Annotated in this window: 50 protein-coding genes and 2 pseudogenes (2 of these 52 cut by a window edge); 44 read left to right on the forward strand and 8 right to left on the reverse strand. The window is 33.3% G+C overall.

Features of this window, described 5'->3' with window-relative positions:
- The 8 genes and pseudogenes from VQL36_RS01690 to VQL36_RS01725 form a co-directional block, all read left to right on the forward strand.
- Positions 1-237: the end of an IS110 family transposase gene (locus VQL36_RS01690; RefSeq protein WP_349247651.1), read on the forward strand. Its footprint begins 369 nt before the window's first position; only the last 237 of its 606 coding nucleotides appear in the window; its start codon lies off the left edge, out of view; its stop codon occupies positions 235-237.
- Positions 227-904 (forward strand): transposase, encoded by a 678-nt coding sequence (locus tag VQL36_RS01695; protein ID WP_349247652.1) that lies wholly within the window; start codon positions 227-229, stop codon positions 902-904. The genes VQL36_RS01690 and VQL36_RS01695 overlap by 11 nt, the downstream gene beginning before the upstream one ends.
- A gap of 486 nt (positions 905-1,390) precedes the next feature.
- Positions 1,391-1,552, forward strand: coding sequence for an ATP-binding protein (locus VQL36_RS01700; RefSeq protein WP_349247653.1), 162 nt, complete (start codon positions 1,391-1,393; stop codon positions 1,550-1,552).
- A 151-nt stretch (positions 1,553-1,703) separates the two neighbouring features.
- Positions 1,704-2,468 carry an ATP-binding protein gene (locus VQL36_RS01705; protein WP_349251097.1) on the forward strand — a complete coding sequence of 255 codons (765 nt, stop codon included), beginning with the start codon at positions 1,704-1,706 and terminating at the stop codon, positions 2,466-2,468.
- A 570-nt stretch (positions 2,469-3,038) separates the two neighbouring features.
- Positions 3,039-4,056, forward strand: a pseudogene (locus VQL36_RS01710) (GDP-mannose 4,6-dehydratase).
- Between the two features lie 382 nt (positions 4,057-4,438).
- Positions 4,439-5,503, forward strand: a complete 1,065-nt coding sequence (locus tag VQL36_RS01715; RefSeq protein WP_349247654.1) for a Fic family protein — start codon at positions 4,439-4,441, stop codon at positions 5,501-5,503.
- Between the two features lie 78 nt (positions 5,504-5,581).
- On the forward strand, positions 5,582-6,619 hold the full coding sequence (locus VQL36_RS01720; protein WP_349247655.1) for a hypothetical protein: 1,038 nt from the start codon (positions 5,582-5,584) through the stop codon (positions 6,617-6,619).
- Positions 6,620-6,652: 33 nt separating this feature from the next.
- A complete protein-coding gene (locus VQL36_RS01725) occupies positions 6,653-6,814 on the forward strand; it encodes a VanZ family protein (protein WP_349247656.1) in 162 nt (53 codons plus the stop codon).
- On the opposite strand, the gene VQL36_RS01730 is transcribed toward VQL36_RS01725, so the two are convergent.
- On the reverse strand, positions 6,804-8,015 hold the full coding sequence (locus tag VQL36_RS01730; RefSeq protein WP_349247657.1) for an ATP-grasp domain-containing protein: 1,212 nt from the start codon (positions 8,013-8,015) through the stop codon (positions 6,804-6,806). The two genes, VQL36_RS01725 and VQL36_RS01730, sit on opposite strands and share 11 nt — an antisense overlap.
- Positions 8,016-8,216: 201 nt before the next feature.
- Here VQL36_RS01730 and VQL36_RS01735 point away from each other — a divergent pair, with 201 nt between their 5' ends.
- From VQL36_RS01735 to VQL36_RS01755, 5 genes and pseudogenes are all read left to right on the forward strand, one after another.
- Positions 8,217-9,260: an MraY family glycosyltransferase gene (locus tag VQL36_RS01735; protein ID WP_349247658.1), complete on the forward strand. Its 1,044-nt coding sequence runs from the start codon at positions 8,217-8,219 to the stop codon at positions 9,258-9,260.
- A gap of 262 nt (positions 9,261-9,522) precedes the next feature.
- Complete coding sequence (locus VQL36_RS01740; RefSeq protein ID WP_349247659.1) at positions 9,523-10,551, forward strand: SDR family NAD(P)-dependent oxidoreductase; 1,029 nt, start codon at positions 9,523-9,525, stop codon at positions 10,549-10,551.
- A gap of 215 nt (positions 10,552-10,766) precedes the next feature.
- Positions 10,767-11,933 (forward strand): nucleotide sugar dehydrogenase, encoded by a 1,167-nt coding sequence (locus VQL36_RS01745; RefSeq protein ID WP_349247660.1) that lies wholly within the window; start codon positions 10,767-10,769, stop codon positions 11,931-11,933.
- A 56-nt stretch (positions 11,934-11,989) separates the two neighbouring features.
- Complete coding sequence (gene galU / locus VQL36_RS01750) at positions 11,990-12,883, forward strand: UTP--glucose-1-phosphate uridylyltransferase GalU (RefSeq protein ID WP_349247661.1); 894 nt, start codon at positions 11,990-11,992, stop codon at positions 12,881-12,883.
- Positions 12,884-13,168: 285 nt separating this feature from the next.
- A pseudogene (locus tag VQL36_RS01755) lies at positions 13,169-14,239 on the forward strand (UDP-N-acetylglucosamine 4,6-dehydratase family protein); the annotation flags it as partial.
- Between the two features lie 144 nt (positions 14,240-14,383).
- Here VQL36_RS01755 and VQL36_RS01760 read toward each other — a convergent pair.
- A complete protein-coding gene (locus VQL36_RS01760) occupies positions 14,384-15,316 on the reverse strand; it encodes an NAD-dependent epimerase/dehydratase family protein (protein WP_349247662.1) in 933 nt (310 codons plus the stop codon).
- A gap of 271 nt (positions 15,317-15,587) precedes the next feature.
- Between VQL36_RS01760 and VQL36_RS01765 the strand changes: the two genes are divergently transcribed.
- A complete protein-coding gene (locus VQL36_RS01765) occupies positions 15,588-16,772 on the forward strand; it encodes a LegC family aminotransferase (RefSeq protein ID WP_349247663.1) in 1,185 nt (394 codons plus the stop codon).
- Between the two features lie 193 nt (positions 16,773-16,965).
- On the opposite strand, the gene VQL36_RS01770 is transcribed toward VQL36_RS01765, so the two are convergent.
- Together VQL36_RS01770 and VQL36_RS01775 are read right to left on the reverse strand one after the other, a co-directional pair.
- Positions 16,966-18,183, reverse strand: a complete 1,218-nt coding sequence (locus VQL36_RS01770) for an ATP-grasp domain-containing protein (RefSeq protein WP_349247664.1) — start codon at positions 18,181-18,183, stop codon at positions 16,966-16,968.
- A 241-nt stretch (positions 18,184-18,424) separates the two neighbouring features.
- Entirely contained in the window at positions 18,425-19,033 is a 609-nt protein-coding gene (locus tag VQL36_RS01775; RefSeq protein ID WP_349247665.1) for a sugar transferase, read from the reverse strand.
- 295 nt (positions 19,034-19,328) lie between these two features.
- Here VQL36_RS01775 and VQL36_RS01780 point away from each other — a divergent pair, with 295 nt between their 5' ends.
- The 18 genes from VQL36_RS01780 to VQL36_RS01865 all read left to right on the forward strand — a co-directional run bounded on the left by VQL36_RS01780 (position 19,329) and on the right by VQL36_RS01865 (position 41,324).
- Entirely contained in the window at positions 19,329-19,964 is a 636-nt protein-coding gene (locus VQL36_RS01780; RefSeq protein ID WP_349247666.1) for an acetyltransferase, read from the forward strand.
- Positions 19,965-19,980: 16 nt separating this feature from the next.
- The gene (locus VQL36_RS01785) at positions 19,981-20,208 is read left to right on the forward strand and encodes a phosphopantetheine-binding protein (protein WP_349247667.1); all 228 of its coding nucleotides are present in this window, start codon (positions 19,981-19,983) and stop codon (positions 20,206-20,208) included.
- Positions 20,209-20,236: 28 nt separating this feature from the next.
- Positions 20,237-21,766 carry an amino acid adenylation domain-containing protein gene (locus tag VQL36_RS01790; protein WP_349247668.1) on the forward strand — a complete coding sequence of 510 codons (1,530 nt, stop codon included), beginning with the start codon at positions 20,237-20,239 and terminating at the stop codon, positions 21,764-21,766.
- 35 nt (positions 21,767-21,801) lie between these two features.
- Positions 21,802-22,032 carry an acyl carrier protein gene (locus VQL36_RS01795; RefSeq protein ID WP_349247669.1) on the forward strand — a complete coding sequence of 77 codons (231 nt, stop codon included), beginning with the start codon at positions 21,802-21,804 and terminating at the stop codon, positions 22,030-22,032.
- Complete coding sequence (locus tag VQL36_RS01800; protein ID WP_349247670.1) at positions 22,029-23,096, forward strand: ketoacyl-ACP synthase III; 1,068 nt, start codon at positions 22,029-22,031, stop codon at positions 23,094-23,096. Before VQL36_RS01795 ends, VQL36_RS01800 begins: the two co-directional genes overlap by 4 nt.
- 35 nt (positions 23,097-23,131) lie before the next feature.
- Positions 23,132-23,500: a holo-ACP synthase gene (acpS, locus tag VQL36_RS01805; RefSeq protein ID WP_349247671.1), complete on the forward strand. Its 369-nt coding sequence runs from the start codon at positions 23,132-23,134 to the stop codon at positions 23,498-23,500.
- A 166-nt stretch (positions 23,501-23,666) separates the two neighbouring features.
- Positions 23,667-25,481, forward strand: coding sequence for a nucleoside-diphosphate sugar epimerase/dehydratase (locus VQL36_RS01810; protein ID WP_349247672.1), 1,815 nt, complete (start codon positions 23,667-23,669; stop codon positions 25,479-25,481).
- A gap of 120 nt (positions 25,482-25,601) precedes the next feature.
- Complete coding sequence (locus tag VQL36_RS01815; RefSeq protein WP_349247673.1) at positions 25,602-26,732, forward strand: glycosyltransferase family 4 protein; 1,131 nt, start codon at positions 25,602-25,604, stop codon at positions 26,730-26,732.
- Positions 26,733-26,777: 45 nt separating this feature from the next.
- Positions 26,778-27,884 (forward strand): glycosyltransferase, encoded by a 1,107-nt coding sequence (locus VQL36_RS01820; RefSeq protein WP_349247674.1) that lies wholly within the window; start codon positions 26,778-26,780, stop codon positions 27,882-27,884.
- 20 nt (positions 27,885-27,904) lie between these two features.
- A complete protein-coding gene (locus VQL36_RS01825) occupies positions 27,905-29,068 on the forward strand; it encodes a glycosyltransferase (protein ID WP_349247675.1) in 1,164 nt (387 codons plus the stop codon).
- A gap of 49 nt (positions 29,069-29,117) precedes the next feature.
- The gene (locus VQL36_RS01830) at positions 29,118-30,323 is read left to right on the forward strand and encodes a hypothetical protein (RefSeq protein WP_349247676.1); all 1,206 of its coding nucleotides are present in this window, start codon (positions 29,118-29,120) and stop codon (positions 30,321-30,323) included.
- Positions 30,320-31,438 (forward strand): polysaccharide deacetylase family protein, encoded by a 1,119-nt coding sequence (locus VQL36_RS01835; protein WP_349247677.1) that lies wholly within the window; start codon positions 30,320-30,322, stop codon positions 31,436-31,438. The genes VQL36_RS01830 and VQL36_RS01835 overlap by 4 nt, the downstream gene beginning before the upstream one ends.
- 58 nt (positions 31,439-31,496) lie before the next feature.
- A complete protein-coding gene (locus VQL36_RS01840) occupies positions 31,497-32,711 on the forward strand; it encodes an O-antigen ligase family protein (protein WP_349247678.1) in 1,215 nt (404 codons plus the stop codon).
- A 65-nt stretch (positions 32,712-32,776) separates the two neighbouring features.
- Positions 32,777-34,303 (forward strand): murein biosynthesis integral membrane protein MurJ, encoded by a 1,527-nt coding sequence (gene murJ, locus VQL36_RS01845; RefSeq protein ID WP_349247679.1) that lies wholly within the window; start codon positions 32,777-32,779, stop codon positions 34,301-34,303.
- A 220-nt stretch (positions 34,304-34,523) separates the two neighbouring features.
- Positions 34,524-35,276, forward strand: a complete 753-nt coding sequence (locus VQL36_RS01850; protein ID WP_349247680.1) for a YveK family protein — start codon at positions 34,524-34,526, stop codon at positions 35,274-35,276.
- Entirely contained in the window at positions 35,266-35,958 is a 693-nt protein-coding gene (locus VQL36_RS01855) for a CpsD/CapB family tyrosine-protein kinase (RefSeq protein ID WP_349247681.1), read from the forward strand. Before VQL36_RS01850 ends, VQL36_RS01855 begins: the two co-directional genes overlap by 11 nt.
- Before the next feature lie 121 nt (positions 35,959-36,079).
- Complete coding sequence (locus VQL36_RS01860) at positions 36,080-36,964, forward strand: YihY/virulence factor BrkB family protein (RefSeq protein WP_349247682.1); 885 nt, start codon at positions 36,080-36,082, stop codon at positions 36,962-36,964.
- A gap of 94 nt (positions 36,965-37,058) precedes the next feature.
- The gene (locus tag VQL36_RS01865; protein WP_349247683.1) at positions 37,059-41,324 is read left to right on the forward strand and encodes a DUF4073 domain-containing protein; all 4,266 of its coding nucleotides are present in this window, start codon (positions 37,059-37,061) and stop codon (positions 41,322-41,324) included.
- 195 nt (positions 41,325-41,519) lie between these two features.
- On the opposite strand, the gene ilvA is transcribed toward VQL36_RS01865, so the two are convergent.
- Complete coding sequence (ilvA, locus tag VQL36_RS01870) at positions 41,520-42,767, reverse strand: threonine ammonia-lyase IlvA (RefSeq protein WP_349247684.1); 1,248 nt, start codon at positions 42,765-42,767, stop codon at positions 41,520-41,522.
- A 22-nt stretch (positions 42,768-42,789) separates the two neighbouring features.
- Positions 42,790-43,719 carry a PD-(D/E)XK nuclease family protein gene (locus VQL36_RS01875; protein WP_349247685.1) on the reverse strand — a complete coding sequence of 310 codons (930 nt, stop codon included), beginning with the start codon at positions 43,717-43,719 and terminating at the stop codon, positions 42,790-42,792.
- Between the two features lie 301 nt (positions 43,720-44,020).
- On the opposite strand from VQL36_RS01875, the gene VQL36_RS01880 reads away from it, so the two are divergent.
- The 4 genes from VQL36_RS01880 (at position 44,021) to VQL36_RS01895 (ending at position 45,894) form a co-directional block, all read left to right on the forward strand.
- Entirely contained in the window at positions 44,021-44,461 is a 441-nt protein-coding gene (locus VQL36_RS01880; RefSeq protein ID WP_349247686.1) for a YtoQ family protein, read from the forward strand.
- 181 nt (positions 44,462-44,642) lie between these two features.
- A complete protein-coding gene (locus tag VQL36_RS01885) occupies positions 44,643-44,876 on the forward strand; it encodes a hypothetical protein (protein WP_349247687.1) in 234 nt (77 codons plus the stop codon).
- 23 nt (positions 44,877-44,899) lie between these two features.
- A complete protein-coding gene (locus tag VQL36_RS01890) occupies positions 44,900-45,205 on the forward strand; it encodes a hypothetical protein (protein WP_349247688.1) in 306 nt (101 codons plus the stop codon).
- Positions 45,202-45,894 (forward strand): DUF421 domain-containing protein, encoded by a 693-nt coding sequence (locus VQL36_RS01895; RefSeq protein WP_349247689.1) that lies wholly within the window; start codon positions 45,202-45,204, stop codon positions 45,892-45,894. Before VQL36_RS01890 ends, VQL36_RS01895 begins: the two co-directional genes overlap by 4 nt.
- A 557-nt stretch (positions 45,895-46,451) precedes the next feature.
- Here the strand turns inward: VQL36_RS01895 and VQL36_RS01900 are convergent.
- Positions 46,452-47,825 carry an MATE family efflux transporter gene (locus tag VQL36_RS01900; protein WP_349247690.1) on the reverse strand — a complete coding sequence of 458 codons (1,374 nt, stop codon included), beginning with the start codon at positions 47,823-47,825 and terminating at the stop codon, positions 46,452-46,454.
- A gap of 91 nt (positions 47,826-47,916) precedes the next feature.
- Between VQL36_RS01900 and VQL36_RS01905 the strand changes: the two genes are divergently transcribed.
- On the forward strand, positions 47,917-48,855 hold the full coding sequence (locus tag VQL36_RS01905; protein WP_349247691.1) for a hypothetical protein: 939 nt from the start codon (positions 47,917-47,919) through the stop codon (positions 48,853-48,855).
- 158 nt (positions 48,856-49,013) lie between these two features.
- Positions 49,014-49,841 carry a lipoate--protein ligase family protein gene (locus tag VQL36_RS01910; RefSeq protein ID WP_349247692.1) on the forward strand — a complete coding sequence of 276 codons (828 nt, stop codon included), beginning with the start codon at positions 49,014-49,016 and terminating at the stop codon, positions 49,839-49,841.
- Positions 49,842-49,861: 20 nt separating this feature from the next.
- Here VQL36_RS01910 and VQL36_RS01915 read toward each other — a convergent pair whose 3' ends face one another.
- Positions 49,862-50,593 (reverse strand): alpha/beta hydrolase, encoded by a 732-nt coding sequence (locus VQL36_RS01915; protein ID WP_349247693.1) that lies wholly within the window; start codon positions 50,591-50,593, stop codon positions 49,862-49,864.
- A gap of 367 nt (positions 50,594-50,960) precedes the next feature.
- Here VQL36_RS01915 and pdhA point away from each other — a divergent pair, with 367 nt between their 5' ends.
- From pdhA to hflK, 6 genes are all read left to right on the forward strand, one after another.
- On the forward strand, positions 50,961-52,043 hold the full coding sequence (pdhA, locus tag VQL36_RS01920) for a pyruvate dehydrogenase (acetyl-transferring) E1 component subunit alpha (RefSeq protein WP_349251098.1): 1,083 nt from the start codon (positions 50,961-50,963) through the stop codon (positions 52,041-52,043).
- 3 nt (positions 52,044-52,046) lie between these two features.
- Positions 52,047-53,024: an alpha-ketoacid dehydrogenase subunit beta gene (locus VQL36_RS01925; protein WP_349247694.1), complete on the forward strand. Its 978-nt coding sequence runs from the start codon at positions 52,047-52,049 to the stop codon at positions 53,022-53,024.
- Positions 53,025-53,040: 16 nt separating this feature from the next.
- Complete coding sequence (locus VQL36_RS01930) at positions 53,041-54,357, forward strand: dihydrolipoamide acetyltransferase family protein (RefSeq protein WP_349247695.1); 1,317 nt, start codon at positions 53,041-53,043, stop codon at positions 54,355-54,357.
- Positions 54,358-54,360: 3 nt separating this feature from the next.
- A complete protein-coding gene (gene lpdA / locus VQL36_RS01935) occupies positions 54,361-55,773 on the forward strand; it encodes a dihydrolipoyl dehydrogenase (RefSeq protein WP_349247696.1) in 1,413 nt (470 codons plus the stop codon).
- 247 nt (positions 55,774-56,020) lie between these two features.
- Positions 56,021-56,764: a delta-lactam-biosynthetic de-N-acetylase gene (pdaA, locus tag VQL36_RS01940; protein WP_349251099.1), complete on the forward strand. Its 744-nt coding sequence runs from the start codon at positions 56,021-56,023 to the stop codon at positions 56,762-56,764.
- A 137-nt stretch (positions 56,765-56,901) separates the two neighbouring features.
- Positions 56,902-57,671: the 5' portion of an FtsH protease activity modulator HflK gene (gene hflK / locus VQL36_RS01945; RefSeq protein ID WP_349247697.1), read on the forward strand. 244 nt of this gene lie beyond the right edge of the window; only the first 770 of its 1,014 coding nucleotides appear in the window; the start codon lies at positions 56,902-56,904; its stop codon lies beyond the right edge, outside the window.

Consider the following 57,671-nt stretch of genomic DNA (forward strand, 5'->3'; position numbering starts at 1 on the left):
TTATTAATCCGTCAAATCCGTGATTTAATGCGCTATCGGTTTAAACTAATCAACTTTAAGTCAAGTGAGAAAAACCGTATTCAAAACTCTCTTACCGTTTCCAATATCATGATTTCCAGTGTGGTTTCAGATACTTTCGGTGTAAGCTCAATGAAAATTATTAATCACCTACTTGAGAATCCTCATTGTGAAGGATTTCGATATTTCATCTATGCTCCACAAAAGCATGCAAAATAAAGCAGAAACCATTGAAAAATCAATTCGTGGAAACTTGACGAAACCACAAGCAGATAAAATGCGTGTTTGTCTAGATCATTTTGATAGCATTGAGAAACACATAGCCGATATTGAATCCGTTGTATTAGAATTAGCTCAGCCCTATTTACGACAAATAGAAATCATTCTATCACTACCAAGCATCAAGGATGTTTTTACTGCGATTGCTATCATCGGTGAGATCGGCACCGATATGTCCATGTTTCACTCCTCCAAACATTTGTGTTCATGGGCTGGACTTACTCCGCAAAACAACGAAAGTGCTGGTAAGAAAAAATCTGTTCGGATTTCACGAGCCGGTGTATACATCAAACCCTTATTAGTTCAATGTGCAAATGCTGCAATTAAAAGTAAAAAGTGTACTTATTTCAAAGTCCGTTATGACCAAATCAAAAAACGAAGAGGGCACAAGAAAGCGATTATTGCGATTGCAGGCATGTTACTCAATTGTATTTACTTTACCATATGCTTGATAAGAATGAGACATTTAACTATGATTTATAAAAAATCGACTCCAAGCCAAAACGAAACTATGCACCTCAGATCACTGAGGAAATGGTTATACGTTACTTGGAAACGCTGGGCTATCAAATACCCGATATGCACATTAAAGTTTGATTCATTTTAAATAATAACATCCATTTAAAAAAGCCACTTTTAGTAGGCTTATTTGTTATGCCCACATTTTTCGAAACAGTTAATTCAGTGTTCTTTTTTATTTTTTGAAAATCCCTTCTATTATACTACAATTTACAAACATTGAATCTATTAATTTAACTTATTTTATACATAAAGACTATTCTTAAATTGTAATAATAAAGCAATAGTATTTTCGTAAGGAAAAATTTGTAACATTAAGCGACGATATAAAGTTTGGGTGCCTGTCACTAACCGGAAAATGTCGAATAATCATTGTTTGATCGTTTTCGATTTAATATTGTTTTTATGATCCAAAATTTCAATATATTTATATAATAAGAAGTGCGGAGTATCTCATCTACTTGGAAGTAATCTATAAATCCAGAGAAAGCCCTCTGGGCATGAACTTGAAGGATGTCGTTGATCATCTCTCTGTTCAGAGCCTGTTCCCGTTTTCCGAGATATTTCTGTTTCGATGGAATCTTCATATTATGAAGGTAGAGACTTTCAACACATTATTGGACAAGAGCAATCCAAACGAGCACTCAAAATTGCTGTGGTAGGTGGGCATAATGTGTTAATGGTCGATCCACCAGGATGTGGAAAGAGTTTATTAGATGTGGAAAGAGTTTATTAGCTGAAAGCTTTCCATCCATTTTACCTCCCCTTTCTTTAGAAGCCCAATTAGAAAATGTAAGCTTATATGAATTAGCAGATATTTCTTTACTTAATCGTAATCAGGAGCTCCGTTTCGAAGTCCCCATCATTCTGCTTCGTCTGTATCCATCATTGGTGGTGGCTCAAATCCAAAACCAGGTGAAGCTTCATTGGCCATTCATGGGGTTTTATTTTTAGATGAGATGGCAGAGTTTACGAAGAAATCATTGGACATGCTTAGGCAGCCTCTTGAAACAGGAAAAGTTACGATCAGTCGTACACAAGCTACAGTGGTCTATCCTGCTCATTTTTTATTGATTATGAATCCTTGTCCCTGTGGATATTTGGAATCAACTTCTCGTTACTGTACATGTACCCCTAAACAAGTTCAATCTTATCGAAATCGTGTATCGGGTCCTATAGAGGGTCGTAATGATATTGTTTTAAGTCTGCAACCTGTGAGTCTTCATCAGGAGAGTAGAGACGATGTGGAATCATCTACTACGATCAGAAGTAGTGTTCAAGAAGCGCGTGAAAAGCAGTTTGAACGCTATGGGAAAGAAGCTTTGAATGCTGCAATTTCTATTGATGAGCTACTTTCTAAAGTCTCTTTAACCCAGAATCAAAACCGATTTTTGCAAAACCGATCTTTGAAACAAAGCTGGAGCAATCGTGTTCATGTCAAAATGATTTGTTTAGCTAGAACAATCTCTGATATAAGAGGGGGAAACGAAATTTCGGATGAAGCTTTGTGGGAAGCCGTAACGCTAAGAAAAGCCCATTCAAAGCAGCTTACGGGGACGTTGGAAGCATGGGTCGTAAACCTAGGAATTGGAATCCAAATCGTTTTTATCACATCATCAGCCGTCGAAATCATCGAGATGAATTATATTTAGACTACGGTGATTATAAAACCTTCCTTCACATGTTAGCAACGATCAATAAAAAATATCCATTTGAACTTCCATGTTCATGACAAATCATTACCATCTCATGCTTCGTTCAAAAGAACAAACCATTTCTAAAATCATGTCATTGCTGAATAAACGATACACGGATTATTACAACACCAAATACCGTTTAAAAGGACATCTTTTTGAAAAATGATTTTGGAATCAAGAAATAACAGATGATGAAGGGATGTTATAGAAGTTAGTAGATATATCCATCGAAATCCATTAGAAGCTAAAATGGTCAAACAGCTTTAGGATTATACATGGAGTAGTTATCTGTATTATATAAACCCAATGATGTCCCCATCATCCTATTTAAATAAGGAAATTATTTTTCGATACTTCGAAGGAAGTAAAGAAGACAGAGAGAAAAAATACCAGGATTATTGCTTAATTGAGTAAGTGTCTGATACTACCAGAATTAACATTGGATTTTATTATTTTAAATTTGATATTAAGTTGGGGTGCCTGTCACTTTTATCAAGTATAGAAGATATAAAGGAGTCGAATCCCTTGAATTACAAAACCCTTGATCCTAGAAAAACATACAGGAGCAGCAGGTTTCATCGGGTATTACTTATCTAGAAAACTGTTAGAACAGGGATGCCAAGTGATTGGTGTTGATAATTTAAATGATTACTACAATGTAAATCTTAAACATACTCGTTTGGAGCAACTTAAACCCTATGAGGAGTTCACTTTTATTAAAGGTGATATTTCTGATAAGTCCATGATCACAAATCTCTGTGAACAGTACAAACCAAACGTTGTGGTTAATCTGGCTGCTCAAGCAGGAGTAAGATATTCAATAGAGAATCCTGATGTATACATTTAAAGTAATATCATAGGTTTTTACAACATTCTGGAAGCTTGCAGACACAATCCAGTTGAACATCTAGTATATGCATCTTCTAGTTCTGTTTATGGAGCCAATAAAAAGGTACCATTTGAAGAATCAGATTCTGTAGACAACCCAGTATCCCTTTATGCTTCTACTAAAAAATCCAATGAATTGATGGCTCACACATACAGCCACTTATATAACATTCCAGCTACAGGGCTTTGGTTCTTTACCGTTTATGGTCCTATGGGACGACCGGACATGGCTTACTTTGGATTTACAGATAAATATTTTGCTGGAGAGCCAATTAAGATCTTTAATAACGGTGATTTCGAGAATGATCTCTACCGTGACTTTACATTCATAGATGATATAGTAGAAGGGATTGAACGACTTCTTAATAATCCACCTACTGAGGCATCTCTCCATAAAGTATTTAACATTGGAAATAACAATCCTGAGAGATTGATGTATTTTATTAAATCTTTGGAAAAAGCTTTAAGTAAAGCAACTGGAAGATTGGTCGAGTTTGATAAGACATTCGAACCAATTAAGTCGGGCGATGTACCTGCAACTTATGCGTCAACTGATTTGTTACATGAAGCTGTAGGATTTAAACCAGCTACTTCGATAGAAGATGGATTACAAAAATTTGCAGATTGGTATGTGGAGTATTATAAAGTGAAATAAGTTTTTTTATCTATAAATGATCATTAATATTTCATACTTGTCAAACAGTGTAAAATCATAATTTAGAAAAAACGAATGTGCCTAGGAGTACAACATTTATCCTAACTATATCTTTTAATCAGGTGGAGTAAAGTCTCCATCTGATTCCACGTTGTTTTAAACTTTGTTTTAAACGAGTTCACAATGATACATTATCACAGAACTCATTCTGTAAAAAAAAGCATGTTACCTGCTCTATTATCTGTTAGTATTCGAAAATCCTTCCTAAAAATAACTTTCTCTAACAAAGTCTATGATAATTAATGCTATATATTCATTTGCTTTTCTGCATATAATAGTGGTATTGTTTATGCAGAAAGGTAATAGATGAGGTAGATAGATAATGATGAGATCATTTGATTATTTTAAAATAGATAAAGAACTATATACACCTGACATCGTGAACCTTCTTTCAGCGATTCATGAATACAAAGGTAAACAGGAGCTTTTCATGGAGGCGAATCCTGATATTCTAGAAGCCATGTTAAAGGTTGCTAAAATCCAAAGTACTGGAGCTTCCAATCGAATTGAAGGGATTTTCACAACGGAAGCACGTTTAAGTGAACTTGTGGCTGAAAATGCGGAGCCAATAAATCGAGATGAGGAAGAAATTGCTGGATACCGTGAAGTGTTAAATACCATTCATGAAAACTATAAGTATATTAGGGTAAGACCCAATGTAATACTACAGCTGCATCGAGATTTATACACCTACAGTCCTTCTTCAGTGGGTGGACGTTTTAAAAATATCGATAATGTTATTGAGGAAGTAGATAGCCAAGGCAATCGGCAGGTATATTTTCAACCTTTATCCGCATACGAAACACCGGAAGCCATGGAGGAACTCTGCACAACCTTTTTAAAGGCCGTAAATCAAAGCCAAATTGATCCACTACTGTTAATCTCAAAATTTATTTTTGATTTTCTCAGCATTCATCCTTTCAATGATGGAAACGGAAGAATGAGTCGCTTGCTGACACTTGTACTCCTTTATCAAGAAGAGTATATTGTAGGGAAATACATCAGTATTGAGATGATTATTGAGAAAACAAAGGAAAGTTACTATGAAGCGCTTGAAGAAAGTTCAAAAGGATGGCATGAAGGTGAAAATAATTATGCTTCTTTTGTGAGGTACTATTTAGGAGTTATCCTGAGTGCCTATAAAGAGTTTAGCAGTAGGGTAGAAACGACAAGAAATCAAGGACTTACTAAAGCTGAACGTGTCCGCCATATCTTCGTGACTAAGGTAGGAAGGATATCAAAAGCAGAAATTGCAACACTCTGTCCAGACATTAGTGTGACAACGATTGAAAAAGCACTATCAGATTTACTGAAGGAAGGTTTCATTATCAAAGTTGGTGCGGGACGGAATACAGCCTACATTCGCAACCATGATTTTGAAGAATAAGCTACCTTATTAATCATTTGTCTGCAAAATTTTAGCTTTTGCTATTCAAATATAAGTGAGAAAAGGAGTAATAACGGTATGGTAACCCGCCACTTCAAGAACCTAAAACCTTGGTTACGTAGAACCATTACTATCTTTATATTTCTATTTATTATTTTAATAGTTTCAGTCACTTGGATTTATATAGATATTAAATCTACAGATATAACAGACATCCAAGAAAGATTAGATGCAAGAGAACAAGGAGATATATCGGATTCAAAAGAAGTAGATTCAGATTCATTACCTTCAAGTACTGAAGGTCATCTGAAAAAAGCAGAGGAATTTGCAGATAAACCCATAGAAATGGAAGATGCATTAGATGTTACTTCCATTTTATTAAACTCTGGTTTAAGTATTAAAGAAATGCAATACTTAATGGGTCAAGCCAGAATGAATTTAACCTCAGAGGAGAAAAAGAATGTAAGAGAGATACTCTTAGCTAAATTAACTCAAGAGGAAATTGATGCTTTACGACAAATAGCTAGATACTATGGTAGAACTTTAGACATACTAGATCCAAATGTTAAAATAAAGGGTTTGGAAGAAGAATCCACTGAATTATCTCAAAATACAGAAGATCCAATGGATCAAGAAGCACTCGTAACGGGCGTACAATCAATTGAGGGTCAGATAGGTTATCAAGAAGATGCAATAACTGAAGAACAAACCGAAGAAAATCAGCAGGAGTTAGTTCCTAATTTAATACCAGTAACCCAAGAAGTAGAACAAAAGTACCTAACTCAAATAGAACCTCTACAAAACACCTGTGAAGCAAAAGTTAATGATTTAGCTGCCGAAATCAGAGCGGATATCGACAAAAAAACTGCAAATGGGGAGCAGGTTACTGTTCAATATTTACAAAATACATTCCTACAAAAGTTTGTACTAGCTGAAGATGAATGTGATACACAGTTTGAAGATTTGATGATACAAGCAGAACAAGAATTTGCAACAGAAGGTTTTAATCCAGAGATAATTGATCAATGGAGACAAACCTACCGGAATGTAAAAGATGAGACAAGTAATAAAATACTTAATAATTTAATATCTAAAATACAAAACAGTGGTAACTAATTTATTCACTGTTTTTCCTGTTAAATTCATCACATGTTCATTCCCAACCATAGGGTACGAAAAAATACTCATTTCTTTACGTACTTAGTGTTAGAGATATTGGTCATCAATGCTATTAGAAGAAGTAGGATGATTGGAGTGAAATCTTATACTTTATTGTTTAATATACTCCTTTTCCATAAACCTAAACAGTAGCTTTAGAAATCACCCTATCTTTAATATCAAGCAATAATTCCCTACATTTTTTTTCAGCATCATGTACAGAAGAACCTGCACATATAACATAACCATAAACATTTGCACTAGATTTAAGAGCTTTAACTTCTTGTCCTTTCTCTAAATCAATATCATACTCAAGAGGTTGATATGAATGAATTAGTTGTCTAATTTTGTCCGTATCATAATGAACATGATCGTTTTTATCAAAATAAAGCATTTCCACTGCAACAGGATTATTTTTTAGCTTAGGGATAGTAAAATCTTGCCCACATGCTAATTTAATACATAGTTCTATTAGATCTACACCTGAATGATATTGAATGAGTTCAGGGAGCATACTTGCCCCGCATCTAGCTTGAACCTCTATAATAAATGGTTTTTTATTTTTATCTATCATAATATCGAGATTACTAGGCCCGTTTGTTATTCCTAAACTTGATATAGCTTTTCTACACTCAGAATATACCCTTTGTAACTCTTCATTAGTTAAATTTGGTGGAAAAGAATGTCTTACAGCTACCATGTTACTAGTTGTATCATTATTAATTAAACACATCTCCATCTTCCCATTTATTGAAAAACATTGAGCTCCTATTTTATCCCCTTCAATGAATTCTTCTATAATCACTTTTTTATTTTTTGAAAACCTATGCGCAATGTAGATGGCATTTTCTAATTCTTCTATAGATGCAATTTTTGTGATTCCTCTACTTCCAGAACTATCGGAAGGTTTAACAATGAAGGTTCCACTTGTTAGCATCATTTGTAATTTAGGTAATATTTTTTGGATATTTTGCTCTTTATTTAACACTAAGAAATTTGGAGAAGAAATATTGTGTTTTAAAAATGCTTCTTTCATTAAGGATTTATCTGTTACAACGGGTCCTATTCCAATTCCCTGATTTGGCAGTCCTAATTTTTCATTTATATAACATACCGTTGGTATTGCAGTATCGGATGCAAAAGTCATCACACCTGAGATACTATATTTTCTTGCAATCCTTTCAACATTCGGTAAGTCAGTAGTACTAACAATTTCGATATAGTCCGCATATTTAAAACCTACCGCATTTGGATTTATATCGAGAACTAATGCTTTCATTTCTAGTTTTTTAACTGCTTTGATTGCATCTACTTGAGCTTGACTTCCTCCTAAGATCATAAAAACCTTCTGCAAAATGACCACTCCTATTTCATATTATGAGTTAGTTCTACTTTTCCCTCTCAAAATAAATAAGTTAATATATAATTAAGATATTTCAGGTATTTTTTTACTAGAACTAGCAATATGAAATATTATAAATAAAGCATAATCCCCTCTCTACCAGAATATATTTAAATTCGTAGACAAGTTAAAGAGTAGTGTGGGAGGAGTAGGATGATTATTTATATGGCAGGGATTTTTGCATTTATTTTTACATTAATAGCTACACCTATAGTGATTAAAGGTGCATATCGGTATGGTTTTATAGCTGAGCCTAGAAAAGATCGGTGGAGCCAAAAGCCAACAGCGTTATTAGGTGGAATAGCCATTTTTATTAGCTTTTTAATTGTAGTTTTATTGTTTAACCGTGATTGGAATCCTCTTCATATTGGAATAATAGTAGGAGCGGTCATCATTTTTATAGTTGGATTAAAAGATGATATCAAACCATTACGTCCTAAAATGAAATTTTGGCTTCAAATGATTGTGGCTGTTGCAACAGTTGCTGTAGGTTTAAAAATAGAAACAAACCTTGGCTTTATGATAGATTCAATCATTAGCATTGTTTGGATCGTCGGTATTATGAATGCTGTAAACTTAATAGATAACATAGACGGTTTATCTAGTGGTATTGCTTTCATTGCATCTATTACTGCTGCTATATTTCTATTCATTGCAGGTAATCCGTTTTTTAGTATTGTAACATTGTCTTTAGCGGGAGCAGCTTTAGCGTTTTTACTTTTCAATTTTAAACCAGCAAAAATTTTTATGGGTGATTGTGGAAGTCTTATGTTAGGTTATATATTAGGAACCTCAACAATAGCTATCCAAGGAACTTTAGGTTTGAGTTCGGGGATGATGAATGCATTTTATATTCCAGCATTGATACTTGCTGTACCTATTTTTGACACTTTTTTTGTCGCTGTTGAAAGAAAAAGGCATGGTAGGGCAATATCCCAAGGTGGTAAAGACCATACTTCTCATCGGTTAGTGTATATAACTGGATCTGATGTGAAATCTGTTGTCATTTTATATGTATTAGGAGCTTTTTTCGGTTCAATTAGTTTAATAGGATATTTCAACCCAGGTATTATTCAATATATCTCAATCGGATTAGCTATGATGTTAGGCGTTTTATTAGCAATCATTTTAGTTAAGTATGCTCCTGTATATGAAAATAAAGAGGAAAAAATGGCTGGTGCAGTAAGTTTAGATTAAAGTGAACTCGTTTAAACATCGTGGAATCAGATGGAGACTCTACTCCACCTGATTAAAAGATCCCATCTGTAGAGGTGGGCGTCTTAACGGAAAAGATATAGTAGGATAAAAACGATCTAGAAACTTTGAGACTTTAGACATAAGACAATGACATATGTTTTTCATATAGTAATGGTTATTTTATTTAAAGTGGAAGCTGGGATGGAATTTTATATAATTTGAAAAACCCTACAATTAGGGATGAGCAAAGGAGAGGATAAAAGTGAATAATAAATCACTTGATCCGACTAAAATCTTTTTAATAACAGGAGCAGCAGGTTTCATTGGGTATTATTTGTCTAAAAAGTTGTTAGAGCAGGGATGCCAAGTGATTGGTGTTGATAATCTCAACGATTATTATGATGTAAATCTAAAACAAACTCGTTTAGAGCAGCTTCAGCTTTTTAAGCAGTTTACTTTTATTAAGCAAGATATATCTGATAAAGCCGCAATATGTAGCATTTTTGAAGAGTACAAACCAAACATAGTTGTTCATCTAGCAGCTCAAGCTGGAGTTCGTTATTCTATTGAAAATCCAGATGCATACATCCAGAGCAATATCATCGGGTTTTACAATATTCTTGAAGCTTGTAGACACCATCCAGTAGAACATCTAGTTTATGCTTCCTCTAGTTCGGTTTACGGAGCCAATAAAAAGGTGCCTTTTGAAGAAACCGATTTTGTAGACAATCCTGTATCACTATATGCCTCTACGAAAAAATCCAATGAATTAATGGCACATACATACAGTCACCTATACAACATTCCTGTTACGGGACTACGTTTTTTTACTGTTTATGGTCCTATGGGACGACCAGATATGGCTTATTTTGGATTTACAGATCAACATTTTGCGGGTAAACCAATTAAGGTCTTTAACAACGGTGACTTTGAAAATGACCTTTATCGTGATTTTACCTACATTGATGATATTATAGAAGGAATTGAACGACTTTTAAGCCAACCGCCTAAAGGTAATGGAGTTCAGCATAAGGTATTTAACATTGGCAACAACAACCCAGAGAAGTTGATGATCTTTATTGAAACGTTAGAACAAGCACTTAGTCAATCATTGGGAAGAGAAGTTGTATTTAAGAAAAGCTTTGAGCCGATCAAGCGAGGAGATGTCACAGCTACATATGCTTCAACAGACTTATTGCAGAAGGCAGTTGGATTTAAACCGAAAACCTCGATTCGAGATGGTCTGCAGAAGTTTACAGATTGGTATGTAGGATATTATGGGATTAAATGAATTTAGCTTTTAATAAGTGAAAGAGTGAACGAATAAACTACAAAAAAATCTTCAGTTCTATATAAAAATGGAACTGAAGATTTTTTTGTTCTGCATAAATATTTTCAATTTCAGTTATATTCATGGATTGTAAACCATATGTATAAATACGATTACTAGAATTATATTTTTAAACTTGCTGCTTTAAAGTTTTGAAGGGAGGATTTCAACAAAAGATGAGAATTACAATAGTGGGAACAGGATATGTAGGACTTTCTAATGCTGTTTTATTAGCACAACATAATGATGTTATGGCATTGGACATTAATCAAGAGAAAGTAGATATGATTAATGATCATAAGTCTCCCATTGTAGATGCAGAAATTGAACAATATTTAGAAACGAAGGAGTTAAGTTTAATTGCAACTACAGATGTATATAAAGCATATAGAGATGCTGAAGTCGTTATTATTTCAACTCCGACCAACTATGATCCTGATAAGAATTATTTTAATACTAGAACGGTGGAAGCAGTCATTGCTAATGTACTAGCTATTAATCCAGAAGCAATGATGGTCATTAAATCTACTATCCCAGTAGGATATACCAATAGAGTGAAGGATATGTTTGAGACAGACAATATTATTTTCTCTCCAGAATTTTTAAGAGAAGGTAAAGCTTTATATGATAATTTACATCCTTCAAGAATTATTGTTGGTGAAAAATCAGAAAGAGCTGAGAAGTTTGCTAGTTTATTAGCAGAAGGTGCAGTAAAAAAGGACATCCCTGTTTTATTTACCGATCCAACCGAAGCGGAGGCTGTAAAACTTTTTTCAAATACATACCTTGCGATGAGGGTGGCTTATTTTAATGAACTAGATACCTATGCAGAAATTAGAGGTTTGAAAACAAAAGAAATTATTGAAGGTGTTGGACTGGATCCAAGAATCGGGACCTACTATAATAATCCTTCATTTGGATACGGTGGTTATTGTTTACCCAAAGATACGAAGCAATTAAAAGCGAATTATGCAGATATTCCTAATAATATTATAGGTGCGATCGTAGATTCTAATCGAACGAGAAAAGACCATATAGCGGATATGATTTTAGCCAGAAGACCTAAGGTTGTAGGCATTTATAAATTAACAATGAAAACAAATTCGGATAACTTTAGAACATCATCTATACAAGGGATTATGAAGCGAATTAAAGCAAAAGGAATTGAAGTTGTAGTATATGAACCTAGTTTAGAAGCAGAGGATTTCTTTCATTCTAAGGTGATAAAGGACCTTAATGATTTTAAAAGAATGTCAGATATTATTGTTTCAAATAGAATCAGTAATGAAATTAAAGATGTTGAAGAAAAGGTGTATACTCGGGATTTGTTTAATCGGGACTAAGTAAACTCGTTTAAGCAAACTTAAACATTGCAAAATCAGATGGAGGATAGTGAGATATGACTACAAAAAAAGTGAAAAAAGCAATCATACCTGCTGCTGGCTTAGGTACTCGTTTTTTACCAGCAACCAAATCAATGCCTAAAGAAATGTTACCCATTATAGATAAACCTACAATTCAGTATATCGTTGAAGAAGCTGTAGCTTCAGGTATTGAAGATATTATGATTGTAACTGGAAAAGGGAAACGTGCGATTGAGGACCATTTTGATCATGCTTTTGAACTGGAAAACCATTTATATGAAAAAGGGAAGATGAATTTACTTGAAAAAGTGCAACACTCTTCAAACTTGGCCAATATTCATTATACACGACAAAAAGAACCGAAGGGGTTAGGACATGCGATATGGTGTGCAAGGACATTTATTGGAAATGAACCTTTTGCCGTTTTATTAGGGGATGATATTGTTCAATCAGAAGTTCCGTGTCTTCGGCAATTAATGAATGAATATGAGAAAACATTAGCACCAATTATTGGAGTACAAAAAGTATCTGATGAAGAGACAAATCGATATGGAATTGTAAATCCAATAATACAATCAGGCAGGCGTTATCAAGTTAGTGATTTTGTTGAAAAGCCAGTATTTGGAACTGCGCCTTCCAATCTTGCTATTATGGGCCGGTATATTCTTACACCAGAAATATTCATGTTTTTGGAAAAACAAACCATAGGGACAGGTGGAGAAATTCAATTAACAGATGCGATTTCAAAGTTAAACGAAATTCAAAGAGTTTTTGCTTATGATTTTGAAGGTAGACGATATGATGTTGGAGATAAACTGGGATTTATTCAAACGAGTATAGAATTTGCAATGCAGGATGATGAATTGAGGTCAAAACTATTAGCATTTATGAAAGAAATTCAAAGTGATCCTAAGTTAGTATATGAATAATTTAGATTACTTATATAATGGAGGTTATTTATTTTGAAGTATTCTAGAAACCTGTCTCTTATGATTTTATTAGAATTGTTAATTGTCATAACAGCAGTAACAGTAGGACAACAATGGGTAGTCATGGAGGCAAATATGATAATATTCTCATATATTGTGTTATGTTCATTCCTTTTAATATGTGTTCATCATTATTTCACATGGAAATTGTTCTTGAATCATCGAAATGTCCAATTACAAAGTGCAAATCAAGAAGCTAATAGAGAAATGCCTAGGTTAATTCATGATGTTCCACCAGAAAAACTATTAAATCGAGAGCCCGTTAAATTAGATGATCATGATATTTTAAAAACAATAAGTAACCAATCTATTTTAGTCACAGGAGCAGGTGGAACAATAGGGTCAGAGATTAGTAGACAAATTTCAAATTATCATCCGTCTAGGGTAATTTTATTAGGTCATGGTGAGCAAAGTATCTATTTAATTGAGCAGGAATTACGAAAAACTTATCCAGACATTGAATTTTTAACTGAAATTGCAGATGTCCAGGATCGAAATAAAATTTTTAAAGTACTAGACAAGTATAAACCAGACGTTGTTTACCATACTGCAGCTCATAAACATGTTTTCTTAATGGAGCGGAATCCAGAGGAGGCAGTTAAAAATAATATTATTGGAACGAAAAATGTAGCAGAGGCAGCTGATCGTGCTGGGGTAAAGACGTTTATTATGACCTCTTCAGATAAAGCTGTAAATCCTACAAGTGTGATGGGTGCTACAAAACGAATAGCTGAAATGATCATTCAACATATGAATACAGTTAGTAAAACGAACTTTGTTGCCGTTCGTTTTGGTAATGTATTAGGGAGCAGGGGCAGTGCAATCTTATTATTTAAAGAACAAATCAAAGCAGGAGGTCCTGTAACGGTTACACACCCAGATATGGAACGTTATTTTATGACCATTCCTGAAGCAGTACGTCTTGTAATTAAAGCGGGTATGTTGGACAAAGAAGGTGATATCTTTGTGTTGGATATGGGTGAACCTGTAAAAATAGTAGATCTAGTAACTAAATTAATTGAGCTTTCAGGTTATAAACAAGATGAGATAGAAATTGAGTATACAGGTATTCAACCAGGGGAAAAATTATATGAAGAATTGTTAAGTCCAGAAGAGGGGAATCAACAACAAGTATTTAAGGATATATATGTAGGCAAGTCATCTTACATAGAGTACACCATATTAACTGATTTTTTAAATGAAATAGATAATATGGCTTCAGAAGAGATCAGAAATAGATTGTTTTCATTATTGAATCTTAAGGAACAATCTAGCAATGAGACTGTTAAAGTATAGTGTGAATTATTTAGAGTAGTGAAAGAGAACAAAAATTCCAATTCTTAAGTTATAAGAAATGAAGAAGATCGTATTTGAACCTAACGATATGTTAGGGGAGTACGATCTTCTTCATAGTGGATGGAACTGGAAAGAAGGTTCACTTTATACAAGTGTATAATTCTTATAGTAATCCATTGTTTCTTTTAGACCTTGATGCAACGAATAGGATATATCCCAATGTAAACATTCCTTTGTTAGTTTATTACATAAAACACTATCCTTAATTTCACCATCACGTGTTTCTAGATATAATGGATTTACTTTATTATTTAATATACTAGTCATTACCTTAAACAAATAGTTAATGGAAAATTTAGTTGCAGTAGAAACATTAAGTATTACATCATCTCCAAGGTCTAATGCTTTAATATTAGCAGAGACTACATCTTTTACGTAAATAAAATCTCTAGTTTGTTCACCATCTCCATAAATGTGAATATCTTTGTTATTGTACATATTGTTAGCGAATATGGCAATAACTCCACCTTCACCCAAATGATTTTGACGTGGACCATAGACATTGCTATACCGTAAAATCGTTGACTTTACACCATAATATTGAGATGCAAATGTTAAATATTCCTCAACTGTATATTTTGATAATCCATAAGGGGATTGAGGACAGATCGGATGATGGATATCAATAGGCATATATTGTGTCTTTCCATAAACAGCGGCAGATGAAGCAAATATAATTTTTTTAACTTGATGTTGTTTGGCTGCTTCAATAACATTCAATGATCCCCTAATATTCACATCAGCATCGTGCATCATATCTATAGTAGAATCAATTACGGATACATGTGCAGCTTGATGTATAATATAATCTGGTTTTGTTTCTTGTACAATTTGCTGAAATTCATCGCTCGTAATGTCACATAAATAAAAATGAACTTTATCAGAGGTGATATGATCAAGTTTACCAGTACTCAGATTATCCACAACAATAACCTCGTAATTTTCTTCAAGCAATTGCTCTACGATATGAGAACCAATAAAACCACAACCACCAGTTACCATAATTTTATTATTCATAACTCTTCCCCTTATCTTGACCCATTAATTAGCATTGTAATAATTAGTTTATCTACTAATATTTCCTCCAAATTTTTTTGATATATTATTCTATGCTGTTTCATTCTTTAATATGTTTTAAAGCAATAATCTAGTGAGATGGAAAATGCTCTCTGTAGTTGTGTATTTATGTTCTATTTATATTTTGAAAATCATAATATAGTAATGCAGATTTTCTAGTCTTAAAGTAAATAGAAACGTATCTATGACCATTTTGAATAAGGAGAGGAATATGAATAATTCAGTTTTTATTCCACTATCAGTACCAAATCTTTCATTGGATATTTTGGATCATATTAAAGAAACGATTGAAACAGGGTGGGTATCAACAGGTGGTAGATTTATAACAGAATTTGAACATAAAATGACGAAGTATGTTGGAGTTGAATATGCAATATCAACTCAAAGCGGCACTGCAGGACTTCATTTAGCACTAAAGGCATTAGGTGTTGAAGCAGGGGATGAAGTCATTGTACCGACCTTAACTTTTATTGCTGCTGTTAATCCTGTTCGTTATATGGGAGCAGAACCTATTTTTATGGACTGTGATGATACATTAAATATGGATATGGATAAATTAGAGGAGTTTTTAGAATATGAGTGTAAATACGAGGAAGGAAAAGTAGTGAATAAAACCACAGGTAAACAAATTAAAGCTATTATCGTTGTACATGTATTTGGTAATCCAGCTAAAATGGAAAAGTTAATGGAAATCAAAGATAAATATAATTTAAAAGTAATAGAAGATGCAACTGAAGCTCTGGGATCGTATTACTTAAAAGGAAAATACGCAGGTAAATATTGCGGTACGATTGCTGATGTAGGTGTTTATTCCTTTAATGCGAATAAGATTATCACGACGGGTGGAGGTGGCATGGTTGTATCTGATGATCAACAACTTATTGATAGAATTACAAAACTAAGTCTTCAAGCAAAGAATGATTCAGTATATTTTATTCATGATGAAGTAGGATACAATTATCGAATGACGAATATACAAGCAGCTTTTGGGATAAGTCAAATTGATAAACTTAATAGTTTTATTCATACTAAAGTTGAAAATTATAATATATATAAAGAAGCCATTGAAGAAATTGATGGATTAGTATTACTTAAATTCAGAGAAGATACTCGGTCTAATTACTGGTTCTATTCTATTATAGTTAACAAGAAGATTTATGGCATAAATAGAGATGAATTATTAACTAAATTAAATGCTAATAATATTCAAACCAGACCATTGTGGGGGTTAATTCACAAGCAGAAACCATATTTAAATAATCAAGGATATAGACTGGATAAGGCTGAATTTTATGAGAAGAACTTAATAAATATACCATGTAGTAGTAATTTGTCAGCCCGACATGTTCAGATCGTAATCAACCAATTGAACCAATATGAATCCGCAAACTTATAACCCAAAAAGCATCATATAGGATTTGGGATCATAATAATTTAATACAAAAAAATAATTAAACGACTCGCCTTATTTTTTAAGTCGTTTAATTAAAATGTTGTAAAACTTGTTAAGATGCCCACCTCTATAGGTGTTATCTCCCAAATCAGGTGGGGTAGAGTCTCCATCTGATTTTTCGATGTTTAAGGTTTGCTTAAACGAGTTCACTGTTAATAGAGACTACTTTATTTTTTATACTTTCTGATAATTCCCTACATTTTTGTTCAGCATTTTGTGCAGAAGATCCTGAACAAATGACAAAACCATAAACATCTGCACTAGATTTAATACCTTTTACTTCTTGTCCATTCTTTAAGTTCACTTTATATTCGATAGGGTCATAAGTATGAATTAATGATTCAATTTCCTCAAACTTATAAGTAATATCATGCTCCTTCTCAAAACAAAGCATCTCTACAGCAACTGGAATATTTGTTTGTATAGGAATCGTAATATCTTGCCCACTTGCTAATTGAATTGAACATTCTATAAGATCTATTCCTGAGTGATATTTAGTAATTTGTGGGAGTTTGGTTGCTCCAATTCTAGCCCCAATTTCTATAAAAAATGGACATCCTTCTTTATCTATAATGATATCAATATTACTTGGTCCATTCATGATTCCTAAGCTAGATAAAGCATTATCACATTCATTCTTTACCCGCTCCAACACCTCGTTAGATAAAAATGATGGATATGAATGCCCCACAGGTACCATATTGGCAGATAGGTCATTATGAACAAAACACATTTCCATCTTTCCATTAATGGAAAAACATTGAGCTCCAATTTCCACACCTTCTATGAACTCTTCTATAACTACATTATTATTCCTAGTGAACTCCCGAGCTAGATTGATGGCAGGCTCTAATTGATGAACAGACTCAATTTTTGAAACCCCTCTACTTCCAGAGCTCTCAGAAGGTTTAACAATCAAGTCTCTATTACGCAGCATTCTTTCTACATTAGGTAGTATTTCTAGGATGGTTTGATCATGGTTTAAGACGATAAAGTTTGGTGAAGAAATATGATGGTTTGAAAATGCTTTTCTCATTAAGGATTTATCAGTTACAAGTTCACCTATTCCGACACCTTGATTTGGAAGTCCTAACTTTTCATTTACATAACATACTGTTGGTACTGCAGTATCACTTGATAATGTCATAGATCCTGAAATACGATATTTTTCAGCTACTTTTTTAACATTTTCAAAGTCAGTAGTACTAACAACTTCAAAATAGTCAGCATATTTAAAGCCTATTGCATTAGGATCCATGTCAAGGACTAACACCTTCATTCCTAGTTTTTTAACTGCTTGTATAGCTTCTAATTGTGCATGGCTGCCTCCTAAGATCATAAAAACATTTTGCAATGTACACCCCTCCATTTCTAAATAAATATACACAAATTATTAAACACTTTTTTTAAATTTATTTATCCTGCTATTTTTTGCGTTAAGATGCTCACCTCTATAGATGGTATCTCCAAAAATCAGGTGGAGTAGAGTTTCCATTTGATGTCTCAATGTTTGAGCTTTGCTTAATCGAGATCGCTTAATAAGTCTATTCTTCTTATTTATATATTTCAAAAATCTATATTATGCATGAAATCTATCATCTGTCCTCACAATCATTTCTAGTTCCTGTAAATGCTGGCATTGTAATATGATCATCATATTGTATGCCCTCTGACTTAAATACTTTTAAAACTGTTAATCCTAAAATTTTGATATCTAACCAAAAAGATTGATTTTCAACATACCATACATCATATTTGAATTTTTCCTCCCATGATAATGCATTTCGACCATTCACTTGAGCCCATCCCGTAATACCAGGACGAACTTGATGTCTTTTTGCTTGATTTTCTGTATATAAAGGTAAGTATTTCATCAGTAATGGTCTTGGACCCACTAAACTTAGATCACCTTTAATTACATTTATTAATTGTGGAAATTCATCTAAACTCATCTTTCTTATAAAAATACTAAATTTTGTAATTCTTTCTTCAGGTGGTAGAAGATTACCATGTTCATCTAAATCGTTGGTCATTGAACGAAATTTATAGATATAAAAAGGTTTTCCATATAATCCGGATCGTTTCTGCTTGAATAAAACTTGTGGTCCCAATCTAATTCTTATTAAGCAAGCAGTCGTCATGATTACGGGAGAAAAAATAATTAGAGCCAAGACCGAAAGAAAAATATCAAAACACCTTTTCAAAAAAAAACCACCTTTCATACATGTATTTATCTTCTTTCACCTAATCATCAAGGTATTTATCTTTTTATTCTAAACATACGTATGGCTCATAAAATTAAAATATGCATATTTTATCTCTTTAATAATAAGATCTACTTATTTTAATGAATAAGATTTTCATAATATTTTAATTTAGAACATAGTATGAAATTAAAATATTATTTCCATAAATCAGCTCGAGGAAAAAAGATAACGAAATCATACTGTCATTAAGGGAATCTATAATTCTATTAAGGAATAGAGGAGGTAAATGATTGTGGCAAAAAAGCTATTAATTGTGGGTGCAGGTGGGTGCGGTAGAGAAACGTTATTGTGGGCTAGGCAAATACAAGAAAAGAAACATTTATGGGATGAAATCGGTTTTTTAGATGATAATTTAAATGCATTAAAGGAGTTTAATATTAATGCAAAGTTGGTAGGTACAATCAAAGATTATGAGCCAAAAGAAAATGAGTTTGTAGTATGTGCTATAGGCAATCCAGCAATAAAACAAAGTATTTGTAATTTATTGCTTGAAAAAGGTGCACAATTCACTAATTTAATTCATCCTACTTCAGTCGTTGCTCACAATGCAAGTTTAGGAAAAGGTGTGATTATTTGCCCTTATGCAATCATAACAGATAACACAATTTTGGAAGATTTTGTAATAGTAGATTCTTTTTCAAGTATAGGTCATGATGTCGTGATTGAAAAGGGATGTACAATAAGTGCTTGTTGTAATGTAATGGGGAATACATCTTTGGAGGAAGGTGTATTTATAGGAGGAAGTGCAGTAGTTATTCCAGGTATAAAAATAGGAAGAAATGCAACCATTGGAGCAGGGAGTGTAGTTGTTAATAAGGTGAAAGAGAACAATAAAGTGTTTGGCAATCCTGCCGTTCAAATATATTAAAAGGAGTCGTAAAAAAATGTTGAAAGAAGATTTCTTAAATAAAGTTCGGGACACTCTTGAAGAAGAAATAGAATTGGATATAAATATGGATTTAGACGATTTAGAGGGATGGGATTCCCTTGGGCGTTTGAGTATTGCGGCGTTACTTAGTGAAAATTTTGATAAAAAAGTGAATACAAAAACATTAATGGATTGTAGTAAAGTTGAAGACATTATTCATTTAATAGATGAATATTTAGATTAAAGATAATGTGTTTTAGGAGGAGAATATTTTGAAAAAGAATGTATTAGAATATCTTGAGAATACCGCATCTATAAACCCTAATAAACCGGCTATTATGGACAAGGATCGTTCCATTTCATTTGATGCATTGCATAAAAAAGCAAAGGGGTTAGGTACGGTTATTCATCATAAAAACAATCAATTAAAGCAGCCCATTGCCGCTTTTTTACCTAAAGGTTTGGAAGGTATACTCTCTTTCTTGGGAATATTATACAGTGGGAATTTTTATGTACCGTTAGATATAAAATCACCTAAAAAAAGAATTCAAGCCATTATAGAAAATTTGGAACCCATGTTTATCATTACATCTCAACAATATATAGAGGTTTTGAAGTCAATAGATATTGAAGAAAAGAATATAATTGTATTAGATAAAATTTACGATAGTTTACAAACTTATGATGATGAATGTCTACAAAATATACAATCAAAAATGATAGGCACAGACCCTATTTACACAATGTATACATCAGGTTCTACCGGCATACCTAAAGGAGTGGTCATTCCACATATAGCAGTTATTGATTATATTGACTGGATGATTGATCAATTTGAAATTAATTCTAACACGATCATTGGTAACCAAGCTCCGTTCTATTTTGATATATCACAGGTTGACCTGTATCTTAGTTTAGCTACTGCTGCTACCTTAGTGATTATACCAGAACAACTTTTTTCATTTCCTATTAAGCTGATAGAGTACGTAAATCAAACAAAGATTAATTTTATTTTTTGGGTTCCATCTGTGTTTATAAATGTTGCAAACTCACAAATATTGGAAGAGTTTGATGATTGTAGTTTGAGGAAGATCTTATTTATTGGAGAAGTTATGCCTACTAGACACTTTAACTATTGGAAGAGATGTCTACCTAATGCACTGTATGCTAATTTATATGGTCCTACTGAAGCAACATTAGCTTGTACGTATTTTATTATAGATAGGGAATTTAAAGATCATGAACCTTTGCCGATCGGTTCTCCTTGTCTTAATACGGACATTATGATTCTAAACGATTCAGGAAATGAAGTAAGGGATCATGAAGTAGGAGAGTTATGTGTAAGAGGTAGTTCTTTAGCATTAGGTTATTGGAATGATGAAGAAAAGACAAAAGCAGTTTTTATACAAAATCCACTTCACAACAATTATCCTGAGCTTATTTATAGAACGGGTGATTTGGTGTATTACAACGAAAATAAAGAGCTGATGTATATTGGACGAAATGACTCTCAAATCAAACACATGGGTTATAGGATAGAATTGGGTGAAATTGAAAATACAATTTTAAGCCTAAAAGAATTTGATACCGTATGCATTATTTATAATAAGATCAAACGTGAAATTACAATGTTTTACACAACAAATATGAACATGTCAGATAGAGAAGTCAGAAGAAAATTAGCAGATATCATTCCCAAATATATGATCCCCTCAGTGTTTTATCATCTTAATAAACTTCCATTAAATCAGAATTTGAAAATTGACAGGGTAAAATTAGCCAATAAATATTTGGAGAAATAAATCCTATAAAATGTATCAAAATTGGAGGATAGAACATGAATTCTGTATTGCAAATTCTTCAAGACGTAAGACCAGATATTAATTTTGGAAAATCAAATCATTTTATTAATGATGGCATCCTAGACTCGTTTGATATTATTTCTTTAGTATCGATCATTGATAAAGAGTTTGAAATATCAATTAGTGGCTTAGAAATCATTCCAGAAAATTTTACAGACTTAGGAACAATCAAAGACCTTATAGAAAGAAGCGGTGGTAAGGTATGAATTTTAAGTATAAAAATAAAAAAATAACTGGAATATTAGCGGTTGTACCTGAAAATGAAGTTAAGTTTGAAGATGAAGCTTCGAATTATAATTTTCCTATACAAAAGTCTCTAAGATTAAAAAGAATTATGGGTTATGATCGTCACAGAATAGTAGATGAGGATACATGTGTTTCGGACCTTTGTATTTTTGGTTTAAATTATTTAATTGATCATAGCTATTTATCAAAAGAGGATATTGATGCTCTATTGCTTATTACACAAACACCTGATTATTTCATGCCTCCTACTAGTAATATTATTCAGGGAGAATTAGGACTAAAGAAAGACATTGTGTGTATGGATATCAATCAAGCATGTGCAGGGTACAATATTGGATTGATGCAAGCTTTTATGTTGTTAGAGCAAGAATCAATTCATAAAGTGGTTGTATTAAATGCAGATGTAATGAGTCGTAAAACCTCCAAACACGATCGAAATAGTTATCCTCTTATAGGTGACGCAGCTTCTATTACCATTGTTGAAGAATCAGATAAGGATTCAAAAATATTTGCTAATTTAAAGAATGATGGGAGTAAGGGGGATGCATTGATGATTCCAGCAGGAGGAATGAAATCACCTTCAACAGTAGAAACGGGTGAACTTGAAGATACAGGGGATGGGAATTTGAGAAGTAAGGATCACTTAGTTATGGATGGTACAGGTATATTTAATTTTGTTCTTAGTGAAGTGCCTCCTATGATAAACCAGTTGTTTAACTTCTCTCAGGAAAACCAGTCTGAGATCGATTATTATATATTTCATCAGCCTAACAAGTTCATCTTAGAAAAATTAGCCGATGCAATGGATATACCATACGATAAAATGCCTAACAATTTAGTAGGGAATTTTGGGAATTCAAATGGCGCAACCATTCCAGCAACAATTTGTTTTAACCTTGGTGAACAGCTGTTAGAACAATCATATAAGCTATGTCTTGCTGGGTTTGGAGCAGGGCTAACATGGAATTCTATGTCCATAGAAATTGGGAATTTACAATTTTGTGAATGGATTGAATATAAATAATGGATAAACAATAAAAATGGTTAGAGGTATAAAAAATGTATATTGGTGTGGATATGATTGAGGTTAAGAGAGTTTCAAAATTGGTTGAACACGATACTTATATTTTGAATGTTTTTACTCAAAATGAGTTAAATATAGTACATAATTACGGAGAAATAAAAAGAATAGAAAGTTTAGCTGGAAAATTTGCTGCAAAGGAAGCTACTGTAAAAGCACTGGGTACAGGGTTCGATAATAAGATTATGCCAAAAGATATTGAAGTATTGAACAATGAAAATGGTAAACCCATTCTAAGATTGCATAACGCTGCATTAGAAATGGCCTTAAAATTAGGCATTAGAGACCTCAATATCTCAATATCTCATAATAAAACTACAGCGATAAGCTTTGTAACCCTAACATAACTAGGGTTCAATTGATATCTGAATCAGAAACCTTAACATCTCTCATTTTCCTTATTTTAAAAGTTTTAGTTCCTTTTTCCTATTAAGTTCTATTCATATTCAATATAACATAATGTAATATTATTTAGCCCTTTAAAAAAATAGAATAAAAAGGGAGGTTCGGTTAGTGCTGTACCGAAAAAGGTTAATACACTTAATTATGTTAGATTCATTATGTGTATTAACTGCCATATATTTTAGTTATTTTATTGTAGGCACGGAGAATTTTTTTACATCATGCCTGCTTGTCAGTTCCCTAACCTTACTTATTGGGCATCATCTTTTAGCAGGATATTATAAGCTTTATAAAAAGTTTTGGGAATATGCTAGTATTGGTGAATTAATCATCATTTGCAAAACTGTCACCTTAACCATTGTGATAACTGCACTTGTGCAATTGATTTTTTACCAAAGTATTTATGTTAGGGCACTTGTTGTTACATGGATGATACATTTGTTGTTAGTAGGTGGTGTAAGGTTTGTTTGGCGATTATATCAAGATACATATTTTAAAAGTAAAGTTCAAGGAAAGAATACTTTAATTATAGGAGCAGGATCTGCTGGTACCATGGTGGTTCGACAGCTTAAGAATAATAAAAACTCAAAACTTTATCCTGTTGCATTTATTGATGATGATAGTCAAAAACAACAGATGGAAATCATGGGAGTGCCTGTTATAGGCGGCGTAAGTAAAATTAAACAAACAGTTGCAAAGTATAACATTACTAATATTGTAATTGCTATCCCTTCGCTTAATAAAAAGGAATTGAACAAAATAGTACAAGAATGTATGAAATCTAATATAAAACCCCAATCCCTTCCAATGATAGAGGACTTAATATTAGGAAAAGTGTCCGTTAATGATTTTAGAAATGTCAGAATAGAAGACCTGCTTGGAAGAGACCCAGTTCAGCTTGATGATAGAAATCTACTAAATTCAATTCAAAACCAAACGGTCTTAGTAACAGGTGCGGGCGGATCTATAGGATCTGAGATTTGTAGACAAATTTCAAATTATAAGCCAACTAAAGTAGTTTTATTTGGTCATGGTGAAAATAGCATATACACCATTGAGCAAGAATTGATTCAAACATATACAGGTATTCAATTCATTACTGAGGTTGCAGACATTCAGGATAAAGAAAAAGTGCTTGCTGTCATGTTAAAACATAAACCAAGCATCGTTTATCATGCGGCTGCACATAAACATGTTCCTTTAATGGAAAGGAACCCTGAAGAAGCGGTCAAAAATAATGTCTTAGGGACAAAATATGTAGCAGAAGCAGCTAGTCATGCAAAAGTAAATACATTTGTGGTCGTTTCAACAGATAAAGCAGTGAACCCGACAAGTGTAATGGGTGCAACGAAGCGTATAGCTGAAATGGTAGTACAACATTTAGACACAATAAGTAATACACGTTTTGTAGCGGTTAGGTTTGGCAATGTGCTTGGTAGTAGAGGAAGTGTTATTCCATTATTTAAAAAACAAATTCAAGCGGGAGGACCAGTTACGGTTACTCACCCAGACATGGTTCGTTATTTTATGACAATTCCAGAAGCCTCGAGGTTAGTTATTCAAGCTGGAGCATTAGCAAGAGGTGGTGAAGTATTTGTATTGGATATGGGTGAACCTGTTAAAATAATAGATTTAGCAAAGAACCTAATTAAACTATCGGGTAATTCTGTGGAGGAGATAGGAATTGAATACACTGGTATACGTCCTGGCGAAAAGTTATTTGAAGAGTTATTAAATGAAAGTGAGGTACATAGCAAGGAAATTTTCCCTAAAATTCATATCGGAAAATCTACAGCTATTGACGGACGATTGTTATATTCGTTTATCAATGATTTCGTAAATATGTCATCAACTGAATTGAAAACTAAATTGCTAGAAATGACAAATAACCAAACAGAACAAGATGTATTGGTTATAAATGAATAGCAATTTTTCTTCGATCACCCCTTTAATACTTAAAATTCAATAGGAACTTAATCATATAAAGTAATAATTCATTCAAACTTTAATATATATAGACTATAAACTATTAGGGGTGAAGAGATAGTGCAAAAGATTCTCATATTAGCAAATTATGCTAGAGGGTTATATAATTTTAGATTTGAGTTGATACAAAGACTTATAAATGACGGTTATAAAGTTTATATTTCATTGCCAGAATCAATAGAAGATGAAAAAGTGAAAATCATATCAAAAACAGGAGCAAAACTCATACAGACATACATAAATAGAAGAGGAATAAATCCTATTGAAGACCTAAAATTAATGTATAGATATAAAAAAATAATTAAAGATGTTGATCCAGATTTGATCCTGACCTATACAATTAAACCTAATATATATGGAACAATTGCAGCAGCTAGGTTTAATAAACCAGTCATTATGAATATCACAGGACTTGGTCACTCGTTTTATAATAATAAGTTAAGCATTATAGTTAAGAAACTATATAAATATGCTTGCAATACCACTAAAATGATATTTTTCCAAAATGAACATGACCATTCTATTTTCGTCACCAATAATATTGTTGAACATAGTAAAACAAAACTAGTCAAAGGTTCTGGAGTTAATCTCAATAAATTCACACCTCTAGAAGATAATAACAGTGATGAAGTGGTTCGATTTTTATTTATCGCAAGAATTATGAAAGAAAAAGGAATAGAAGAGTATCTCGAAGCTGCAAATAGACTTTCTAAGAAATATTCCAATGTACAGTTTCAAATACTCGGAGGATTTGAAGAAGAAAAGTACGTCAATATCATTAAGGATCATCAACATATACAATATCTTGGTTTCTCTAATGATGTGCGGGAAGAAATTAAAAAAGTGGACTGCATAGTTCATCCTACCTATTTCGAAGGAATGTCCAATGTTCTATTAGAAGGGGCAGCAATGGGTAAACCCCTTATAGCTTCTAACGTACCTGGATGCAAAGAAATTATTGAAGAAGGATATAACGGTTACTTATGTGAGGCAAGGTCTATAGAGTCATTAGAAAATAAACTTAATCAATTTATAGCGTTAAACAGCGAAGAAAAAAAGGTTTTGGGTGAAAATTCCCGTAAAAAAGTAAAAAGTGAATTTGATAGAAACATTGTAATAGGCCATTATATGACAACAATAAAAAATATTTTAACAGAAACAAAAGGGAGGATAGAACATGAATTTGTATAAAATTAGCATACCTGTTGAAGTTGTTGAATGGTGCAGGGTAAATTTATGAAGAGAATTGTTCATATTATAACAGGTCTTAATAAAGGTGGAGCAGAAACGATGCTCTATAATATTTTGAAAAATAGCAGTAAAGATCAATTTCAACATCAAGTGATTAGTTTAATCAAGGATGGATACTACATTGAAAAAATTAAAGATCTTAATATCGAAGTATTTAATTATCAAATTTCCTCTCGTCCTATAAAAACTATTTTCAAAATATTCAAACATTTCAAAAAAGCAGATACTGTATGCTGCTGGATGTATCATGCTAATTTTATTGGTTTGATTTGTGGGAAAATGGCTGGTGTTAAAAATATCATTTGGGGAATTAGGCATAGCAATCTTGAGGTAAGTCGCAATAAAAGAAGTACTTTGTTTCTGAATAAAGTGTGCTCTTTTCTTAGCAGGTTTGTAAATATAGTGACTTATAATGGGCAGACAGCTAAGAGGGTTCATGAAGATATTGGGTATGATCAATCAAAATCAATGGTTTTAAATAACGGTTGTGATACCTCTATCTATAGCCCGATTTGTAATGCTAGAAGTACTTTATGTGCTGAGTTGTCTATTCCTGCAAATAAGAAGATTATGTTATCAGCGGTTAGGTATTCACCATTAAAGGATATACCGAACTTTATCAATGCCCTTTCCTTGGTAAAAGAAGAATTCCCTGATGTAGTGGGTGTGATGTGCGGCCATCGTATTGATCTTCATAATGAAGAACTGGTATCGATTATCCAATCTAAAAATTTAATCATTGATAAAGATATATACTTACTAGGCTTGCGACATGACATGCCCTTAATTATGTCAGCGAGTGATGTATATATTTTACATTCGGCAGGAGAAGCTTTTCCAAATACGTTAATCGAAGCAATGGCCTGTGAATCCCTTTGTGTAGTAACTGATGTTGGTGATGCGAAGCTTATATTAGATGATAATGAGAGGGTTGTAGAGTGCTCTAATTATATCGCTTTATCTAGCGTTATAAAAAATACATTAGTTGAAAAAAGTGACGTGGCAGAAAATAGAAGAAAGAAGTATAGAAACAGAGTTGTGGAGCATTTTTCAATAAAAAGTATAGTTACACAATATGAGAACAATTTTTAGAAAGTGAGATTACTGTAATGATGAACAAAATTAAAATGTTGTGGGTAACAAACACCATAGGGTATGGAGGGGCTGAAAGACAGGTTTTGATTATGGGACATGCATTACATGAACTAAATTATAGTATTGATGTTTTGTATTATGACGATAAAGGATCTGAATTTCTTCCACATTTTGAAAATAGTAGTATTAATCTAATTTATATTGATAAATCGAAATGTGGAAATATAAAATTTATAAAAAAAGTAACTGAATTAATAAAGAAAAATAACTATGATATTGTCCATGCCTTTGGTGGTGGAACTGCAAATATATATGGAAGGCTTCCAGCCTTAATCGCTAGAACACCTGTTGTGATAGGGGCGATGTTGGGAAAAAAACATTTCACATATACGAAGATGAAATGGGTTAATTCAGTTATAAATATTTTTACTAAAAACTGGACGATTAATAATACAGATTTAGAACCTATTCTTAAAAAAGATCTTCATTTCTTAAGAAAACAAAAAATTTGGCTCATCCATAATGGATTTGATGATCACAACAAAGTTGATTACCAAATCAACAAGCAAACCTACTATGATTCATTGAAAAAACACAAATTTGTTGTCACTGCAATCGGTCGAATTACACCTGTTAAGAATCAAAAAATGTTTTTAGAAGCTGCGAAAGAGATATTGAAGACGAATGACAATGTTGAATTTTGGTTAGTGGGAAAGGGAGAATTGGTTAAGTCTTTTAATGAATGGATCGAAAATGAAGGGCTAGATCATAAAGTAAAACTTTTAGGGTATAGAGACGATATAGATATTGCCCTGTCAAGGTCTGATATATTTGTGCAAACTAGCAATACTGAGGGCTCGCCCAATACAATTGCTGAAGCGCTTAGAGCTAAAAGACCTGTTGTATCTACTCGAAGCACGTCAATGAATGAGTTTATCGTTGAAGGTGTTAATGGTTATGTAACGGATGTTGGAAATAAAGATCAGCTTGTTGATAGGATAAATATACTTTTAAACAAAGGTAAATCAGAGTTACATGAGATGGGGGAGAAATCCTTAGAAATGTTTAATCATAGTTTTCTTATAGACCATGTATTGAAAGAGTTCGATGATATGTATAAACATTTGTTGAAATTAAAAAGTAAAGGTGTTGTTCATGAACAATATATTAAAAATAATTAACTACATGATATATCCACAAAAATACATTTACGCAAATCATTATAAAAAAATGGAAAAACTCACTTGGGAAGAGTTAGAAGAAATTAGACTAGATAAGTTAAACAAACTTTTAAATCACTTTACAAAAAAGGAATTCTATAAAAACTATTGTAGTGAAAATTCAGTGATACATAGACCCTTGAATCATATTGATGAACTGAAAAGGTATCCAATTGTTACAAAGAAATTTATTAGAAATAACATAGATATCATAAAAAAAAATAATAAGACTGCTGTTTTAAGAAGCACAAGTGGCTCATCTGGAGAGAATTTCAAATTTTATATAAGTAGGAAGGCAAAATCTAAGCACGCCGCATCAAAACATTATTTTAATCATATAAATGGGATTCAGCAACATAAAGGAAAAACAATTGGAATTTGGGGAGGGAACCTGCAAAAACCTGAAATCAGTCAAACGATCATTAGAATGAAACATTTATTGTTAGACACAACGGTATTGCCTGGATATGCAATGGATGATGCTAAGGCAATAGAGTATATCAATATCATTAATTCGCAAAAACCAAGAGAGTTGTATGGTTATCCTTCTTATCTATATAAAATAGCAGATGTAGGTATTAAAAATAATATGTCGTGTTATACTCCTCCAATCATCGTATCTAGCGGAGAACAATTACAACCTTATCAAAGGGAAACCATCGAGGAATTTTTTAACTGTAAAATTTTGAATAAATATGGTTCGTGTGAGTTTAGCGTTATCGCTCATGAAACATTTAAAGATCAAGAATTATTAATTAATTCCACACAGTTTATTGTTGAAACAAATGATAAAAATGAACTGCTTGTTACTGATTTAGATAATTATGCTACACCTTTTATTAGATATAACATTGGTGATATGGGTGAAATATCAAGATTAGGAAATAGGTACTTCTTAAAAGAGATCTATGGAAGAGCTAATGATGTGATTGAAACTCCAACTGGAAAGATGATACCAAGTCAATTTTGGACGATCCTAAGCAGAACGGTAGATGGAATTATAAATTATCAAATCGTTCAGGATGATGAGAGTAACCTAACAATGAACATGATTGTATCAAGTCAATTTGACAACAATAAGTCAATTTCTAAGCTGAAACGAGGATTTCGAGATAATTTTGGAGATGAGATGAATCTAATATTTAAGTTTGTAGATCACATAGAACTTACTAATTTTGGAAAAAGAAAATTTGTTATTAAGAAGGTGAAATCTTGAATCAATTTGACATACCTATCGTTATGTATCATTCCATTAATAAACATCCTCAAAAAAACCCTTTAGGATATCTTAGTTTTTATCCAGAAGAATTCGAAGCTCACTTAAAAATGTTAAAAAAGTTAGGGTATGAACTTATAAACATGTCTGATTTACTTGAAATGGAGATTGATTATAATAAAAAAATTGCTGTAATTACATTTGATGATGGTTTTGTGGACAATTTATTAATTGCGAGAGAAATTATGGAGAAATATAATGCGAGAGGAACGATCTTTGTTAATCCAGAATATGCTTTTGATAGTAAGGTTAGCGATGTTATTAAATCTAAATATGGTTGGGGATATATGAATTTTGATGAAATGAGAGAGGCAGAATATAGCAAAGTATTTGATATACAAGCGCATGCTATGACACATGAGTTTATATTTACTTCAGGAAAAATTATAGATATCTACACAGAGGATAAATTTGATAAGTACTATTGGTTGGCTTGGATGTTATATCCTGATACCCCAAAAAGATGGGATGGAGATGCATATAAGTATGCAAAATTAATACCAGAGGGGTTCCCAATATTCGAATACAATAGAAGGTTATCCTGTCAAAAGTTTATACCTAATGATGAGTTTATAAAACATGCTCTGGATAAATATGAAAAAGTAAAAGATAAACAAGAATTAATATCTATATTAAATGATGATGAAGATGAAGGTAAAGGTGAATTAGAAACTCATGAAAGATATATCGAAGAAATAAAGGTTCAAGTAATGGATTGTAAAAATGTGCTCGAGGATGAATTAAATAAAAATATAGAGGTCATATGTTTTCCAGGAGGAGGATATAATGACCTTGTACTACAAATTACAAATGATGCTGGATATCGCTGTTATATGAGATCGAGTCAATTGCGAGAAGACAATAATATTAATCATTTAAAGAAAATGAAACAAGGGAAATTTGTCGGATTAAACAGAATTTCCTTTACTCGTAATTATCCAAAAGTATATTCAAAAGCAGCTAGTGCATACTGGGTTGGAAAAATCTCAATGAAAAGTTTTCAAAATAATAATGTTTATACAAGCGTAAAAAAAATACTTAGGAAGATAAGATAAATAAATCAAGTTCGGTTTTCTAACGGAAAAGCCATAAAGAAAGGAAGCCAATGATAATATGCCAGAAAGAAATGTATCTTTCAATTTAAATAATCCGTTTTTTCTATATATCATGGCATTTTTTATCGTTTCAAACTTGAATAGAGTTTTTACATCTATAAACTCAACATTTCAAATTTCTTCATTTGCTATGTTCATGAATATTCTTCTAATCTTGATATTTTATAAAACAAATTTGAACAAACAAAAACTATACATTGGCATGTTATTAATGGCAGTTCATACTATGATATTTATAAATTTTGGATTGGTAAATAGTAAATTAGACAGTTCATCCCAGTACATAGTAATGAAATATATTCAGAATTTTGTAATTTGTGTAGTTGTTGTCTTTGTTATAAATAGAAAGATCCATCTCCAACAATTATTATTAGTTATTGGCTATGCAGGTGTTTTATTAGCTGTATTAGGTATACTTGAATTTTTGGAAATATTTAAAGTAATGGAAATGGTAGGGGTATATAAGGAAAATAACGGAAGACCTGGTTCAATGTGGATTGATCCTAATCAATATGCAGCGGCAATCGTTTTTTCATATTTATGTATTTCTAAATATGGAAACAATAAGGTAAATATCTTATTAAAAATCATTATGATATTGGGCATTGTAGCTTCAAGTTCTAGATCAGCTTTTTTCGTATTATTAATCATCATTTTTATTGAGTCTATTGTTCTACAAAAATGGGAATTGCGTGTTATAAAAAAAATCATAGTGGGATGTTCTATTACCATGATCTTTCTGGCACTACTATTTACATTTATCAGATCTAATTTGTGGATACAAGATCTTCTATATAATAGCAGATTAGATAGATTAATGTTTTGGAATACCAATGAACACCAAGATGATGTTAGTAATGGGAGAATGGATGCATTAGTGATTAGCGTTGAAACTGCATCAAGAAACCTCATATTTGGTCTAGGAATAGGTAATTCAACTAAAGTCACAGGACAAGGTGCACATAATATGTTTATTTATACTTTTGCTGAAACCGGAATTATTTCTCTTTTTACATATATCTTGTTTTTATTAAGTTTACTCATTACTGCAATAAAAAATTTTATTGTGAATGGAAACAAGTTTTCTATCTCTTTATTTATGTATTTGTTTTTATACTCCTTTTTTTCCCACACTTTGATGATAAATGGTATTTCGGGCATAGCAGTAGGAATAATACTGCTGTACAAAAAATTTATGTATGTGAATAACTAAGAGGTTGTTCAAAAAGTCCCCTTTTGATCACGCACTAATAGATAAAAAAATTTGGAGTGTGGTTTGTGAAAAAATTAGTATTCATTTTAATGATATTAGCCATATTTTCAAAAATGCTTGGGTTCGGCAGAGAGATTACACTATCTTATTTTTATGGGGCATCAAATGTTACAGATGCGTATTTAATTTCTCTAACTATACCTTTAATATTATTTCAGTTTTTTGCAAAAAGCATTCAACATACTTATATTCCTATGTATAGTAGAATATTGAAAGAAAAAGGGATAAAAGATGCTATAGGTTTTACTAACATGCTTATAAATGTTGTTTTAGTAATATGTACTTTTATTGTTGTCATCGTAATTGTATTTACGGTTCCTATCGTTAAGATGTTTGCCTCTGGATTTCAAGAAGAAACTTTAATATTAGCGACTAATTTAACTAGAATAAGCATATTTGCAATTTATTTTTCAGGGTTGGTTTATATATTTACTGGATATTTACATCTAAATAATAATTTTAAAGTTCCAAGTCTTATGAGTTTACCTTTCAATTTAGCCATCATTCTTTCAATTTTTCTAGCTTATAGATTTAATAATATCATTTTAGGTATAGGGAGTGTTGTTGCAGGTTTACTTCAAATATTATGGTTAATGCCATTTGTTTTGAAACAAGGTTATAGATTTAGTTTTGTACTGAACAAATATAAGGAACAATTTAAAAAAATAATTTACTTATCACTTCCTGTAATGATAGGAGTTTCAGCGAACCAGATTAATGTATTAGTAGATAGAACGATTGCGTCACAAATATCAATTGGCGGAATATCTGCTCTAACTTATGCAAATCTGTTTAATTTATTTATACAAGGAGTTTTTGTTGCGTCAATTACAACGGTCATATTTCCAATGATTTCAAAAATGGTAGTAGAAAATAATCTATCTGGTTTAAAAAAATCCATATCCACTATCTTTAACAGCATTAATTTGCTATTAATACCAGCAGTAGTAGGAGTTATGATTTTTGCAGAGCTCATTGTGCAAGTGGTATTTGGCAGAGGAGCATTTGATTCACAGGCGGTTTCAATGACTTCGACTGCCTTGTTTTATTATTCTATCGGTATGGTCGGATACGGACTAAGGGATGTTTTATCTAAAGTGTTTTTTTCCATGGAGGATACTAAGACACCTATGATCAATGCCGCAATAGGCATGGGGTTAAATATTATATTGAACATCATTCTTTCCAAATTTTTAGGAATAGGCGGCTTAGCTTTAGCTACAAGTATTTCTGCAACATTTACTACAATATTGCTCACAATCAGTCTTAGAAGGAAAATAGGGCAATTTGGATTAAAGCACATAAGTGTATCATTTGTCAAAATATTAATTGCCTCACTATTGACAGGTGTGATTTCCAAATTAAGCTTTGACTATTTATCAATTCATATTTTTAATCAATTCCTATTATTCCTGCTTACTTTAGCAATAGGTGTAACAACTTATGTAGTCATTATTTATTTCATTAAGATAGATGATGTAAATATTTTTGTGAATGTTATAAAAAGAAAGATTAAAAGTGTTTTGAAGTAAGATAATATTCATCTATTTCCTCTGATGTTAATTCACAAAAGTGTCCATATAAAATATGAATTTTAGGCATAAACATTATATTAATTAATATATATAACTTGTAAAACACCTAAATAAGAGATTCACATATTGCTTTATATTAGTATAACTTTAGTAGATTTTATACGAAAATGAAACCATGAATATGAATTGGTGAAATAAAGTTATTGTGGAGGGAAAAATGGAACAAGATATGAATGTAAAAGAATTTCTTCAATTAATTCTAAGAAAAATGTGGATGATCATCATAATTACTGTAATAGTTACGGTAACCACAGGGCTAGTTAATTATTATGTCCTAACACCTACGTATAAATCTTCTAGTCAAATCCTTGTTACCCCTGAAATTTCCGAATTACAGCCATTTGATCTTAATGACATTCGTTCTAGTATAGAGTTAATTAATACTTATAGTGTCATCATTAAAAGTCCTCTTATATTGGAACAAGTTAGTGAGAATTTAGAAGGGAAATATTCTGCTCAGTATATAAGCAGTTTGATTCAAGTGTATACAGAAAATCAATCGCAAGTATTCACAATAGAGGTAACCAGTGAGGATCGTGAAATGGCTTCGCAGATTACAAATACAGTCGCACAAGTGTTTAAAACAAAAATAGTTGAGCTAATGCAAGTGAATAATGTGACTATATTATCAGAAGCTAAGGTTCCAAATTCTCCTGTAAAACCTAACCCGATTTTAAATATAGCTATTTCTTTTGTTGTAGCTGTAGTATTTTCTTTGGTACTAATATTCTTATTAGAATTTTTTGATAATTCAGTTAAAACTGAACGTCATGTAGATGATTTAGAATTATCAGTTCTAGGGACAGTAAATAAAATAGGGAAAATAAACATGAAGAAGTTTTTAAAAGAGAAGAGAAGTAAAAAAGAAGATAGTGTTACTAAGGAAGGGAGCATCACATATGAAGCTTGAAAGAAAGAAGGATAAGGTGAGATTACGCAGTATGCTATCATTTTATCAACCTAAGTCTATTTTCTCTGAACAATTTAGATCCATACGAAGTAATATCCAATTTTCTTCTGTTGATAAAAGTGTCAAATCAATCTTAGTTACTTCTTCTGTTCCTGGTGAAGGAAAAACGACTACTGCTGTAAATTTGGCGATTTCTTTTGCGCAGCAAGGGAACCGCGTATTACTTGTAGATACTGATCTTAGAAAGCCTACTTTGCATCACATTTTTGAACGTACTCAACATAGAGGTTTAACTAACTATTTGGCTGGTCATTACCGATCAATAGAAGATTTCGTTTGTGATTCTGGCATTGATAACCTTCAAATTGTTACAAGTGGTCCAATCCCCCCTAACCCTGCAGAATTATTATCTGCAAGTGAAATGAAAGTATTCATGAAGGAAGCCTTTGAAAATTACGATATGGTAGTGTATGATACTTCACCCGTATTAGCAGTAACCGATGCACAAATCTTATCAAATGTGTGTGATGGTGTAATTCTTGTTATACGGAGCGGAAAAACAAGAACAGAACAAGTTAAAAAAGCCAAAGAAAATTTAGAACAAGCGAATGCTAAAATATTAGGAGCGATCTTAAATAAGAAGAAGGTGTCAAAACATGAATCTTATTATTATATACAATAAATCTCTATAGTCAATTTTTAAGTAATTTAATTATAGATAGTTCTAGAATAATACATACTATAACCAAGATTAATGATTGTATTTTTTGCAAAATATCTCAACCATACTCGGAGTGAACAACGTGAAAATCAAGCCATTTTTCAATGAAATGATATGTAGAATTCAAGATGATGAAGTCAATGCTATTGCTGCACAGTTAACTTATTATCAGATTTTATCTTTTTTTCCTTTCCTTATCTTTCTCATTACATTACTTTCATACACAACCATTACAAGTCAGGATGTACTAAAGGAGATCACGGAGCTCCTGCCTGATAATACTGATCAGACGATTATAAATTTAATAGCGGAGACGGTATCCAGTCGTAGTGAGACACTGTTATCCCTTGGTGTCATTGCTGCCATTTGGACAGCCTCTAGAGGGGTTATGGCTATTATTCGTGGGATTAATAAGGCTTATGATGAAGCGGAAAACAGACACTATGTTGTCGTTAGAGGGATTTCTATTTTATATACTCTGTATCTAGCTTTGGTGCTGTTGCTTTTATTTATCATGCTTGTTTTTGGAGAAGTAATAGGTAGACAAGTGTTTAGTTTCTTTGAGTTGCCACAATATTTTGGAATTGTATGGAGATGGATGAAATATTTGATTCCACTCTTTGTTATTTTCTTTGTTTTTGTGTTCTTGTACCATAGTGCACCAAATCGAAAATTAAAATATAGAGAAGTTTTGCCAGGAGCCATTTTTACAACCGTTGGTTTGATCGTGGTTTCACTTCTATTTTCAATATACATAAATAACTTTGGTAATTTTTCAAAGACGTACGGAAGTATAGGAGGAGTCATTGGTTTACTCATCTGGATGTACCTTATTAATATTACAATTATCCTAGGTGGTGAGGTCAATGCAGCTTTAACAAATTTACGTGAAGGAAGAAGGAGAGAGCATTGTAAACCTTTTGGGTATTATTTGATTCTTCCTTTTAAGCACAAAAAGGAGAAATGAGGGCAAACATGGGATTTATATACATGTTAATTAAAAAATAAATATAGTAAAATATGTACTGAATGTCCAATAATAATAAGGTGGAGTTGACAACATGAGAAACAGCAATAGGTACATATTAGTGTCATTATTATCTTTTTTACTTATTTTTTCTTCGGTGGTTCCTTTGGCTGGTGTACAAGCTGAGGGGGATGTAGTTGAGGATGTAACTAACGTAGGTGACTTGTTAGAACCGGAAATTACTGAGGGAAATAACCAGCAAGAAGAAGTAGGTTTAGTTCAAAATTTCCAGCTTCTAGTTCCAGAAGGATACGAGACCTACCATTTTTCTGGTGAAATTAACTTACTGAATAGAGAACAAAGTAATGAATTTTTGTCTGTAGAAGAGTTTTTAGATTTGAAAAATGGAAGCCTGGATGAGGATACAGAATATTTTCTAAATATCACTATTAAGTTGAGGAATAGTGAAGGAAATAAGATCAATTATTTATATCGAGAAAAGTTAGATGGCAATGAAATTAAAAATTTAAATAATGTTAATGTATCAGAAGATGAAGTTAATCGACTTCAGATCCATATGAATGAAGAATTCAACAATGAATTGATCACTCTAGTTGTATTAGGCTCTGATGAATACTCAGTTGAAGTTGATAAATATGATTTTAACAACAATTCACAAGTAGAGTTGTGGTTGCCCTCTAACTTAAACAATTTTCTTGTTAAATATGTAGGTAATGATTACTCAAATGAAATTTCTGATGCATTTTATATAGTAAAAGAAATTGATATTTCAAATATTGATTTAAATACTCCTATTACATTTGATGAAGAATTTAATAATTTAGTAGATGTAGTATTTGATAGAGATCTTCCACATGTGTCTTTTATAGACTATGGCATTTCAAGATCTTTTAGGAACATTGATAGAGTATCTGTATCTCCAGGGGAAAGATTTATAAGTGCAATGCTTTATGGAAACAATTTCTTTTCGAGTTGGTCTACTGACATAATTGATTTTCAGTTCCAAACTGAGTTATCTTTTTCAGATACTATGAATCTAGAAATAGATGTATATTATAATTTTTTAAGTCATGCAATTTCACTAAAAAATGATATACAGAGTGGGGATTTTGATCTTGACTGGGTAGATTCTGAAAATATATCTCATTCTTTTATGATAAAAAATCAAGATACAGATGATATTTATAAACTTGAAGAAGAGTGGGGTTCATATCTATTGATTGATGATTTAGTTCTTCCACCAGGAAATTATGTATACTTTGTAGAGGTTGAATTTGAGGGGCAAACTCTGGAACAATCAGTTGATTTTACAATAGGTGAAGGTCGTGTATATCCTAATGTTTCTGCTGATGATGAGAACAATGTGATATTAAATGCAGATACAAGTATGGAGTATTCAGCCGATGGTGGTATTTCATGGTTACAGTATGATGATTCAAACCGACCTACATTTAATGGCGATCAAGAAGTACTCGTTCGTTATAAAAATCTAACTAGTTATATTATAGTGTTTTTTACTAAAAACAATGATGAAACAGGAGACTTTAAGTTCAATTTACCTAGTGGATTTGAAGAGTATGAAGTGTCCTTAAATTCAGGAATAGTAAGAAGTTTTGGGAATGGAGTAAGCAGTAAAGGGTTTAGATCTTTTGATGAATTTAATGATGTTCGTTTAGATCTAGAAGAAAACGAAGATCATTGGATAGAAATGGCGTTTGAATTAAAAAGTGATGCTGGTGAAATCATTATATATTTATATCAAGCTAACTTAGCAGGTCAAGAAATTAATGATTTAGAAGAAATTAATATAGATGAATCAGAAGTGATTGAACTTCAAATTGAACCACATAATAAACTTAATCATCATAGAATTACTGTTATTTCTGATCAAAATTTTGGGTTCAGCATTGAAGAAGTTCTATTTAATGAATCGGGTATTATGTTATGGTTACCTAAAGAAATATCAAAATTTTACTTAAAATACTCTGCACAAACTGAATTAGAAGATGATTTATCTCAACAAGTTCTTCTTTTTAAAGAAGTCGATCTGAGTGTGTATGAATCTCCAATTCATTTTGATAATGAATTAAAAGAAGCTGTTGAAATATCTTTTTATAGAAATAATCAGCCATTAGACATAGATTATTTGGCAATGGATCATTATTCAGCATCATTTTTTAGTTTTCCTGAGTTTAAACAAAATACAATTATATTGACACCTGATTTAGTTAGGTTTTTTATTGAAGAACGTCAGGGGGATTATATTTGGAAATGGTATAGTAAAGAGATAGATATCGTAGAAAATACACAATTGCAATTGACGGATTTAATTGAAATGGATGTATCTTTTTCATACTTGAGTAATGAAATTAAGTTTGAACATAATATAAAGGGTAGCCAATTTAACCTTCATAATGTAGTTTCTGATCGTAATAGTGATTCTGCTATTTCTTCCTTAATAGAAATAAAAAATGTAAATAAAGAAATTGTATTTGAAGATACGCTAGATTTTGATTATCCAGGTGGAATTTTTTATGAAATTCCTTATGATTCTTTGCCTTCTGGAAATTATGAATACAATGTAGCGATTCATGTTCCAGGTCAGGAACCATTACAAGAGTCAGCCTGGTTTCAATTTGACACATTGGGAACATCAAGTGCACCTATCAACATGAGAGCTATAACATCAAATCTAGAAATAGAATTGACCTGGGAATCAAATGTAAACAATAATGCTCCTACTGGTTATGTTGTGAAACGTTCGGAAGCAGAAGGTGGACCTTATGAAGATATTGCAGAATTGAATAGCAGTGAAACGATTATAAATAGTGATGGTGTAACAGGAACTACTCATTATATAGATACTGATATTGAGAGTGATACAACTTATCACTATATTGTGACAGCATTGAATGATGTTGGTGAGGGTATCCCTTCAAATGAAATATCAGCAATGGTAGAATCAGATGAAGATAACGATGGATCTGACGATGAAGACTCTGATGGTGGAGACTCTGGCGAATCAACTCCAAGCGGCGGTTCAGGTGGAGGCTCAGCACCCCCTCCAGCTGACGTCGAAGAAACCAAGTCAACTGAACAAGAAGAATCAGAAGAAGAGTTAGACGACTCTAAGAGCGTAGAAGTTGATGTTGCAAAAGAAGCGAAAACAGAAGAGCAAGCCGATGGATCAACAAAAACGAAGATTGAATTGGATGAACGAACAATCAACAAAGCATTAGAAGATGTGGACGAAGTGGAGCAGCTTGTAATAGATTTATCAACGGTTGAAACAGACGGATTGGACATTGAGCTTAGCTCTGACATTATCGATTCCGTAACAGATAAAAACGATGAAGTAGTGATTGAAATCATCATGGACGAAGCAGCATACCACCTTCCTATAGAAGAAATTGATCTTAAAGATATTTCTAAAGAATTAGGTGTATCTGCAAATGAATTAAAAGTTTCTATCCAGATTAACAAGGTGAAGAATACAGAATTAATAGAGGATCAAGATGAGCTAGATCTAGCATCAGACGTATATGATTTTCATATTGAAGTCACTTCAGGAGATGAAACAGTAGAAATTGAACACTTTAGTCAATATATTGAGCGTGTGATCATGGGTGAAAAGAGATTTGATCCTAATCGTTCCATTGCAGTTCGTCTAAACGAAGATGGAACTTTTACTCCTATTCCAACTGTGTTTAATGGAAAAGAAGCAATCATTAAAAGTACTTCGAATAGTAAGTATGTCATTGTTGAAAATAAAGTAAGCTTTGAAGATAGTGAGGGTTGGTATCAGACCACTATCGAAAAATTATCAAGTAAATATATAATAAATGGGATTAGTGATACTAAGTTTGCACCAAATGAAGTAACCACGCGTGCACAATTAGCAGCGATGTTGGTTAGAAGCTTAGATTTGAAATCTAACAAAGATTACTCAAGTATCTTTACAGATGTAGAAGGAACGGAATGGTTTGTAAACGAGCTGAATGCAGCTGTGGAAGCAGGAATTGTGAAAGGTTATAATGATAACACCTTTAAACCAAACGATTTGATAACACGTGAACAAGCAGCAGCAATGATTTATCGAGCTATGGCATTAGTACAGTTTGATGAATCCAAGTTAAATCAAAGTTTAATTGCAAAAGATAAGTTTTCAGATTATGCAGAAATAAGTAAATGGGCAATAGAAGAATTAGAAGTAATGACTCAGACAGGCATTATTGGTGGTAAAACGGAAAATATGATTGCACCATCAGCGAATGCAACAAGAGCAGAAGTAGCTGTGATGATTGCACGTTTCTTACAGTTTGTAGATTTTATGAACTAATTAAAATCATTTAATTTAAAAGCTATCCTTGATGATAAAAGCTAAACTGCGCCTCCAATTGTATGATAGCGTCTAACAATTGGGGTGCAGTTCATCTGGGATAAAATAAAAAAAGCTAATTACAAAATGAGTTTGTATTAGCTACTTTTTTGTATTAAATGAGGGAATATAAATTTTTTTGTGTAAATGGAATTTTTATATCAATAAATTAAACAGCTTCTCATCCTTATTAATTTCAATATATTTGATATCTTTTTCCGCTAAACGTTCAATCAGTGCATCATAATCTTCACGATGTTTTAACTCAATACCTACGAGTGCGGGTCCATTTTCTCGATTGTTCTTTTTCGTATATTCAAATTGAATAATGTCATCATCTTTGCCTAGCACATCATCTAGAAATTCTCTTAATGCACCCGATCTTTGAGGAAAATTAATAATAAAATAATGCCTTAACCCCTCATATATAAGTGAACGTTCTTTAATATCCTGCATTCTATCAATGTCGTTGTTCCCACCACTGATGACACAAACGACATTTTTCCCTTTGATTTCATCTTTATAAAAATCTAGTGCCGTAATTGGTAATGCTCCAGCTGGTTCAATTACAATCGCATTATTGTTATACATTTGTAAAATGGTCGTACATGCTTTTCCTTCCGGAACGAGTACAATATCATCTACAAGCTGTTTACAAAGTTCAAATGTAATCCTTCCTACTTTTTGAACTGCAGCACCGTCTACAAATTTGTTTATATTTTCAAGGTTGACGATTTCATCTTGTTCAATAGATCGTTTCATTGCAGGGGCACCTTCAGGCTCTACCCCAATGATTTTTGTGTCAGGACTCACACTTTTAATATAACTCCCTGTTCCTGCAGCTAATCCACCGCCACCTATGGTCACAAATACATGGTCAATATTTTCAGAAGTTTGATTCATAATTTCCATCCCTATAGTTCCTTGCCCAATAACAGTAAGAGGATCATCAAAAGGATGGATAAAGGGCATTTCTTTTTCATTACTATATTGTATCGCGGTTGTATAAGCATCATCATACGTATCACCTGTCATGATGACCTCTACAAACTCTTTACCAAATAATTTTACTTGCGAGATTTTTTGCTTTGGTGTTGTGGAAGGCATAAATATTTTGCCTTGGATACCTAATCGATTACACGAATAAGCAACTCCTTGCGCATGATTTCCAGCACTGGCACATACAACGCCCCGTTCACGAACCTCTTTGGATAAACTTTGTATCGCAAGATAAGCCCCTCGAATTTTAAAAGAACGAACGACCTGTAAATCCTCCCGTTTTAAATAAACATTACAGTCATACATTTGAGATAACAGTTCATTATATTGTAGTGGGGTAGTTTCAATGACGGGATTAAGCACCCGACTAGCGTGAATAATGTCTTGAATCTGAATGCTTTGCATGGTTTCCTCCTTATTGCCTACATTAGTTAGCTATTTCATCACAATTTTCTCTAAAGTTACAACCCCAACAATTTTGTGTAGTAGGGTTTGGTGTAAATTTAGAAATGGGTAGAGGTTTATTCATTTCAGGTTCCTCTAGACATTTTTTCATTTGATTCATACTTTCTACTATGTCAATTTTAAGCTGATTTAGTTCATTTTCATCGATTGTGATCTTTGCAGTCTTTCCAGATAACAAGTATTCTAACCTAATTTCTATCTGTTCAAAAGGTACTTTATATTTATCATGTAAAAATAGTGCATATAACAAAAGTTGATTTTCATTTTCTTCAGATTCTTTTCCTGTTTTCCAATCAACGATGATCCAACGGTTTCGCTTTTTATATAAAAAATCTAGCTTCACATAAATTTTCTGTCCGTTGATGAGAAAGGTGTTAAGTTCTTCTATCTCTATTATTTTCATATCTTGATCTTGTAATAGATCTTGTATCGTTTCACTTTCAAAAAAATTGGTTACACATAGTTTTAAGCGCTCTTTAATTTGTTCTACTCGTTTTGGTGGAAGTTTATCACCGTAGTATAACTCGTGTAACATTTTTAGTTTTTTTGGTGCCATCTTCCATCTTGCCATGTCTAATGAATCTTTATAAGCTTGATTCAGGTGGAATCGAACATCTTCAGTGATCTCTTTTTGCTTAGGTATGGATTTTTCTAGCTGCCATTGTTTTAATGAAGCTTCTGCCATTAGATGAACACCATCGCCTAACATCATATAAAGATTAGTAATTTGTTTTAAACGGTACGCTGTACGCTGTTCTTCGGATGCCTCTCTCAACCAACCGTTATGTGAACCATAATAATGGTAATAATATTTTCTTTTACAATCCCTAAAAATTTGATGGCGTGATTGCGACCACGACCATTCGGGATAAGGACGAATTTCAAAAGCCATGATGATTGCTCCTTTCAGATCTTCATATTTCGACATATTTTTTTGAAATCCTTTAATCTAGTGAAGAATTCATTCATTAGATATAAGATTAGATTCAACAATCACAAAAAGGGTTTGAAATTTAACTTATGGTATACTAAATTTGAATGATTTGGCAAGTGAAATTTTCAAGAAATAAATTTAAAAAATATCCGAAGAGTAGTTGTGATGAAAATGTCAGAAATCTTTTATACTTATTGACATTTCAATAATTTGGATAGAAAATATTTTATTTTTAAATTTTTAAGGGAGTGAATGAATGATGGAACTTGTAGTTTATTTAGCGGGTCAAATTCATGATGATTGGAGAGAGAGTTTTAGAAGTAAAATCAAGGAAAAAAACCTTTCCATCCAAACCGTGGGACCACAGGAAAATCATGATCGATCAGACGAAATAGGGGAATCAATTAAAGGGACACAACCAAATGCCATTTATCGAGATGAAGCGGCTTCTCAAATGAACAATCTTAGGACTACAGTATTAATGAACAAAGCAGATGTAGTTGTAGCATTATTTGGTTCTAAATATAAACAGTGGAACACTGCGATGGATGCTGCTACAGCGATTCAACTGGGCAAACCTGTTATACTAGTTCGTCCTGAAGAACTCCACCATGCGTTAAAGGAATTATCCAATAAATCACAAGTAGTTGTAGAAACGTTAGATCAAGCTGTAGAAGCATTGGCTTACATATTGGAATAAATTTGTTAAAAGTAAAAATAGGAAATAGAAATAATGATGTAGCTCTTGGTATATGATCAAGAGCTTTTTGTGTTGCTTGCTGATGACTTTAATCCGAAACCAGACCCCTTATTTTTATCATTTGACTTATAAGAAACCTTAAAAAGGGAAAACATAAAGGAGTAAAAAGGAGGAAAAAAACATGAATGGGATGTACAGTACTTATATCAATATTGGGTTGGTCCTTATCGTGATCATCGGTATTGGTTCGTTAATTTATACGTTTAGGTTAGCTCAAGAGCAAAGGAATGAAGATCAAAGTGGAACATCTACGAAACATCCGATCATTTTAAATCCAGTATTACTTAGTTATGTGATTATTACCCTTTTAATGCTAGTCGGTGCATATTTCTTTTACATTTACGTACTTAAATAAAACTTGAGGGGAGTTATCTTATTATGGAAAGGCAAAAATATTACGTTTCAGTGCAGGCAGGCACCATACTAGAAGAACAAACGGCGGCTTCCTATGAGTTTGAAATATATGCATCAGCTAAAGAACTTACAGAGCTTGAAGAACTATTTAATTTTAGAGAAGATGCAGAACACACTACTTTTATAAGGTCCTTTATACCAGCGATGGCATATCATAATGATCAGGAAAATGATGACTATGATGGAGTGTTAGCTGGTATTTATAAAAAAGTTCATGAATTAGGAACAGAGGAAACTAAAAGGCAGATTGAAAGAATGAGGATTCTATGAATTTTGTAGATATTAGTGTGGAGTTATTTATTGGATTTATACTCCTTTTTTTGATGACAAAAATTTTAGGAAAAACCTCAATTAATCAAGTCACCCCATTTGAATTCATATCTGCCTTAGTGTTGGGTGAACTTGTTGGTAATGCAATATATGATGAGGATATTGGTTTTGGATACATTTTATTTGCTGTTTTTGTTTGGGGTTTATTAATGTACATAGCTGAAATGTTAGAAATAAAATTTTTAAAACTTCGTGGTTTTTTAGAGGGAAACCCTTCCATCGTGATCTATAATGGAATAATCGATCGAAATGAACTAAGAAAAAATAAAATGAGCATCAATCAATTACAAACTCTATTGCGACAAAAAGATACTTTTTCAGTACATGAAGTAGAATTTGCTTTGTTAGAAGCAAATGGTACACTTTCAGTTCTTAAGAAATCATTATATTCAACTACTACACAACAAGATTTAGACATGCATCCACGCCCAACATTCCTATCCGTTACTTTTATCATTGATGGGGAAGTGTTGTTAGATAATTTAACAGCAAGTGGCTTTGATGAAGCTTGGTTGCAAAATGAATTAGTGAAATTAAATATCAAAAGAGTTGAGGATATTTTTTATGCAGAATGGCATCAGGAGGAAGGTCTTTACGTAATACCTATGAAGCAATCCACTGCGAGATGAACATCTCTTCCTCAATTCCCCCGATAAAGTAAGTCACTATTACTTCAAGGAAACTCGTACGATTTCAGCTACATAAGATACTGAACAGGGTATGCGTTTTGAAAGTTGTTCATCACTTGAAATACAAAGCATTGGCAGTACTCATGTGAACGACTTTTGCGGTGTGAGCAAGTGGATGGAATATGGGTACTCCCATTGTGTACATCTCTTTATCTTCCCAGTATAGAAAGTCACAAATACTTCAATAAAAAACTAGCAAGTTGTTCCTCACATGAAATACAAAGCAATGGTAGTACTCATGTGAGCGACTTTTGCGGGGTGGGCAAGTGGAGTGAATATGAGTACCCCCCATTGTGTACATCTCTTCACCTTCCCAGTATAAAAAGCCACAAATACTTCATTGAAAAACTAGCAAGTTGTTCCTCACATGAAATACAAAGCAATGGTAGTACTCATGTGAGCGACTTTTGCGGGGTGGGCAAGTGGAGTGAATATGAGTACTACCATTGAGTTCATTGTCAATTGTGTTCATTTTAAATTGGTTTCATCTCTTTCTTTTAGTGGCTTACGCCTCCATCACTTTTCGACTTTTTCTCCTCAAAAATATCAATCTCCTTCCATTTCCCAAAAAAGTAATATAAAGTGGCTAACAAACAGCTCACTACAAAACTTAATCCAATCCCAATACTAATCCCTATCTCTCCCCAAATAGAGGAAAATAACAAAGCAAGCGGATATCGTAAAACCCAAAATGAAATAATGTTTAAAATCAATACTTGCATCATAGCTCCAGACGAACGTGCAATGCCATTTAATACAAAATTGATTCCGATAAAAGGATAAAAGAATGCAATTGTTTTTAAATAAGTAGTACCAAAAGCGACTGTTTCTGGATTATCCACAAACATTCGAACAAGAAACTCAGCCCCTAGAAAAACGAACAAGCTGATCATTAATGTTAAAGAAACTATAAGGTAAGCTCCTTTTTTTGCTATTTCACTTACTCGATCCCAGCGATCTGCTCCAATATTTTGTCCAGCCATGCTATTTACAACAGAGCCCAATGTAAACGCAGGTAGTAAAATAATATTTTCGATTCTTTGAGCAGCACCAAATCCAGCAATCACATCTTTTCCGAATGAGTTGACAACACTGATCACAACAACTAATCCGCTTGAAATCGCAATCATCTGAAGTCCACCAGGAATACCTAATTTCAGTACAGTTTTTATTTCTTTTTTTTCTGGAAACTTAGGTATAGTAAAAGGAACATTAGCTCTGTAAATGGAGTACCATAGTCCGTATAAAAAGGCGATTGCTTGAGAGATCACAGTAGCATAAGCTGCCCCATCCATCCCTAATCCAAACCCTGAAATAAATAGTGGATCAAGAAAAGTATTCAATATAACCGCTAAAAAAATAAATCGAATAGGTGTTTTGCTGTCTCCTAAGGCTCTTAAGATGGTACCTATAAAATTATAGCCAAACAAAAATATAATTCCTAAAAAATTGATTTGTAGATAAGATTTAGCCAAAGGTAAAATCTCCTCTGGTGTTCCTAACCATTTAAGTAATATATTTGAACAAAAAAATCCAATAATACCGAATAAAATAGACAAAATACCTAAAATGACAACAAATGCATTAAGCGACTGCTTTAAACCTTCTTCGTCATTTTTACCTTTTTGCTGAGACAAAATAGTTAAGGTTGAGCTATTGATTCCAATCATAAATGAAAGGATGGAAAAAAAGATGGGTGCAGAGATAGCGAGTGCACCAAGAGCTTCTGAACCAAGTAAATTCCCCACCCAAAGGCTGTCAATTAATTGATAAGATGATTGTAAAATGTTCCCCAACAATACAGGCGTGGCAAATAAAATCATTTTCTTTTGTATGCTTCCATTTGTAAAGTCGAACTTTTGTTGACTCATTTATTTCTCCAATCCATACATTTTTTTTAGAGTTATGACACAACCTATCCATATACTATAACAAAATCTTATGAAGAATGGAGTAATGGTTATGAAAAGAATTAGCTCTATTTTATTAGCGATAGTACTGTTTTTTGGTGTGATGAGCATTAGCTCTGCTCAAATATTAAATCCAGAAATAATGGTGAATCCACCTGAAAATCAAGATCGCGGAGAAAAAGCAAAAGAAATTAAGCCTGAAAAGAAAGAAGAAGTAAAACCTGAGGAAGAAGTAAAAGAAGAGAAGAAAGATCAAAAAGGTAAAGGAAATGTAAAACCTGAGGAAAAGAAGAAAGATCAAAAAGGTAAAGGAAATGTAAAACCTGAGGAAGAGAAGAAAGACAAAAAGGGTAAGGGAAATGTAAAACCTGAAGAAGAGAAGAAAGACAAAAAAGGTAAGGGAAATGTAAAACCTGAAGAAATGAAGAAAGAAAAAAAGGGCAAAGGAAACATAAAGCCTGAAGAAAATGTTAAAGAAGAACAGAACATAAAACCTGAGGAAAATGTTAAAGAAGAAAAGAAGGGCAAATCAGATATAAAGCCCGAGGAAGAAAAGAAGAAATTTAAGAAAGACATGAAACAAAGTGAAATGAACATGGAAAAAAGCACACCTTCCATGATGAATGAACATAAAGAGGTTCTTTTAAAGCTCAATGATTTAAGAAGAAAAAGCCATGAATTACACATGCAAATCAATGAAAAAAAAGCCGAAATCATTGATTTATGTATAAATGGTGATCATGAAAAAAATGCTATAAAAAAAGCCAAAAAACATTGGAAAAAAGCAAAGGATACACATGATAAGGTACTTGAGATTCATCAGGAATTAATGGATGTCAAAAAAGAATTAATTAAAGCAAATCAAGATCATGACATGGAGAAAGTAAAAGAACTTTTGGATCATACAGTAGCTTTAATGACAGAGTTTAATGAAAAATTAGCTGAAAAAATTACACATTTAGATAAGATGATTGAAGCATTACAATCTTAATAATGAAAAAGAGGGAGAGATTTTATTATGATCTGCCTCTTTTTTTGTTCTCTAAAAAAGTGTCTTCAAAACTGATACATCAACTTCTGTATTATTTTCGTGTATAATAAGGTGAATATTTTTATACATATTAAGTTCACTTTATAAAGGAGATTTTAATGAATACATCATTTCGGTGGCCGAACAACATGGTGTTCGTTAATAATACTAACAATGTCTTACAACAAAATGTTCTATATCCCTTTGCCTTTGATGAAGTATATTGTAGAAAAGTAGGATTAGGACAAACTCCTATGATACATGTGTGGAGGCATCAGAAAGGTTTTGTATTAGGGATGCGTGATTGGAAACTTCCTAATGCAAAAGAGGGCGTTTTATGGCTGCAAAAACAAGGTTATGATGTGATGGTTCGACATTCTGGAGGGGCTGCTGTTCCTTTGGATAAAGGGGTTATTAATATCTCCATTATTTTACCAAAGCTAACCGGTGAAATAAACATACATCATGATTTTGAAATTATGTATCAATATATAAAAAATACACTTAGCGGTTTTCCCCAGGAAATAAATAAAGGCGAGGTTGTTGGCTCTTATTGTCCTGGAGATTATGATTTAAGTATTCATGGATTCAAGTTTTGTGGAATTGCACAAAGAAGACAAACAAAATCATTTATTGTCCATGCATTTGTTGTTGTTGAAGGTAGTGGGTCTCAACGTGCTTCTCTTGTCCGTGATTTTTATAAAATAGCAGCGACTGGTAAAAGTAATGAATTTATAGAGCATCCTCAAGTGCAACCAAACAGCACTGCTAGTTTATCTGAATTGACGAATTTAAACTCTGTTGAAGGTTTTGTAAATCAAATGAAGCAGTATATATCCACAGAGTCCAACATATTTGAGCAAAGTTTTGAATCGAACTCTGTCGAAATGGATAATGATGAGATCCTAGTTATGATGGAAAGGATCAAATCAAGGTATAAACAATAAGCCTAACTCTAAAAATCACATCAACCTTTCAAAAAGTACTTCAGTATCTCCTCAAGCTCATTTTGCCAAAAACCCCACAAATGCTCCCCGTCTTTTTCCACATACTTTAACTTCGTTTTTTTCTCCAATAAAATTCCTTTCGTTATTCGATTGGCTTGGAGGAAATCAAAAGTGTCTCTTTCTGTTTTTACCACATCCTCTTGCAAACCAATAATCATATAAAGCTCTAACCAAGATAAATCATCTTCTAACTCTATACGAGCTTGTGTACGGTCTAAAAATGCGCCAGATAAAGAAATTACTTTTTGAAATAGATCGGGATGATCTAAAGCAAGATGTAAGGATACCGTTCCTCCCAAAGAATCACCTGCAATGATTCGTTCACTCTTATGATTTCTCACAGGATACTTTCCCTCTATAAAAGGAAGGAGTTCATGTATGAAAAACTCCTTATAAATCTCAAAACGTTCTCCTTCTGGAGCGTATTCAGACGTTCTTTTAGATAATTTCACATCTACTCCTACGATAATGACAGGCTCTAAATCCTCCTCTAAAATAAGTCGAGTTGCATGTGTAGCAATTCTTCCAAAATTAAAAAACTGTTCGCCATCTTGGCAATATATCACAGGATATGAAGATAACTCATTATATCCTGGAGGTAGATAAACTCGTAGACTTCTTACATCATCTAATATTGTAGATTGGATCTGTTCTTTGTTTATTGTTCTTTTGTAATATCGTACATCGCTCATAACCATCAACCTTCCATTTATTCAGAGTAATTTTAGTAAATTCAGCACAAAATGATCATGATAAGGTAACAACTAAATTATTTGTAACATAAAGATGGATTTTTTCATATCTGTATTATATAATACTACATACTGTTATATTTAATTTTTAATAATTATATTAATAAAATGGTCTATTAACCCTTTTGTTTAATTATGACAGTTTGTTAATATTGATATAACAGATTAATACAATACTTCATCAGCTAAATACAGGTCATTTTTTTTCTAAATCATAAATGTTAGGTCTGACCCGGATTACTGATGCTTCGATATTATAAAAAATACTTAGGTAGAGGTGAAATTTATTATGGAAGATGTTTCAGTAATGGACAAAGCGAGCTATGAGGTTCGCACAAACAAAGTAGAACTTTTATCCATTCTTTCATTGGATGGTAAAGTAAATGAAGAACTATTACCAAATCTTAGTGATGAGCAGTTAAAGGAATTAATGCGAAGAATGGTCTTTACAAGAACTTGGGATCAAAGAGCAATTAGCTTACAGAGACAAGGAAGGTTAGGTTTCTATGCTCCAGTCTCAGGACAAGAAGCTTCTATGATTGGAAGTGAGTTTGCTTTAAATAAAGAGGATTTTATATGTCCTGGTTATAGAGATATGCCGCAACTCGTATGGCACGGTTTACCAATGTATCAAGCATTCTTATACTCCAAAGGCCATCAACATGGTGGGGAAGTTCCTGAAGGTGTTAATGTGCTCATGCCGCAAATCATCATCGGTGCTCAGATAGTACAGAGTGCGGGTGTAGCAATGGGACTTAAAAAGCGTGGCAAAAAAAATGTAGTCATTACGTATACAGGAGACGGAGGAAGCTCACAAGGTGATTTTTACGAAGGTATGAACTTTGCTGGAGCTTTTAACTTACCTGCTATATTTGTAGTGCAAAACAATGGCTACGCGATTTCAACGCCATCATCAAAACAAACAGCGGCAGAAACGATTGCACAAAAAGGGTTGGCAGCTGGAATTAAGTCTGTACAAGTAGACGGAATGGACGTACTTGCTATGTACAAAGCAGTTCAAGAAGCAGCTGAAAGAGGGCGTAACGGAGAAGGTGCTACATTAATCGAAGCGATCACTTATCGTTTTGGACCCCATTCCATGTCTGGTGATGATCCAACAAAATATCGTACCAAGGATGAAGAATCTAAGTGGGCATTGAAAGACCCAATCGTACGTTTCCGTAAATATTTAGAAACAAAAAACCTTTGGACAGAAGATGATGAAAAGAACACGATTGAAGATGCAAAACAAACGGTAGCTGATCAAATCAAAAAAGCCGAATCAACAGCAAAAATGACGATCCCTGGCTTAATTGATAGTATGTTTGAAACTACACCGCCGCATCTTGAAGAACAAAAAAAAGCTTACTTAGAGAAAGAGGGGAATTAAGTTATGGCACAAATGACAATGATTGAAGCAATCAAAGACGCAATGAGAGTTGAATTGGAAAGAGACGAGAATGTACTGCTATTCGGTGAAGATGTGGGGCATGTCGGCGGTGTATTCCGTGCTACTGAAGGTTTGCAAAAGCAATTTGGAGAAGATCGAGTTTTTGATACCCCATTAGCAGAATCAGGTATTGGTGGATTAGCACTAGGATTAGGGGTGCAAGGCTTTCGTCCGATAGCGGAAATTCAATTTGTTGGTTTTATTTTTGAAGTCATGGATTCTATTTGCGCACAGGCATCTCGCATGCGTTACCGTTCAGGTGGAAAATACAATAGCCCGATTACGTTTAGAACTCCATTTGGAGGGGGCGTGCACGCACCAGAACTTCATACAGATAGTTTAGAAGGTTTAATGATGCAAACACCAGGAATCAAGGTTGTAATACCATCCAACCCATACGATGCAAAAGGTTTGTTGATTTCTGCAATTCGTGATAACGATCCTGTCTTTTTTATGGAGCATTTAAAACTTTATCGTTCTTTCAGAGGTGAAGTTCCAGAGGGCGAATACACAGTACCAATTGGAAAAGCAAACGTTGTTCGTGAAGGCAGTGATGTGACCATTATTACTTATGGCAATATGGTCCATACTTCATTAAAAGCAGCGGAAGAATTAGAAAAACAAGGCGTACAAGCAGAAGTGATTGATTTACGTACTTTAATGCCTTTAGATATAGAAACTATTGTTGAGTCAGTGAAGAAAACCAATCGTGCCATTGTAGTTCAAGAAGCTCAAAAAACTTCAGGTGCAGCAGCGGAAATTATGGCCCAAATAAACGAAAAAGCGATATTACACCTAGAGGCTCCAGTCATCAGAGTAGCAGCACCAGATACAGTTGTAGCATTCGGACAAATCGAAAAAGAATGGCTGCCAAATGAAAAAAGAGTGATCGCAGGTGTGAAAGAAGTAATCAATTTCTAAAAAGGAGGTTCATAAATTGGGACTTTTTCAATATAAAATGCCGGAATTAGGCGAGGGTTTACATGAAGGTGAGATCGTAAAGTGGAACGTATCTCAAGGGGATATGATTAATGAAGACGATATACTAATGGAAGTTCAGAACGATAAAGCTGTCGTTGAGGTTCCTTCACCAGTGACGGGTAAAATAGCTGAATTAAAAGTAGAAGAAGGTACGGTAGCTGTAGTAGGGGATATATTAGCAACGATTGAAGTTGAAGGGGAAGTAGAGAGTAGTGCAGATGAGCCTGCTGTTAATGCTCAAGCGGAACCAGAACAGCCTTCTAACGAAGTGGTTGTTGAGGTAACACCTGACGAAGTATCTTCTCAAGCACCTGCACCAGTAGATCATAGAGAAGTTCTTGCAACGCCAAGTGTTCGTAAACTTGCAAGAGATAAAGGTGTACAGATAGATCAAGTTCACGGTACTGGAAAAAATGGACGCATTACGAAAGAAGACGTTCTTTCCTTCTCTGCAGGAGGAGCCGCAGTACAAACAGAAGCAGCTCCAATTGAAGTTTTAGTTGAAACGGAACAACCCAAACAAGCCGCAACGCCAGCAGCAAGTGCAGCAGCTGTACCCGCAGGAGCAGAAGAGTTAGAAGAAAGAGTTCCATTGAAGGGAATACGTAAAGTCATTGCGAATGCGATGGTGAAATCGGTATATACTGCGCCTCATGTTACGATCATGGATGAAGTAGACGTTACAAAACTTGTCGAATATAGAGAACAAGTGAAACCGTTAATGGAGAAAAAAGGCATCAAAGTGACCTACTTGCCTTATATCGTAAAAGCATTAGTTGCTGCTTTGCGTGAATATCCAGTTTTGAATGCATCTATTGATGATGACAAACAGGAAATCGTATATAAAAAATACTTTAATATCGGAATTGCTACAGATACAGATAATGGTTTAATGGTTCCTGTAGTTAAAAATGCAAATGCGAAAAACATTTGGACTATCGCCCAAGAAATTAAAGATTTATCAACAGGTGCCCGTGAAGGTAAATTAACTGCAAATGAGTTAAAAGGAAGCACGATGAGCATCACAAATATTGGTTCTGCTGGCGGTATGTTTTTTACACCAGTTATCAATCATCCTGAAGTTGCTATTTTAGGAACAGGACGTATTACGGAGAAACCTGTAGTCAAAGATGGTGAGATCGCGGTCGGAAAAGTGATGGCATTGTCTTTAAGTTTTGACCACCGTATTATTGATGGAGCAACAGCTCAATATGCAATGAATTACATTAAACAGCTGTTAGAGGACCCGCAGTTGTTAGTCATGGAGGTGTAAAACATGGTAGTAGGAGATTTCGTTGAAGAAGTTGACGTTCTGGTTGTTGGCGCTGGACCAGGTGGATATGTAGCAGCCATTCGTGCTGCACAGCTTGGTAAAAAAGTAACGATTGTAGATAAAGATGCACTTGGCGGTGTATGTTTAAATCGTGGTTGTATTCCATCAAAGGCTCTAATTTCAGCAGCGGAGAAATTTGAATCACTAAGCCATGGAGCGGACATTGGAATTCAAGCGGATAATATAAGTGTTGATTATGCAAAAGTACAAGCTTGGAAAGACGGTATCGTCCAAAAACAAACGGGTGGTGTTGGTTTCCTACTTAAGGGGAACGATGTTCAAATTCTAAGTGGAGAAGTATTTTTCATTGAAGAGAATGTTGCCAGTGTAAGCAACGATGAAGAAGGAAAACGTTTAAAGTTTAACTCTTGTATTATTGCAACAGGGACTAGACCGATTGAATTAAAAACCTTCCCGTTCGGGGATCGTATTATTTCTTCAACAGAGGCTTTATCATTACAAGAAATTCCGAAAAGTATGATTGTCATCGGTGGAGGATACATTGGAATTGAGTTAGGACAAACATATGCAAAGTTTGGAACTAAGGTTACGGTTCTAGAAGGAGCGGACACGATCTTACCAGGTTTTGAAAAAGAGATGACTCGTTTTGTTAGCAAAAATCTAAAGAAATCGAACGTTGAAGTATATAACAATGCGATGGCGAAAAGCTCAGAGGTAACTGACAATGATGTGACTGTGACCTTTGAAGTGAAGGGCGAAGAAAAACAAGTGACAGCGGAATATGTGCTTGTTACTGTAGGCCGCCGTCCGAACACTGATCAACTAGGTCTTGAAAATATCGGAGTGAAACTGACAGATCGTGGATTAGTGGAAATCGATCATCAATGTAAAACTAGTGTACCTAACATTTATGCGATAGGTGATATCGTAGAAGGTTATGCACTAGCCCATAAAGCAAGTTATGAAGGGAAGGTTGCAGCAGAAGTCATTGCAGGTCAACCTAGTATCATTGATTATAAAGCGATTCCTGAAGTTGTATTTTCTGATCCAGAAATGGCGAGTGTTGGCTTGAAGGAAAGAGATGCGAAAGAAAAGGGAATCGACATTGTAATGAATAAATTTAATTATGGCGGTAACGGACGTGCGATGTCCAAAAACGCTACAGATGGATTTGTAAAAATTATTGCAGAAAAAGAAACAGGTATCGTGCTCGGTGGACAAATTGTAGGTCAAGAAGCCTCTAATTTAATCGCTGAACTTGGTTTAGCAGTGGAAATGGGTTCAACCTTAGAGGACATTTCTTTAACCATCCATGCGCATCCATCGCTAGGAGAAATCGTAATGGAAGCAGCAGAAGGTGCGTTAGGTCATGGAGTTCATCAAATAAAAAAGTGAACTCGTTTAAGTAAATAGAATGATGACTAGGGAACGTGCTAATGGCTAGAGTCCATTAGTGCGTTTTTACTAGTGTCTGCTGATCCAATCGCTTAGACACAGGGGATAAACTACAGCCATCTTTGGAATATTAACCATGCCAAAGGTTTTCTTTCTTGGAAAAATATAAATTTAGGAGGAACAGACAGTGAAGGAAACAAAACTAGCAAGGTTATTGGTTTGTATATGGGTAATATTCGGTTTGGTGATGAGTGCAAACTTTGTTAATAGCGTGTATGGGTACACTGGAGACGTATATCATTTTGGATTAAAAAAGAGTCGAAATGGTGATCCTGCTTCAATAGAACAAGAGGGTTTTTCAGATCTTTTAAAAAAACACGGTGCAATTTTTCTAGGGGACACCTCCCAAAAAGTACTGTATTTAACATTTGATAATGGATATGAGAATGGGCACACTATAAAAATTTTGGATGTATTAAATGAAAAAAGGGTACCCGCAGTTTTTTTTGTGACAGGTCAATATGTAAAAGAACAACCTGATTTATTAAAGAGGATGGTAAATGAAGGTCACTTAATTGGTAATCATTCTTGGGGGCACCCGGATATGTCTACTATTTCTGATACTCGTATAGAGGAGGAGCTGGATAAGGTACAGGAAGCAGTTGCTGAGGTGACAGGGCAGTGGCAAATGGAATATATGAGACCGCCAAGAGGGATTTTTAATGATCGTGTTCTTGAAATCAGCAGCAAGTTAGGATATACGAATGTTTTCTGGTCTCTAGCTTATAAAGATTGGGATACGAAAGCTCAAAAGGGATGGAAATATGCATACGACAGTGTCATGAGACAACTGCATCCAGGTGCTGTGATTCTTTTGCATTCAGTTTCTAAGGATAACGCAGAAGCTTTGGATAACATTATTGATGATGCTCGTAAACAAGGATATTCGTTTAAACGGATTGATGAGCTAAGTGTGAAGAATTATCAGTGACGCTTTCTTCCTCACTTTTTGTTTATTAAATGGTATTTCTTTTTGTGGATTATTTGAAACTGGACTGTTACAATTACGTATAGAATGATTACTATTATCATACATAATATTGGAAAGAAACAGAGAGGGGAAAAAATATGGAAGTCATTAATGGGGAAGGAAAGTCATCTAACTCCCAGATGCCTCCGTTACCACCAGGAGCGATTAAAAAAGGGGTAATAGGGCTTGTATTAGTTTTGATTGTTTTAGCAGGAATAACGATGTTTTACACAGTGGAGGAGCAAGAGCATGCTGCAATTTTAACATTTGGGAAATACACAGATACTGTAATAGAATCGGGATTGCATTTTAAAGCACCTTATCCGATTCAACAGGTCGTTAAATTGCCGGCTAAAAGAACTCAGCAAATTTATATCGGTTACGATGTGATTAATGGTCAAACCGTAGCAAAAGAGGAAGAGGCTCTAATGATCACAGGGGATGAAAACATCGTTTCAGCAGATGCAGTAGTCGAGTGGAGAATCAGTGACATTCGAGACTATCTATACAACATTGATAATCCAGAAGAATTTCTTAAAAATTCAGCTGTTGCATCCATTCGTTCTGTAATGGGTTCTACGAATTTAGATTTTGCAATTACAGAAGGTAAGACGCAAATTCAAAGTGAAGTGTATAAAAAATTAATTGAATTGCAGGATGTTTATTCTACAGGTATTCAAGTCATGGATATTAAATTTCAGGATATAGAACCTCCTGAAGGTGAAGTTCAAGCTGCTTTTAAAGCTGTTACAGATGCTAGAGAAGAGAAAAATACAAAAATTAATAATGCACAGGAGTATATGAATGATCGTTTGCCAAAAGCGAGAGGGGAAGCACAAGCATTAATTGAAAATGCAGAAGCAGACAA

The organism is Chengkuizengella sp. SCS-71B (assembly GCF_040100845.1).
GTDB lineage: Bacteria > Bacillota > Bacilli > Paenibacillales > KCTC-33759 > Chengkuizengella.

Bases quoted from the DNA above. Each gene is read 5' to 3' on its own strand.
- VQL36_RS01720 (WP_349247655.1), top strand. From the start codon at position 5,582: ATGGTAACCCGCCACTTCAAGAACCTAAAACCTTGGTTACGTAGAACC.
- VQL36_RS01895 (WP_349247689.1), top strand. From the start codon at position 45,202: ATGAATTTTGTAGATATTAGTGTGGAGTTATTTATTGGATTTATACTC.
- VQL36_RS01830 (WP_349247676.1), top strand. From the start codon at position 29,118: ATGGAAAAACTCACTTGGGAAGAGTTAGAAGAAATTAGACTAGATAAG.
- VQL36_RS01885 (WP_349247687.1), top strand. From the start codon at position 44,643: ATGAATGGGATGTACAGTACTTATATCAATATTGGGTTGGTCCTTATC.
- pdaA (WP_349251099.1), top strand. From the start codon at position 56,021: ATGAGTGCAAACTTTGTTAATAGCGTGTATGGGTACACTGGAGACGTA.
- acpS (WP_349247671.1), top strand. From the start codon at position 23,132: ATGTATATTGGTGTGGATATGATTGAGGTTAAGAGAGTTTCAAAATTG.
- VQL36_RS01785 (WP_349247667.1), top strand. From the start codon at position 19,981: ATGTTGAAAGAAGATTTCTTAAATAAAGTTCGGGACACTCTTGAAGAA.
- VQL36_RS01910 (WP_349247692.1), top strand. From the start codon at position 49,014: ATGAATACATCATTTCGGTGGCCGAACAACATGGTGTTCGTTAATAAT.
- VQL36_RS01855 (WP_349247681.1), top strand. From the start codon at position 35,266: ATGAAGCTTGAAAGAAAGAAGGATAAGGTGAGATTACGCAGTATGCTA.
- VQL36_RS01735 (WP_349247658.1), top strand. From the start codon at position 8,217: ATGATTATTTATATGGCAGGGATTTTTGCATTTATTTTTACATTAATA.
- VQL36_RS01865 (WP_349247683.1), top strand. From the start codon at position 37,059: ATGAGAAACAGCAATAGGTACATATTAGTGTCATTATTATCTTTTTTA.
- VQL36_RS01890 (WP_349247688.1), top strand. From the start codon at position 44,900: ATGGAAAGGCAAAAATATTACGTTTCAGTGCAGGCAGGCACCATACTA.
- ilvA (WP_349247684.1), bottom strand. From the start codon at position 42,767: ATGCAAAGCATTCAGATTCAAGACATTATTCACGCTAGTCGGGTGCTT.
- VQL36_RS01875 (WP_349247685.1), bottom strand. From the start codon at position 43,719: ATGGCTTTTGAAATTCGTCCTTATCCCGAATGGTCGTGGTCGCAATCA.
- VQL36_RS01850 (WP_349247680.1), top strand. From the start codon at position 34,524: ATGGAACAAGATATGAATGTAAAAGAATTTCTTCAATTAATTCTAAGA.
- VQL36_RS01925 (WP_349247694.1), top strand. From the start codon at position 52,047: ATGGCACAAATGACAATGATTGAAGCAATCAAAGACGCAATGAGAGTT.
- VQL36_RS01800 (WP_349247670.1), top strand. From the start codon at position 22,029: ATGAATTTTAAGTATAAAAATAAAAAAATAACTGGAATATTAGCGGTT.
- VQL36_RS01900 (WP_349247690.1), bottom strand. From the start codon at position 47,825: ATGAGTCAACAAAAGTTCGACTTTACAAATGGAAGCATACAAAAGAAA.
- VQL36_RS01825 (WP_349247675.1), top strand. From the start codon at position 27,905: ATGAACAAAATTAAAATGTTGTGGGTAACAAACACCATAGGGTATGGA.
- VQL36_RS01760 (WP_349247662.1), bottom strand. From the start codon at position 15,316: ATGAATAATAAAATTATGGTAACTGGTGGTTGTGGTTTTATTGGTTCT.
- VQL36_RS01915 (WP_349247693.1), bottom strand. From the start codon at position 50,593: ATGAGCGATGTACGATATTACAAAAGAACAATAAACAAAGAACAGATC.
- VQL36_RS01725 (WP_349247656.1), top strand. From the start codon at position 6,653: ATGTTCATTCCCAACCATAGGGTACGAAAAAATACTCATTTCTTTACG.
- pdhA (WP_349251098.1), top strand. From the start codon at position 50,961: ATGGACAAAGCGAGCTATGAGGTTCGCACAAACAAAGTAGAACTTTTA.
- VQL36_RS01880 (WP_349247686.1), top strand. From the start codon at position 44,021: ATGGAACTTGTAGTTTATTTAGCGGGTCAAATTCATGATGATTGGAGA.
- VQL36_RS01700 (WP_349247653.1), top strand. From the start codon at position 1,391: ATGGAATCTTCATATTATGAAGGTAGAGACTTTCAACACATTATTGGA.
- VQL36_RS01840 (WP_349247678.1), top strand. From the start codon at position 31,497: ATGCCAGAAAGAAATGTATCTTTCAATTTAAATAATCCGTTTTTTCTA.
- VQL36_RS01745 (WP_349247660.1), top strand. From the start codon at position 10,767: ATGAGAATTACAATAGTGGGAACAGGATATGTAGGACTTTCTAATGCT.
- VQL36_RS01695 (WP_349247652.1), top strand. From the start codon at position 227: ATGCAAAATAAAGCAGAAACCATTGAAAAATCAATTCGTGGAAACTTG.
- VQL36_RS01765 (WP_349247663.1), top strand. From the start codon at position 15,588: ATGAATAATTCAGTTTTTATTCCACTATCAGTACCAAATCTTTCATTG.
- lpdA (WP_349247696.1), top strand. From the start codon at position 54,361: ATGGTAGTAGGAGATTTCGTTGAAGAAGTTGACGTTCTGGTTGTTGGC.
- VQL36_RS01795 (WP_349247669.1), top strand. From the start codon at position 21,802: ATGAATTCTGTATTGCAAATTCTTCAAGACGTAAGACCAGATATTAAT.
- VQL36_RS01905 (WP_349247691.1), top strand. From the start codon at position 47,917: ATGAAAAGAATTAGCTCTATTTTATTAGCGATAGTACTGTTTTTTGGT.
- VQL36_RS01715 (WP_349247654.1), top strand. From the start codon at position 4,439: ATGATGAGATCATTTGATTATTTTAAAATAGATAAAGAACTATATACA.
- VQL36_RS01820 (WP_349247674.1), top strand. From the start codon at position 26,778: ATGAAGAGAATTGTTCATATTATAACAGGTCTTAATAAAGGTGGAGCA.
- galU (WP_349247661.1), top strand. From the start codon at position 11,990: ATGACTACAAAAAAAGTGAAAAAAGCAATCATACCTGCTGCTGGCTTA.